The organism is Klebsiella sp. Lac1, assembly GCF_009825425.1.
Classification (GTDB): domain Bacteria; phylum Pseudomonadota; class Gammaproteobacteria; order Enterobacterales; family Enterobacteriaceae; genus Klebsiella; species Klebsiella electrica.
Genome location: NZ_VJZJ01000003.1, coordinates 517382 through 573993, shown reverse-complemented (window position 1 = coordinate 573993; position 56612 = coordinate 517382). Strand labels below are relative to the sequence as shown.

Here is a 56612-nt window from a genome sequence, read left to right as displayed (position 1 = left end):
CCCTCGTTGATATCGTCAATGGCAAACCGACCTGCAATGAGCGTAATGACTTCCGTGAGCTGGCTATCTTTAAGAGTGGCGTAACGTTGTAGGAACCCGCTATTATCCCCTGCCGTTGCCCCTGGTCTGTTGAGGGTAGCATTATCGTTGCTGTTAAAAACGGCGTTTCATAATATGGAGCGCCGTTTGTTTGTGTATTTCCTGATAAGGACTTCCCATGACCGCGTATTGGCTGGCCCAGGGCGTTGGCGTCATCGCCTTTCTGATCGGTATCACCACTTTTATCAATCGCGACGAGCGTCGATTTAAACTACAGCTGGCGGTCTATAGCGCAACCATCGGCGTGCACTTCTTTTTGATGGGAGCGTACCCGGCGGGGATAAGCGCCGAGCTGAATACCATACGAACCCTTGTCTCGATGCGTACCCGTAAGCTCTGGGTGATGGCCGTTTTTATTGTGCTCACGCTGGTGTTTGGACTGGCAAAAATCCAGCATGCGATGGAGCTATTGCCCATTATTGCGACGCTTGCCAGCACCTGGGCACTCTTTCGCTGTCGGGGGCTGACCGTTCGCTGTGTGATGTGGTGTGCGACCGCCTGCTGGGTTATGCATAACTTCTGGCTGGGGTCGATCGGCGGCACGTTAATTGAAGGGAGCTTTCTGGTGATGAACGGCCTGAATATCGTGCGCTTCCGGCGGATGCAAAAGCGTGGTATCGATCCGTTTAAAGTGGAAAGGAGCGTGCAGGAAGAGACCCCTCCTGCGCGCTAAATGCGGCGGTTTTGTCCGCCATCGTCCATATTTGCCAGGCCTGCGGGAGCAACGGGCCGGGTGAAAACGGTCTCCCCCGGCCATGTTGTCGCTGATTACCGCTGTTTTTGCTTGTCGTGTTGCTGATTGACCCAGGCGTTAATCAGCAGCGTCAGCGCCAGAATACCGCCAACCACGCCGAGCGAGACGCCAATCGGGATATGGTAGACGTCGACGATCAGCATCTTGATACCGATAAAGACCAGAATGATCGACAGACCATATTTCAGCATGGAGAAGCGCTCTGCGACGCCAGCCAGCAGGAAGTACATGGCGCGCAGGCCGAGGATCGCGAACAGGTTCGACGTCAGCACGATAAACGGATCGGTGGTGACGGCGAAGATTGCCGGGATACTATCGACCGCGAAAATCACGTCGCTCAGTTCGACCAGGATCAGCACCAGCAGCAGCGGCGTGGCGAACAGGACGCCGTTTTGCCGCGTAAAGAAGCGCTCGCCTTCAATCTTATCGGTCATCCGCAGGTGGCTGCGGATCCAGCGTACCAGCGGTTTGTCGCCGATGTCGGCATCATCCTCTTTCGCCAGCGCCATCTTCACGCCGGTAAACAGCAGGAAAGCGCCGAAGAGATAGAGCAACCACTCGAACTGGGAAATGAGCCAGCTGCCGCCAAAGATCATTCCCGTACGCAGCACGATCGCGCCCAGTACGCCGTAAACCAGTACCCGGCGCTGCAGCGCAGGCGGCACGGAGAAGTAGCTGAACAGCATCAGCCAGACAAAGACATTGTCCACGGCCAGCGCTTTTTCAATCAGATAGCCGGTAAGGAAAGCCAGCGCCTGCGGATCGGCGACGGCGCGGCCTGCGGTTTGCGCCAGATACCACCAGAAAGCGGCGTTAAAGAGAAGGGAGAGCGTGACCCAGAGAATTGACCAACCCGCGGCCTGTTTCATGGTCATGCCATGCGCCCCACGCCGTCCCTGAAGAAGCAGATCGATGGCTAACATGATCACCACGATCACGGCGAATCCGCCCCATAACAACGGTGTGCCGACAGTATTCATTACTTAATTCCTTACATAAAAACAAAACGGCTGACGTCGGAAGACGGCAGCCGTTGCGTGTTTATGCATAGACCTCGCCTTCCGGCAAGGTCTCACTTACAACAATAAAAGAAGCGCGCGATAACGGCAGGACCTTTTATTATTGCCCGGCGACCGGATGCGGCTTTGCACGCATCGTAATGACGATCCACCGGCAAGGAAGTTACTCCCCTTTGCAGGTAACAAAATATGACAAGGGATAAATGGCGTCAATGGTGGCTGACGCTCCCTTTACACTCTTTTACGCCACCTGCGGATTATCCGCCGGGAATACGACGCCGGTCTGGCGGCGTATTTCACTCAGCAGCTTCGCCGTAATGCGGCTGACTTCCAGCCCCGGGTGAACAACCTGGTTGTTCTCCACCAGACGTGCAAACTCTTCTGCCTCGTACAGCATGGTATTGATATGCTGCGGCTGCGTCAGATCCTGAGCCTTCCCGCCGCGTGGGATGAAACAGATCTTCTGGCACTCGGAGATTTTTTCGATCGTCAGCGCACCGGCTTCGCCCTGAATTTCGCTTGGCAGCGTGGAGTCGCTCACTTTGGAGTGGTGCAGGGTGACGTCAAAATCGGCGTAGTTCAGGATCACGCTGCCCTGGGCATCAACGCCGCTGTCCAGCAGGCTGGCGCTGGCGTGAACCGCGCGCGGCTCGCCCCACAGCGCCACCGCCGAGGCCAGACAATAGAAACCGATATCCATAATCGAGCCGTTCGAGAAGGCCGGGTTGAAGGTGTTCGGGTTCTCACCGTCGAGATAGCGCTGATAGCGGGAGGAGTACTGGCAGTAGTTGATAAACGCTTTATGCAGTTTACCTACCTTGCCGAGCGACTGTTGCAGCAGCAGAAAATTCGGCAGGCTGGCGGTCTTGAAGGCTTCGAACAGCACCACCTGGTTTTCGCGAGCGATACGGATAGCGTCTTCGACTTCCCGCAGGTTTGAGGCCAGCGGTTTTTCGCAAATTACGTGCTTTTTATGGCTCAGAAACAGCTTTGTTTGCGGGAAGTGCAGGGAGTTCGGGCTGGCAATGTACACCGCGTCGACGGCATCGCTTTGCGCCAGCTCGTCCAGCGAGGTAAACAGCTGCTCGACGGGATAATCGCTGGCAAAGGCCTGCGCTTGTTCAAGACTGCGGGAGTAAATGGCGGTGAGTTTATATTTGCCCGTTTCATGGGCGGCATCGACAAACTGTTTTGTTATCCAGTTTGTGCCAACAACAGCGAAACGTATCATAAACGTTAACGAACTCCGTTAAAGGGGACCTTGGGCCACTCTAACATGCCATCATGACAAAACCAGTGCGCGACTACGCAGAACGATTTAACGAAAGATGCGTCAGCCACAGACGGGTATCGAACTCCAGCTGGTGGTACTGCGGCTCCATATAGCAACACAGTTGATAGAAGGCCTTGTTGTGCTCCTTCTCTTTAAGGTGCGCCAGCTCATGCACCACGATCATGCGTAAAAATGCCTCCGGCGCATCGCGGAACACCGTCGCCACCCGGATTTCGGCTTTCGCTTTCAGCTTACCGCCCTGAACCCGCGAAATGGCGGTATGCAGACCTAGCGCGTTATTCAGGACGTGGATCTTACTGTCGTACATCACCTTATTGACCGGCGCCGAGCCGCGCAAATAGCGGGTTTTCAGATCCTGGGTGTATTGATATAGCGCCTTATCGTTATTGACGTCATGGCCTTCCGGGTAGCGTTTCTGCAGGACCGCCCCCAGGCGCTGTTCGGCAATCAATGTGCGGACCTGAGAAAGTAAATTCTCCGGATAGCCCTGCAGGTAAGTGAGTTGACTCATGACGGCTCCAGATAAAAGATCTTCACATCCTCCTTCAGGCTGCATCGGCGCATCTTGAATGATTTTGTGTATAAAAAGGGTATACTCACGCACCCTTTCAGGGATAACGCCGAAATTTTACCACTCAGGAGGGCCGATGAGCCACTTAGACAACGGTTTCCGTTCACTGACACTAAAACGTTTTCCAGAAACGGATGACGTTAACCCGCTACTGGCGTGGGAAGCGGCGGATGAATATCTGCTGCAGCAGTTGGATGACACGGAGATTAACGGCCCGGTCCTGATTTTCAACGATACCTTTGGCGCACTGAGCTGCGCGCTGGCGGAGCATACGCCGTTTAGCATCGGCGACTCTTACCTCACCGAACTCGCCACGCGTGAGAATTTACGCCATAACGATATTGCGGAATCCAGCGTCAAGTTTCTCGACAGCACCGCGGAGTATCCGTCGGTGCCAGGCGTTGTCCTGATGAAAGTGCCGAAAACGCTGGCCTTGCTCGAGCAGCAGCTGCGCGCGCTGCGCCAGGTCGTGACGCCGCAAACCCGCATTATCGCCGGCGCAAAGGCGCGCGATATCCATACTTCTACGCTGGAGCTGTTTGAGAAAGTGCTGGGGCCGACTACTACCACTCTGGCCTGGAAGAAAGCCCGCCTGATCAACTGTACTTTCAGTAAGCCAGAACTTGCCGATGCGCCGCAGACGCTGAGCTGGAAGCTGGAGGGGACCGACTGGACCATTCACAACCACGCGAACGTGTTCTCCCGCACCGGGCTGGATATCGGCGCGCGATTCTTTATCGAACACCTGCCGGCGGATCTTGAAGGCGAGATTGTCGATCTGGGCTGTGGCAACGGGGTGATTGGCCTGACGCTGCTGGAGAAGAACCCGCAGGCTAACGTGGTGTTCGTCGATGAGTCGCCGATGGCCGTCGCCTCCAGTCGCCTGAACGTGGAGACCAACATGCCCGAGGCGCTGGATCGCTGCGAGTTTATGATTAATAACGCGCTGTCCGGCGTGGAACCTTTCCGCTTCAACGCCGTGTTGTGCAACCCGCCGTTCCACCAGAAACACGCGTTAACCGATAATATCGCCTGGGAGATGTTCCACCACGCGCGCCGCTGCCTGAAGATCAACGGTGAGCTGTATATTGTGGCCAACCGCCACCTGGATTATTTCCACAAGCTGAAGAAAATTTTCGGTAATTGCGCTACCGTCGCCACCAACAATAAATTTGTGGTGTTGAAAGCGGTGAAACTGCGTAAGTTGCGCTAATCGCAGACCGCCAGGACATCCCGGCTGGCGGCGTTCGCCTTAGCCGGGCTACTCATCTCACGTCGCCCGCACATGTAGCCCGGGCAAGCGCAGCGCCCCCGGGAAATCCCGTTAAATCTCCAGCGCCAGTTTCGTCCCCTGGGCGATGGCGCGGCGAGCGTCCAGCTCCATCGCGACATCGCACCCGCCAATCAGATGCACCACTTTCCCTGCCGCGCGCAGCGGATCCGCCAGCTCGCGTTTCGGCTCCTGACCGGCGCAGATAATCACCTGATCAACACGCAATATTTGGACTTCGCCACCGATCGTGACATGTAATCCCTCATCGTCGATCTTCTGGTAGCTGACTCCAGGGATCATGTTGACGCCGCGGGCCAGCAGCGTCGCCCGATGGATCCAGCCGGTGGTTTTCCCTAATCCATCGCCAGGTTTACTGGCCTTGCGCTGGAGCATCACAATGCGCCGCGGGCTTTTCTCTCGCTGCGGCCCTTCCGCACGCAGTCCGCCTGCGCTCTGCAGCGTGGTATCGATGCCCCATTCTCTGCAGAAGGCGTCGATATTCTGGCTGGTGGCAACGCCCGGCTGGCTCAGGTACATCGCGGTATCAAAGCCGATCCCGCCGCAGCCGATAATCGCAACGCTCTGACCCACCGGCGCCTTGTCGCGCAGGACATCGAGATAACTCAGAACTTTTGCGTGCGTTATTCCGGCGATCTCCGGCATTCGCGGGGCGATCCCGGTGGCGAGGATCGTTTCGTCAAATGGCAGCAAGCGATCCGCTGTGACCTGCTGGCCCAGCTGCAGATTAACGCCGTGCAGATCCAGCATGCGCCGGTAGTAGCGCAGCGTTTCGTAAAACTCCTCTTTGCCGGGGATCTGTTTGGCGATATTAAACTGCCCGCCAATCTCCTGCTGCGCATCAAACAGGGTGACAGAGTGGCCGCGCGCGGCGGCATTGACGGCAAAGGCCAGACCGGCGGGGCCTGCGCCCACAACCGCCAGGCGCTTTGGCCCGGCAGCAGGCGTAACCGGCATCAGGGTTTCGTGGCAGGCTCGCGGGTTGACCAGGCAGGAGGTCACTTTCCCGGCGAAGATCTGATCCAGGCAGGCCTGGTTGCAGCCGATACAGGTGTTGATCTCATCGGCGCGCCCGCTTTGCGCTTTGGCAAGGAATTCGCCATCGGCAAGAAACGGGCGCGCCATTGACACCATATCGGCGTCGCCGCGGGCGAGGAGAGCCTCCGCGACCTGCGGATCGTTGATGCGGTTAGTGGTGACCAGGGGGATCGACACCGCGCCTTTCAGCTTCCGGGTGACCCAGCTGAAGGCGCCGCGCGGGACCGGCGTCGCAATGGTCGGAATCCGCGCTTCGTGCCAGCCGATACCGGTGTTGATGAGGGTCGCGCCAGCCGCCTCGATAGCCTGCGCCAGTTCAATCACTTCCGGCAGCGTACTGCCGTCGTTGACCAGGTCGAGCATCGACAGGCGGTAGATAATAATAAAGTCATGGCCGGCTCGTTCGCGTACCGCACGCACCACTTCTACGGCAAAGCGCATGCGGCGGACGTAATCGCCGCCCCACGGGTCGTCGCGCTGGTTGGTGCGCGCAGCGAGGAACTCGTTGATTAAATACCCCTCTGAACCCATGACTTCGACACCATCGTAGCCGGCCTCGCGGGCCAGCTGCGCGCAGCGGGCGAAATCCTCTATTAGCTGTAAGATCTCATCATGGCTGAGCGCATGCGGGGTAAAGCGGTTAATTGGCGCCTGCAATGCCGACGGGGCCACCGGCCGCGGCTGATAGCTATAGCGGCCGGTATGCAAAATTTGCAGGGCGATTTTGCCCCCTTCGCGATGGACCGCATCGGTAATGTACCGATGGTGCACGAGATGGCGGCTATCGTCGAGCACCGCGCCGCCAGCCATTGTGACGCCGGAGGCCGCTGGCGCAATTCCGCCGGTGACGATCAGCGCGACCCCGTGGCGGGCACGCTCGGCGTAGAAGGCCGCCAGTCGCTCTGCACCGTCGGCATGTTCTTCCAACCCGGTGTGCATGGACCCCATCAGCACACGGTTTTTCAGCTGGGTGAACCCCAGGTCGAGCGGGGCGAATAACGACGGATAGTGGCTCATCATGGCTTCCAGTCTCTTATATGTAACATTATTGTTATGTGGTCGGATGAGTTACTAATTTAGCCGTCGTCAGCGAAAAGTGAAAAAGGGCGTGCGGTGATTGTGATGGGATTCAAATAACGATGGCGAGAATGTCCCCCTCCGCTGTGGGAAGGGGGCATGGGCAGGAATGGACGCTCAGGGTGCCGGAACGACAGGCGGTCGCCGTTCAAGGCCTGGCGCCTGCCACATCGAGGTGGTCAGCCCGCTGTCGACCAGCCCCAGCTGGTCGGCATAGACCGATTGCCATTTCTCCATCATCCCCTGGTACAGTTCGCGGTGTGCCGGATCGGGGGTAAACACCCGATGCCAGCTCACCAGCTTCTCGCCGGTGCTGGCCATATCGCTGTACAAACCGGCGCCGGTTCCGGCGGCGATCGCGCAGCCCAGCGCCGTGGCTTCACGCACCACCGGGACCCGCACCGGCAAGCCGGTGACATCGCTGAGAATCTGGCTCCACAATGCCCCTTTCGACCCGCCTCCGGCAAACACCAGGCTGTCGAAGGTCACGCCGGAAAAGCGGGAGATTTGCGCCAGGTTGCAGGCGGAGACAATCGCCGCGTTCTCTTCCAGCGCGCGGAACAGAGTGGCCTTGTTGCATTTCTCTGGATCGATAGAAAGGTTAATAAACGACGGCGCGGCGTGATACCACTGCTTAAAGTGCATGGCATCGGAGAAGATCGGCATCACGCCGTGGGAACCCGCCGGTACGCGGCTGGCCATCTCTTCGAGCAGGGCATAGGCATCCACCCCCAGGCGTTCGGCAACCAGCTTCTCTTCGGCGCAAAACGCATCGCGGAACCAGCGCATGGTCAGGCCGGTGAAGAAGCTGATTGACTCGGCCTGCGCCATGCCGGGAATGACGTGCGGGTTGATGCGAATATTCATCTGTGGGTCGGTACGGACCTTCGGCAGATTCACCACCTGTTGCCAGAAGGTGCCCCCCAGCACCGCGCTTTGACCAGCGCGTACCACTCCCAGACCCAGGCAGCCGAGCTGCACATCGCCGCCGCCCATGACCACCGGCGTGCCTTCCCGCAGGCCGCTTTGCCGCGCGGCCTCCTTGCTCACGGCGCCGAGCAGAGTGCCGGTTTCTTTAACCGGGGAGAGAATATCGGCGCGCAGCCCGGCCATATCAAGCAGCGCTGGTCGCCAGTCGCGGCTGAACAGGTCGAGCATGCCGGTGGTACCGGCGTTGGAGGGATCGACGGCCAGCTCGCCGGAGAGTTTTGCCGCCAGCCAGTCGCTAATCATGGTGATGGTGGCGGCCTGACGGTAGATATCCGGGCGATGGTGGGCCAGCCACAGCAGGCGCGGCATGGTGCTTAATGCCAGCGTCTGGCCCGAGACGTCATAGACTTCAGATTCAAAATGATAATCATGGATCTCTTTAAGCTCCGCAACTTCACGGCTGGCGCGGGCATCGACGTTGGCGCAGGCCCAGATAGCCTCGCCGTTGCGGTCGTAAAGCACAATCCCCTCGCGCATGGAACAGCAGGCGACGGACTGAATATCTCCCGCCTGGAGGTGCGCGTTTGCCAGCGCCTGGCGGATACACTGGCAGGCCAGCAGCCAGTTGGTGGTAAGGTCAAACTCCATCGAGCCGGGAACATTTTCCACGCTCAGGTGCTTCCATTCCGCCTGGCCGACCGCGACCTGGTGGCCGCTGAGATCGAAAATCACCGCCCGAATACTGCCGGTCCCGGCATCTAACGCTAACAGGTAACTCATGACATGCGCCTCGCGGTTGTTGCGCGGCGCAGGGCCGTCCGTCAGGAGGCCAGCGTGAGCACCGCGCGTGCTGTTGTCTCTTCCGTTACCAGGCCATTGATGCGTTTGCCCGTCAGGGCGGCATAAATCGCCTGCGCTTTTTCCGAGCCACCGGCAACGCCGACAATCGTTGGCAGCTGCGCCAGCTCGTCGAGGGTGACGCCGAGTAATTCCCGGTGAATCTCCAGATCCTCAACCCGCCTGCCGTCGGCCTGCAGGAAATAACCTAAAATGTCGCCCACCGCGCCTTTACGGGCGTACATCAACTGTTCACCTTCGCTGATGTAGCCGGAGCGCAGGATAGTCGCGTCGCGGCGCTGGTCGATGGCGCCGATGCCTACGACCGCCGCATCCGCCGCGGTGGCCGCCAGGATCACATCCCGGACGCTCGACTCGCGCCGCAGAATGTCAGCCACGTCGGCCGAAGAGACCCGCAGCGGCGCCGGAATGATGCTGACGCGACAGGCGGCATCCAGCTGGCCGATACCGGTCATATAGGGACCCACGCCGCCGGAAAGCGTCACCAGACGCACCTGCTGCGAACTGATAAACCCGCTCAGGTGCTGCAAACAGCTCATAGTGGCTTCGCCAAATCCCACCGCCAGCAGCTGTCCCGGTTCCAGTACCCCCATCAGCGATTGCGCCGCGCCGATGCCCAGTCGTGTATTCATCGGCGGCGTATTGAGCGCCGGCAGCACGCGGGCAATCTTCAGGTCAAAACGCTGTTGCAGCTCGGTTTCCAGTGCCAGACACCCTTCATAGCGGGAGTTGATCTGCACGCGGATCACCCCGGACTGGCGGCCTTTCTCCAGCAGGCGGGAGATCTTTAACCGCGGCAGCCCCAGGCGCTCGCCGATATCGTTCTGCGTCAATCCGTCGTGGTAATAACACCAGGCTACCCGTGCCACCAGCTCCTCTTCGGCTAACGCCAGTCCCGCGTAGCGGCTCTCTTCCGTAATGCGTTTTTCGCTCATAAAGTGAACTCTTATAAAAATTTAGATCATATGTTCGTTATTGCGCGGTCGGAAAGTGTGAGCCGCCCGGCAAAACCGATCTTTCATTGTTTGCAGGTTTTTTCCAACGATCTAAAGCATGAAATTGTGATCTTTGCACGGTTGTAAATATAGTTCACCGTCTACGCTTTTGAACATTGTTAAATTAAAAAATCATTTGTTCATACGAGGCGCGATGATGAAGCCACTGCTCGAAGCCCGTCAGATTCGCAAACAGTTCTCCGGTATCGCCGTGTTAAAGGACATTGATTTCACGCTCTTTTCCGGCCAGGTGCATGCGCTGATGGGCGGTAATGGCGCGGGAAAATCGACGCTGATGAAGATTATCGCCGGGGTGGAAACGCCCGATGGTGGTGAACTCATTCTTGGTGGCCGCGCTTTTGCGCGTCTCAACCCGGCGCTGGCTCATCAGCTGGGCGTTTACCTTGTTCCTCAGGAACCGATGCTGTTTCCCAACCTGACGGTTCGGGAAAATATTCTTTTCCGCCTGCCCGGACGGCCCGATAACAACGGGCGGCTGCAGGAGACGCTGCGGCAGCTGAACTGCCAGCTCAATCTGGAGGCGGTGGCCGGGACGCTGGAAGTGGCGGATCAGCAGATGGTGGAGATCCTGCGCGGTCTGATGCGCGATGCGCAGATCCTGATCCTCGATGAACCCACCGCTTCGTTAACCCCCGGCGAGACGGAGAGGTTGTTTCGTCAGATCCGCGCTCTGCAGGGGCTCGGCGTCGGTATTGTGTTTATCTCGCATAAGCTGCCGGAGATCCGTCAGATCGCCAGCCATATTTCGGTCATGCGCGACGGCGCGGTGGTGCTGAGCGGCGACACCGCGAGCTACAGCGACGCTGAGCTGATCGAGGCCATGACCCCCGGCGTGCGCGGACACGATCTCAGCGATACCCAGAAGCTATGGCTGGCGCTGCCGGGGAATCGCCGCACTCAGCCGCAGGATTTCCCGGTGCTGCGGGTGGACTCTCTGACCGGGGAAGGCTTTATCGATCTCAGTCTGGAGATCCGCGCCGGGGAGATCGTTGGCCTCGCCGGGCTGGTGGGATCCGGGCGCAGCGAATTTGCCGAGACGCTCTATGGCCTGCGCCCGCCACGAGCCGGTCGAATCTGGCTGGAAAACCGCGATATCAGTCGCGACAGCACGCGCGCGCGGCTCGCCAGCGGGCTGGTTTATCTGCCGGAGGATCGGCAGGTCTCGGGGCTGTTTCTCGATGCCCCGGTGCGCTGGAACACGGTGCTATTTAACCAGCCGTCGTGGTGGCAGCAGCGCCAGCGCGAAGCGGCGGTGGTGGAGCGCTACCACCGGGCGCTGGGCATCAAACTCAATCACAGCGATCAGACCGTGCGCACGCTCTCCGGCGGCAACCAGCAAAAGGTGCTGCTGGCCCGCTGTCTGGAAGCCAACCCGCTGCTGCTGATTGTCGATGAACCGACGCGCGGTGTGGATGTGTCCGCCCGGGCCGACATCTATCAACTGCTGAAAAGCGTCGCCGCGCAAAATGTGGCGGTGCTGATGATATCAAGCGATCTGGATGAGTTTGTCGGGCTGGCCGACCGGGTGGTGGTTATGCACCAGGGCCGGCAGAGCGGGGAGTTGCTGCGACAGGCGGTCACCGTCGATCGCATGATGACCCTGGCCTTTGGAGGGCAGTCATGAAAACGTTACTCCGAAACCGCGAGCTGAGCGCATTGCTGGCGATTCTGGCGCTCTTTGCGCTGCTGATTGCGCTCAACCCCGCCTGGTTCAACCTGCAAATTCTGGCGATGATTTTTGCCAGTTCGCAAATCCTCTGCCTGCTGGCGCTGGGGGCGACGCTGGTGATGCTGACCCGCAATATCGACGTCTCCGTCGGCTCGACCGTCGGCCTGAGCGCGATTGCGGTCGGCGCCGCGCTTAATAGCGGCTACGGCCTGACCGCAGCGATTGGCTTTGCGCTGGCGATTGGTGCGCTGGCGGGGGCCTTTAACGGCCTACTGGTGGTCGGTCTGCGTATTCCGGCGATTGTCGCGACGCTCGGCACCCTGGGGCTGTATCGCGGAATGATGCTGCTGTGGACCGGAGGCAAGTGGATCGAGGGGTTGCCCGATAGCCTGAAATCGCTTTCGGAACCGTTCTTCATCGGCGTGTCACCGTTGGGCTGGCTGGTGCTGGCGCTGCTGCTGAGCGGGGCCTGGCTGCTGGCACGCACCGCCTTTGGCCGCGATTTTTATGCCGTGGGCGATAACCTGGCCGCCGCGCGTCAACTGGGCGTCGCGGTCAACCGCACGCGGATGCTGGCCTTTACGCTCAATGGCATGCTGGCGGCCTGCGCCGGGATCGTCTTTGCCGCGCAGATTGGCTTTGTCCCCAACCAGACCGGCAGCGGGCTGGAGATGAAAGCGATCGCCGCCTGCGTGCTGGGCGGGATCTCGCTGCTCGGCGGGACCGGAACCCTCGTCGGCGCTTTTCTCGGCGCCTTTTTCCTCACCCAAATCGATACCGTACTGGTGCTGCTGCGGCTGCCGGCATGGTGGAACGACTTTATTGCCGGGCTGGTATTGCTGGGCGTGCTGGTGCTCGACGGGCGACTGCGCCAGGCGCTGGCGCGGCATCAGCGGGCGCTGAAGTACAGCCGTTTTCAGCCCGGCAACAAAGGGGGAAAGCACGTCACCCCGTTCGAAAAACGTAAAAACAAAGAGGTGGCGTAGATGAAACTCAACTGGGAAAGCGCGCTGCTGGCATTACTGGTGCTGGAGATCCTGCTGTTTGGGGCGATCAATCCGCGCATGCTGGATATCAACATGCTGCTGTTCAGCACCAGCGACTTTATCTGTATCGGTATTGTGGCCCTGCCATTGACCCTGGTTATCATCAGCGGCGGCATCGATATTTCGCTGGGCTCTACCATCGGCCTGTGCGCCATTGCGCTGGGGGTGATGATGCAGGCGGGCTGGCCGATGGCGCTGGCGATTCCACTCACTCTGGTCATTGGCCTGCTGTGCGGCCTGGTGAATGCCGCGTTGATTCACTACACCGGCATCAGCCCGCTGGTGATAACCCTCGGCACGCTGTACCTCTACGGCGGCGGGGCGCTGCTGCTTTCGGGGATGGCCGGGGCGACGGGCTATGAAGGGATTGGCGGCTTCCCCGATAGCTTTACCGCTTTTGCCAACCTGACGCTGTTTAGCCTACCGCTGCCGCTGGTGATGTTTGCCATCATCACCTTTTTCTTCTGGCTGCTGACCCATCGCGGGCGTTTTGGCCGCCACCTCTTTTTACTTGGACAAAACCCCAGAGCGGCACGCTATGCCGCGCTGTCGGTCAACGGCATGCCGTACGTGCTGTATGGCCTGGTGGGCGTGGCGTCGGCAATTGCCGCGCTGATTCTGGTCTCCTATTTCGGTTCGGCGCGTTCGGATTTAGGCCGCGACCTGCTGATGCCGGCGCTGACCGCCGCCGTGCTCGGCGGGGCGAATATCTATGGCGGGTCGGGTTCGATACTCGGTACGGCGCTGGCGGCACTGCTGGTGGGGTACCTGCAACAGGGTTTACAGATGGTCGGCATCCCCAACCAGGTGTCGAGCGCGCTGTCAGGGGCGCTGTTGGTTGTGGTGGTGATGGGGCGTTCGCTGAGTCTGCACCGCGAATGGGTGCGGATGACCTGGCGGCGTCTTCTCTCGCGTAAAACAATCGGAGCATAACACGATGAAAGCAAAACATATCCTGCAAATCAGTGCCCTGGCGCTGGCCATGAGTGTCGCGGTGGCTCAGGCGGCAGACCGCATCGCTTTTATTCCTAAGCTGGTCGGGGTGGGCTTCTTTACCAGCGGCGGCAACGGCGCGAAAGAGGCAGGCAAAGCGCTTGGCGTGGACGTTACCTACGACGGCCCGACCGAACCAAGCGTGTCCGGCCAGGTACAGCTGATCAACAACTTCGTCAATCAGGGCTACAACGCGATTATCGTCTCGGCGGTGTCGCCGGATGGCCTGTGTCCGGCGCTGAAGCGGGCGATGCAGCGCGGCGTGAAGGTCCTGACCTGGGACTCCGATACTAAACCCGAGTGCCGCAGCATCTACATCAACCAGGGCACTCCGCAGCAGCTCGGTGGCCTGCTGGTTGAGATGGCGGAAAAACAGGTAACCAAACCCGCCGCTAAAGTGGCGTTTTTCTACTCCAGCCCGACGGTGACCGACCAGAACCAGTGGGTGAAAGAGGCGAAAGCCAAAATCGCAAAAGAGCATCCGCAGTGGGAGGTGGTAACGACGCAGTTTGGCTATAACGACGCCACCAAATCCCTGCAAACCGCCGAGGGGATCTTAAAAGCGTATCCGGATCTCGACGCCATTATCGCCCCGGATGCCAACGCGCTGCCGGCCGCCGCGCAGGCGGCAGAGAACCTCAAGCGCCAGGGCGTGGCGATTGTCGGCTTCAGCACGCCGAATGTGATGCGCCCCTATGTTGAGCGCGGCACGGTAAAAGCCTTCGGCCTGTGGGATGTGGTGCAGCAGGGAAAAATTGCGGTGAACGTTGCCGATCGGCTGCTGAAAAAAGGCGATCTTAACGTTGGCGATAGCGTGGACATCAAAGATATCGGCACGTTAAAGGTTGAGCCAAACAGCGTGCAGGGCTACCAGTATGAAGCGAAAGGCAACGGTATCGTACTGCTGCCTGAGCGCGTGGTGTTCACCAAAGAGAACATCAATAACTACGATTTCTGATGGAGGATGAGATGGCAGATTTAGACGATATCAAAGAGGGAAAAGACTTCGGCTTTGATCGGCCGCAGAAGAATACGCTCTATACGTTGAAAGGCTGTGGCTCGCTGGAGTGGGGGATGCAGTCCCGGCTGGCGCGTATTTTTAATCCGCAGAGCAACCGTACGGTGATGCTGGCTTTCGATCACGGCTACTTCCAGGGGCCGACCACCGGGCTTGAACGTATCGATCTCTCTATCGCGCCGCTGTTTGAGGAGACCGACGTGCTGATGTGTACTCGCGGCGTGCTACGCAGCCAGGTTCCGGCGGCCACTAACAAGCCGGTGGTGCTGCGCGCGTCCGGCGGTAATTCTATTTTAAGCGAGCTCTCCAACGAGTGCGTTGCCGTGGCGATGGAAGATGCCCTGCGCCTCAACGTCTGCGCGGTGGCGGCGCAGGTTTATATTGGCAGCGAATATGAACACCAGTCGATCAATAACATCATTAAGCTGGTGGATGCGGGCAACCGTTACGGCATGCCGGTGCTGGCGGTGACCGGCGTGGGGAAAGAGATGACCCGCGATGCCCGCTATTTCTCGCTCGCCAGCCGCATTGCCGCCGAGATGGGGGCGCAGTTCGTCAAAACTTATTTTGTCGAAGAGGGCTTTGAAAAAGTCACCGCCAGCTGTCCGGTGCCGATTGTGATCGCCGGGGGCAAAAAGCTGCCGGAACATGAAGCGCTGGAGATGTGCTGGCGGGCGCTTGATCAGGGGGCGTCCGGCGTCGATATGGGGCGCAATATCTTCCAGTCCAGCGCGCCGCGGGCGATGTTAAAGGCGGTGAAAAAAGTGGTCCATGAGAATATGAGCGCCCGCGAGGCGTATCAGTTCTGGCAGGAAGAGAAACAGGGAGAGCGAAAATGAACGTGACGCTGGTGGAGATTAATATCAGGCCAGAGCGGGTGGCGGAGTTTCTCGACGTCTTTCGCGCTAACCATGAAGGGGCGCTGAAAGAGCCGGGCAACCTGCGTTTCGATGTGTTGCAGGACCCGGAGATGAAGACCCGTTTTTTTATCTATGAAGCCTATAAAGATGATGAGGCGGTGCTGGCGCATAAGAAAACCCCACACTACCTGGCCTGCGTGGAAAAGCTCGACGAGATGATGTCGGAACCGCGTAAGAAACGCAGTTTCGTGGGGTTATTGCCGGAATAGCCGTGCACCCTGGCCTGCGGGATCTCTGCGGCGAGCGGATTATCGCAGGCCATGCTTCTGGTGAGAGGGGAGTGCTTTAAACTTTCTTTTGTATCGTAGGTAGGGTTTACCGCAATGATAAACCGGACGGTGAGTACATTATCTTCGCGATGTATTCAACGTATTAATATATTCTGCAAGGAACTGTATATTTAAAAATGAATTAGCGCTCCTGGCGGTCTGGTACAAAATAAATAAATGTTTTTGGTTTGTTTTATTTGAGTTGTTTGTTTTTTTGCATACATTCGGGGTTAGCCATGCTGATAGTAAGGATACTCGATGAAAGCCTCGGACTATTTAAAGATGAAGTTGCAGAGCGACAGACAGCTAGCGGTGTATGGACAGCAGGGCGTAATCTCCACATGGAAAGCAATGAAGGGTATTGGTTCTGATATTTACTCTGGGGTTGAGCGGGTAAGCTGGTATTCTTCTTGTTTGCTCCCTCGCTACTATGATGTTTGCAATGAATTGGTTTCTGAAGAACAACGTATGCACAAGTCGATTCTTTCTGTTTTTCGCTATCATGACGTGATAGGTCATATGTTCTACCTCTATTTTGAAATGGTCATTAACGATAGCAAAAATGGCAATCAGCAAGGCAGTATACGATACGTTGATTCCAGAGTGACAGAAATTGCCACCAAGGTACCGGTTGGAAGGGCAACACGCTTTGCATTGGCTCTGTCTCTTGCGAAAGCGTTTTCCGCATCAGATTTAGTATCGGATGCTGTCATTAAGCGTCTGTCAAGACGCACACCGGCAATCGTCATGGCTCTTCAGCTCTTTGGTACTGAGCAAAAATGTGCTCTTGCCGCGCGACAACTAAAAACACTTGATCCAACGTATTACGCAATCCTTTACAATGCACAAGTTGAAATGTTGTATTACTTTATCGAGTCCATTCTTTCGGATATTATCAAAAAATATCAAATGCAATTCTATAATAACTATGATGAGCTTTATGATTATCTGAAGAGCCACTACCATGTTTAAAAGCTTGCTATCCATCCTCTTTACGGAAATTCTTTTCCCCGTTTGGGTATTTGCAAGCGCATCCCTTTTTCTGTATTTGGTTCCTGAGTACTGGTTTATATTGACTGTCATTTCATTCATACTGTTGATTATCGTCCATCCGATTTTATTCGGACGATTCGATAAGTACGATAAATAATTTCTACGAAAAGGATTTTTATGTCTAATCCAGCCTATTTATGGTTAACGGATGAAAATGGTTCACCGATGGTCGGCCCGTCGCTGGTATCAGGTCGTGAAGGGGCTATCGAGCTGAAATCGTTTACCCATAACGTCAATATTCCGATTGACGGCAATACCGGAAAGTTGACCGGCACGCGTATTCATATGCCGATTATGTTTCAGAAGGAATTTGACCGTGTCACTCCCATGCTTTACCGGGCGTTAAGTACCGGGAGAACTTTGCAATCTGCGATGTTCAAACTGTATCAGATTATTGAGGCCGGGTTAGAGCAGGAGTACTTCAATATTATTCTTGAAAATGTAAAGCTGACATCAATCACGCCGGATTTATACCCAGGGGCAGATACCGGAACGCATCTTGAAACGGTGCTTATGCGCTATGAAAAAATTACCTGGAAGCATTGCGATGGCAATATTATCTATACAGACTCATGGAATGAGCGTGCGACATATTAACCGTACAGGCAAACGGCATATGACATGAAGGTGAAAGTCGGGCAGTACCGCATTTGTCTGGCCGATATGACGGAATGGCAGGCGTAAAAAGGCCCGGCGAACATCGTTTTCGCCGGGCTTTTGCTGACTATCTTCAGGCTTGCTCCACAGCCACCCGCAGGGCTGCCAGCGCTTTACCCGCCGCTTTGATGACCTGTTCACACTGCTCAATCGTCAGCGTCAGCGGTGGTTCAATACGAATGGTTTTGGCATTATTCAATGTTCCGGCCACCAGCACCCGCTGGCGGAACATCTCGCTGGCGAAGTTGTAGCCGATTTCGTTATCCACGAACTCAATCGCCATCAGCATTCCTTTACCACGAACTTCATTCACCAGATCCGGGTACTCGCGGGCCAGTTGACGGAAACCGTCCAGCAGCAGATCGCCTTTCTGTTCCGCCTGGGCCGGCAGATTCTGCGTCAGCAGGACGTTAATGGTGGCCAGCGCCGCGGCACAGGCCAGCGGGTTGCCGCCGAAGGTGGTGGTGTGCAGGAACGGGTTGTCGAACAGCACTGAAAACACCTCTTCGGTCGCCACCGTCGCGCCAATCGGCATCACGCCGCCGCCGAGCGCTTTGGCGAGGCACAGAATGTCCGGCTGGACGTTCTCGTGCTCGCAGGCAAACATTTTGCCGGTACGCCCCATGCCGGTCTGCACTTCGTCGAGGATCAGCAGCGCGCCAAACTCATCGCACAGCTTACGCACCGCGGGCAGGTAGCCGGGCGGCGGCAGGATCACTCCCCCTTCGCCCTGTATCGGCTCAAGGATCACCGCCGCGACATCATCACCGGTTTTCTTACACTCGCTCAGCAGCGTACGCATCGCGTTGATGTCGCCGAACGGTACGTGACGGAATCCCGGCAGCAGCGGCATAAAAGGCTTACGGAAAGTGGATTTGGCGGTAGCCGAGAGCGCGCCCAGCGATTTACCGTGGAAGGCGCCGCTGGTGGCAACAAACGTAAATTTACCGCGCGGAGACTGGTAGGCTTTAGCGAGCTTCAATGCCGCTTCGACCGACTCTGTGCCGCTGTTACAGAAGAAGCTGTATTTCAGTTTGCCGGGCGTTAAGGCCGCCAGCGTTTTTGCCAGCATGGCCCGCAGCGGGTCAAGCAGTTCCTGGCTATGAAGAGGTTGTTTAGCGAGCTGATGCTCGACGGCGGAAATCACAACTGGATTACGGTGCCCTACATTAAAAATACCAAAGCCACCCAGGCAATCGACAAACTCTTGTCCCTGAGTGTCGACAAGCGTATTTAACCCTCCCGCTTGCCACTCTACGGCTCCGTAATCCCCGCCAGCAGTAACCGATTTTCGGTACTCTAAAAAACCGGGATTCACATGCTCTTTAAAATATTCCCTGACCTCCTGGTTAAGTGCTTTCATTTCCTCATGATCAAGCGTGCGCTTCTCAATGAGATTCAGTGCGTGTGCGCTACAGGCCAGAGCCGATGCGCTGGAAGGTAACCTGTTCAAAGTGAGCTCCTGGGACGGGCGTATCACATGATACTGAATTAAGTATTGCAGGGATTACGCCACTTCGGCACGGCAGCTGAAAATCGGGATAAACGCAGCGCGAAAACGCATTTGTGCGAAATTTAATCTCACAGCGATATTTTTGGCATGTTTTACTCCTGAACGGGCGAGGCAATCGACCGGGAGTATTCCGCCGCGTGCGTCGCGGCGGTGCAGGTTGCCCAAAATGGGGGCAGGGGAAGAGACTCCGCGAGATTAATCGAGCTGGGAAATCTCCATCGCCGCGCGGTCAATAACGGCGACAATCTGCTTCAGCTGGGCTTCGCTGAGGGGCTGCTGGTTAACTTTTAAATCCAGTACGGCTTTAAAGTTTTCCAGCGCCCGCTTCATTTGCGGGTTTTTACGCAGCTCGCAGCCGACCATACGGGCCTGCAAACGTTCCTGGATATGGCCGAGCTGTTCCAGATTCCCGGCATGCAGAAGGCTGCCCTCTGCGGTTATGGCGATTTTTTTGCGGCCATTTTCCTCTTCGACGCTGATAAGCCCCTGATCCTGAAGGAGATCGAGGGTTGGATAGATCACGCCCGGACTTGGGCTGTAGTTGCCCTGGGTCAGGTTTTCTATCTCTTTAATCAGCTCGTAGCCATGGCTGGCGTTGCGGGTGAGGATGTCGAGGATCACCAGACGCAGTTCGCCGTGACCAAAGAAACGCTGGCGGCGTCCACCACCGCCGCCCCGGCGGCCATGCTCCCCGCGTTCGCCGTGTTCACCGTGGCGTCCACGACCTTCTTCATGATGATGTCGCATAGTTTGCTCCTGTTTTTTTTGATATATCTAATTTATATCTAAATTTTATATCTTAGCAAGTCAGAAGAATGATTATTTTATAATGATATGATTTATTTGTTTTATTTTTGGTTTTTGTACTTTATTGCTTTTTGCTATTGTTATATCAAAAAAGAGTTGCATTCCTTTTTAATAGCAATCATTATCATTTGCGGAAGATTTAGATATATCGATAAATTTCACGAAGGCGAATGACGATGATAAAAACGAAACAACCTCAGTACCCGCAGCGCGTTCGTAATGCGCTGCGTTTTCGCGAGTTAACCGTGCTGCGCGTTGAGCGCGTTGGCACCGCCTTCCAGCGTATTGTGCTGGGCGGAGACGCGCTGGAGGGATTCGTCTCTCAGGGGTTTGACGACCATACCAAACTCTTTTTTCCACAAGCCGGCACCACGTTTACGCCGCCGCAGGTGACGGAAGAGGGCATTAACTGGGGCGAGGGCCCACGTCCGGCAACCCGTGATTACACGCCGCTGTATGATGCCGAACGGCATGAACTGGCGTATGACTTCTTTATTCACGACGGCGGTATTGCCAGCCGCTGGGCGCTGGCGGCAAACGTCGGCGATAAGCTGGTGATTGGCGGCCCGCGCGGTTCGCTGGTGGTGCCGGAAGATTACGCCTGGCAGCTGTATGTTTGTGATGAATCCGGGATGCCTGCGCTACGCCGCCGCCTGCTGGACCTCAGCCGTCTGCCCGTGCGCCCGCAGGTGACGGCGCTGGTGACGATCGGCGAGGCGTCGTATAAAGATTATCTCGCGGATCTGCAGGACTTTCAGATTGAGTGGAACGTCGGCCATCATTCGTCCGTGGTGGCCGAACGTCTGGCGCAGGTTAGCGTACCTGCGGAAGATTACTTTATCTGGGTGACCGGTGAAGGTGAGGTGGTGAAAACACGACTCGGTCGGTTTGAAAATGACGAAATTGACCCGCAGCTGGTGCGCTCCCAGGCCTACTGGCACCGTAAATAGGCCGGATTGCGGCAGGAGCGAGCCCCGGGATGCGGCGTTAACGCCTTGCCGGGCTACCAGACGGCCAGGTTGTTGCACCGGCTGGCGGCCATCGTTCCTTCAGTGACCTCGGCGATGAGGCGGGGCGCTGATTAAAAAGAATTGAGACATCACGCTTGCAGGAGATTGAGTGAAAACAGAATCCCCGGAGGCGTGAAGAATCAAGTACAGAGAGTCACGAAGAGAACGTCAGGCGCGGATCACGCGTTTTCCGGCGACATCCAGCGTAAGGGATTCACCATCGCGTATCGGCTGCAGGGCATCTCCCTGCTGGTACAGGCAGACGATCCCGGCCTGACGGGCGATGATCGCGCCGTGAGATGCCTCGCTTCCTGCCCGCAGACAGATCCCCTTGACCAGGCGAGGATCCAGCTGCAGGACGCTGGAAGGAAAGAGATCGTCGGCGATGATAATCGTCGGCTCATGCACCGCCAGCGGCTCTTCGCTGCCGCCTTGCAGATGGCGCAAAGTCCGGTGCAGCAGATCGTCGACATCAATATAGCGCGCCTGCAGATAGGCATCGTCCAGCTGGCGATACTGCTGGCTGAGATCGGCCAGCACCTGATACCACGCCCACTCGGCATTGCATTGTTCCTGGCGCACGATATCGCGGGTGGCTTCATAGAGATCCGGGTCGTCGAGCAGCGTGTGGTGGCCGGAAAAAATGGCCGCGATATCGGCAGAATAGCGCTCTTCCGCCAGCGTGGTCAGCGCATTGAGATCGTCCAGCGTCTGGCCGATCGCCTGCTGCAGGCGTCGCTGTTCGCTGGCGATGTCGGCACCGGTTTGCCGGACTGGCCGGAGGGCAGGCAGCGGGTAGCGGAGCGCTTTTCCCTGCACGCGCGAGACGGGAGGAGTAAAGACCGCGGGCGCGGCGTCCGGCAGCTCGCCAAAGTTCTCCGCCGCCAGCGCCTGAAATGCCGCCAGCGCCGCTTCGGCATCCGGCCCGCGGGCCAGCAGCCTTAATGTATCGTTGCAGCGTACCTGCAACAGGGCAATCTGGTTAATGCTGTCCGGTGAGACACATTTGCCGCCTTTCTCCAGTACCAGCTCGGCATTGAATCCGGATAACGCGGCAACCAGCCGCGATGCCGGACGAACGTGTAAGCCGTTATGGTTTTTAATCACCACGGAGACGGACTCGCCGCTCAGATCGTCGGCCATCGGCGTGGCCTCGGGACCGTTCTGGGCGAGCGATGGTAATCCCAGCTGTACGCGCTTAGCTTCCAGGGCGCTCATGGCGTCGGCGATCACTTTATCGATATCCGATCCGCTGGCGGCGCTGACCGTTGCCGCCAGCGTGCCTTCGACCAATGGCGCGGCGCACAGGCGAACCTTCGCCGCGATTGCCGGATCGAGGAGATCCAGCGCGGTTTCCGCGCTGAGCAGGGCGCTGCCGATATCCATCATCACCAGCACGTGGTCGGTATCGGCAACGGATTCAATGGCCTCCATCACCTTAATGGGATCGGTGCCGATCGGGTTTTGCGGATCGTCAATGCCGGCGGCGATCGCCAGCTTACAGCCATCGCCTGTTAACATCTGCCGGGCCAGTTCTCCGACACCTTCGCCCAGTCGGGCGCTATGAGAAACAATCACCAGGTTTACCATCGCGTTATCCTTACTCTTTGGCTGCGGCAGCCAGTTCCTGAATCATGAACATCACCGAGGTTGCACCCGGATCCTGATGCCCGATGCTGCGTTCGCCGAGGTAGCTGGCGCGGCCTTTGCGGGCCTGCATGGTGATAGTGGAACGGGCGGCTTCCTCTGCCTGTGTCGCGGCGGCATCCAGCGCATGCTGAACCGACAGGTGCTGTTCGCTGGACTGGCGCAGTGACTCGACAACCGCAAGCCAGGCGTCGCACATGGTTTTATCGCCGGGTTCCGCTTTCCCCCGGTTGACCACCCCGTCCGCCCCTTCGCGCATCATCTGGTGTAGCTCGTCGAGGGTCAGACTCTGGTGCGCCTGCGTCACCTGGGCTGCGCGAATAAAGAAGGTGCCGAACAGCGGGCCGCTGGCGCCGCCGACGTTGGAGAGCAGCGTCATTCCGGTGTTCTTAAGAATAAAACCGATGTCTTTATCGGCAATGGACGGCAGTTTTTCCACCACCTTGCTGAAGCCGCGATACATATTCAGACCGTGGTCGGCATCGCCAATCTCTTTATCCAGGCCGGTCAGAAAATCTTTCTCTTTGGTAAAAATGTCGCCGCAGCGATAGAGCCAGTTAACGATTTGCGTTCTGTTCAGTGACATGTCGTGCTCCTTAATGGCCCCAGTTCAGCGCCGGGGTATGAACGGGGGCGTCCCATAATGCCAGCGTGTCGTCATCGACTTTCAGCAGAGTGAGGGAGAAGCCCACCATATCCAGCGAGGTACAGTAGCTGCCGATGAGGTTGCGCTCGATAGTGATGCCGCTCTCCGCGCAGCGCGTGGTCAGGCGGTTGTATACGCCGTACAGCTCCGACAGCGGGGTAGCGCCAAGGTTATTGACCAGCGCGATAACGCGGTCGCCCTTCTGCAACGCCTGTTTGCTTTGCGTGACGTCCTGCCAGCTCCCTTTGACGGTATCCCACTGACGCAGCGTGCGGCTGTAGGTGCCGTTCTCCAGGAGGGTGTCGAACATCTCATCGACGGTGCAGTCGAGAGAACTGAAGGGGCGGCGGTCAATACCCGGCTCGCCGTGGATACCAACGCCGAACTCCATCTCATTATCCTGTAATTCAAATGACGGTTGTCCGGCGGCTGGCACGGTGCAGGCGCCCAGCGCCACCCCGATGGAGTGGCCGAGGTTGTTAAGCTTGCGGCCCAGCGCCGCGCAGGCTTCCAGCGAATCGCCGCGTTCGGCGGCTGCCCCAACCAGTTTTTCAATCAGCACGGTGTTGGCGACGCCGCGGCGTCCGGCGGTGTAGAGGCTGTCTTTGACCGCCACGTCGTCATCGATCACCACGGTAGTCACCTTGACGCCGCTTTCGTGCAGCAGTTCGGTGGCGGTTTCGAAATTAAGGATATCCCCGGTGTAGTTTTTGATGAGCAGCAGCACGCCTTCGCCGCCGTCGATATGCATCGCACACTCGAACATTTTATCCGGGGTCGGGGAGGTGAAAATCTCGCCCGGGCAGGCACCGGCAAGCATACCTTTGCCAATATAGCCGCAGTGCATCGGCTCATGTCCGCTGCCGCCGCCGGAGAGCAGCGCCACTTTCCCGGCGACCGGCGCATCGGCGCGGGTGACATACACCGGATCCTGATGCAGCGTTAATTCAGGATGGGCTCTGGCGAGGCCCAGTAGTTGTTCACTCAGGACATCTTCGACACGGTTAATCAGTTTTTTCATTATTTATGCTCCGTCGGCGTGATGCGGCCTCTCTACTCACAGAGGCGGTCATCGTGTAGGGGATCGTCTGGCGTGAAGAACCACCCGGCGACGTTATGATTCTGGCTGAGTTAACGGAAAAAAAAATGTCGTGCAAACGAGTTTCATAACGGAACATGCTTATTTATTTTTGTTCCGTTATGAAACGTCATCGGCGAGGAAAAGGGAGAAATGCGAGCTAAGGCTATTTTTTCGCCCCGTGGTCATCTGTGGCAACCGGGGGGCTGCGGATGCGTTTCTCAGTTTTTTTTCTGCTGCCGATGCTACCCATGTTGGCAGATTATCCGTTTTTTTGTGGCATGACGGTGAATGGACGGATCGGGATCGCAATCCCACCATTTTCCGCTAACTAATGTTCCAATATGGAACGCTAAAAAATATTCTCTGTTTCATATCAGAACAAAAACGGGAAAAATTTTTTTGTTCACCGCTCGCCCTACAGTGTTTGCATCGCTCCGGTCACGATTCGTTTCCGCCATGAACCGCAGGCAGAACAGGATGACGCCAGGGCTCATCATGTAAAACATGTACTTATTTGAGGGTGAAAGGAATGCTAAAAGTTATTCAATCTCCGGCCAAATATCTTCAGGGTCCTGACGCATCGACGCTTTTTGGCCAGTATGCTAAAAATCTGGCGGACAGCTTTTTTGTCATTGCCGATGACTTCGTGATGAAGCTGGCGGGGGACAACGTACTCAATGGTTTGCATAACCACGGTTTAAGCTGCCACGCCGCCCGTTTTAACGGCGAATGCAGCCACGCGGAGATCAACCGCCTGATTGCCATTCTGCAGCAGCACGGCTGCCGCGGCGTGGTAGGGATTGGCGGCGGGAAGACGCTTGATACCGCTAAAGCTATTGGCTTCTACCAGAAGCTGCCGGTAGTGGTGATCCCGACGATTGCCTCTACCGATGCGCCAACCAGCGCGCTGTCGGTTATCTACACCGAAGCTGGCGAGTTTGAAGAGTATCTGATCTATCCGAAAAACCCGGATATGGTGGTCATGGATACGGCGATCATTGCCAAAGCGCCGGTGCGCCTGCTGGTGGCCGGGATGGGCGATGCGCTCTCGACCTGGTTTGAAGCGAAGGCCTGCTTTGACGCCAGGGCGACCAGCATGGCCGGCGGACAGTCCACGGCGGCGGCGTTGAGCCTGGCTCGCCTGTGTTATGATACGCTGCTGGCCGAAGGCGAAAAAGCGCGCCTGGCGGCGCAGGCTGGCGTGGTGACGGATGCGCTGGAGCGGATTGTCGAAGCCAACACCTACCTCAGCGGCATTGGGTTTGAAAGCAGCGGTCTTGCGGCGGCGCACGCCATTCATAACGGCTTCACCATTCTCGAAGAGTGCCATCATCTGTACCACGGCGAAAAAGTGGCGTTTGGCACCCTGGCGCAGCTGGTGCTGCAAAACAGTCCGCTGGAAGAGATTGAAACGGTGCTGGGCTTCTGCCAGAAAGTCGGTCTGCCGGTGACCCTGGCGCAAATGGGCGTCAAAGAGGGCATTGAAGGGAAAATTCAGGCGGTCGCGCAAGCGACCTGCGCGGAAGGCGAAACGATCCATAACATGCCATTCCCGGTGACGGCCGACCAGGTTTACGCCGCGATCCTGACGGCCGATTTGCTCGGCCAGCAGTGGCTGGCGCGCTAACGTCTCGCTAAGCTGCTTTTTGCAGGGAGAAGCGTGTGCCCCCTCCGGCTGTTTCTGTCGGAGGGGTTATCTATTTTAAACAGCGGAAAAGGACATGGCGGCGCAGACTCCGGACTCCGGAAAAACAGTATCTTCCGTTATCAGTCAGTCATGGCAGCGTTGCAGCCGGTTTATGCCACGGGAGACCTGGCATAAACCGCATCAGGCGCAGGGGCTGACCTTCGAATCGATCTGCCGACGTAAAACCGCGCTGCTGACCATCGGTCAGGCGGCGCTGGAAGATGCCTGGGAGTTTATGGATAACCGACCCTGCGCATTGTTTATTCTTGATGAGTCCGCCTGTATTCTCAGCCGCTGCGGCGAACCGCAGACGCTGGCGCAGCTCGCGGAACTCGGTTTTCTTGAGGGCAGCTACTGCGCGGAAAGCATTATCGGCAGCTGCGCGCTCTCGCTGGCCTCGATGCTGGGGCAACCGGTGAAAACCACCGGTGAGCAACATTTTAAACAGGCGCTGCACGGGTGGTCATTTAGCTCCACGCCGGTGTTTGATAATCACGGTCGCCTGTTTGGATCCATCTCGCTGTGCTGTTTGACCGGGCAGCAGGCCTCCTCTGATTTGTCTCTGACGCTGGCTATCGCCCGGGAAGTGGGCAACTCGCTGTTGACCGACAGCCTGCTGGCTGAATCGAACCGCCATCTCAACCAGATGTATGGCCTGCTGGAAAGCATGGATGACGGCGTGATGGCGTGGAATGAGCAGGGGGTATTGCAGTTTCTTAACGTCCAGGCCGCGACGCTCCTGCACCTGGATGCCCAGACCAGCCAGGGAAAAAATATTAATGAACTGGTGACGCTGCCGGCCCTGCTGCGCCGGGCGATTAAGCACGCGCGCGCCCTGAACCATGCGGAAGTGACGTTTGAGAGCCAGCATCAGTTTATCGATGCCGTCATTACCCTCAAGCCGATCGTCGAAGAGCAGGGCAACAGTTTTATTTTACTGCTGCATCCGGTGGAGCAGATGCGCCAGCTGATGACCAGCCAGTTAGGGAAAGTGAGCCACACTTTGGCGCAGATGTCCGCGGACGACCCGGAAACGCGACGGCTGATTCATTTTGGCCGTCAGGCGGCGCGGGGCGGTTTTCCGGTCCTGCTCTGCGGGGAAGAGGGGGTGGGTAAAGAGCTACTCGCCCAGGCTATTCATAATGAAAGCGAACGGGCGGACGGTCCCTATATTGCGGTCAACTGTCAGCTGTATGCCGACAGCGTGCTGGGCGAGGATTTTATGGGCAGCGCGCCGACCGATGACGAAAACGGGCGCCTGAGTCGCCTGGAGCTGGCCAGCGGCGGCACTCTGTTTCTGGAGAAAATAGAGTACCTCGCTCCGGAGCTGCAGTCCGCGCTGCTGCAGGTGATTAAGCAGGGGGTGTTAACCCGCCTCGATGCCCGACGCCTGATTCCGGTGGATGTTAAGGTGATTGCCACCACCACCGTTGATCTGGCTAATCTGGTGGAGCAGAACCGCTTTAGTCGCCAGCTTTATTACGCGCTGCACTCGTTTGAGATAGTCATTCCGCCGCTGAGATCGCGGCGCAACAGCATTCCCTCGCTGGTGCACAACCGCCTGCGTAGCCTGGAGAAGCGCTTTTCATCGCGCCTGCAAGTGGACGACGATGCCCTGGCGCAGCTGGTGAACTACTCCTGGCCCGGCAATGACTTTGAGTTAAACAGCATTATTGAAAATATCGCCATCAGCAGCGATAACGGCCATATCCGCCTGAGCAACCTGCCGGAATATCTCTTTTCCGAGCGGCCGGGCGGCGATACCGCCTCGCCCCTGCTGCCTGCCAGCCTGACCTTCAGCGCTATTGAAAAAGAGGCCATTATCCATGCCGCCCGCGTCACCAGCGGCCGGGTACAGGAGATGTCCCATCTGCTCAATATCGGGCGCACGACGCTGTGGCGCAAAATGAAGCAGTACGATATCGACGCCAGCCAGTTCAAGCGCAAAATCCACGATTAGTTTTCCGCGCTCTCCGCGATTCAGGGGCCGCAATTGCCGTTAACCGGGTATTAGCTGTCGGTCACGGTGTTTATGGACTTATCGGGCAGAAAAACGCCATGCAAACGTTTGACTGAGGTCTGAATCAAAGAAAGGCAACGATCTCTTTGATATCGCCGCGGACTTGGGTCCATATTATAAACATGTTCATCACATGGTTAATTTTAAGGATAAGAGCATGCCAACAGCGATAGATAAAGCATTAGATTTTATTGGTGGTATGAACACATCGGAACCGGTCCCGGCTTCAATGGATGAAAGTACGACCAAGGGCATTTTAAAATATCTCCATGAGTTAGGCGTTCCGGCTAGCGCGGACGACGTCATGGCTCGCGGTGAACAGGAAGGATGGAATTCCGGGTTCACCCATAAAGTGGCCGGATGGGCGGAGAAAATCGCCGCTGGCAACCGTATTGTGATTAAAAATCCAGAATACTTCTCTTCCTATATGCGGGAGCAGCTCCGGGAACGGGTGCAAGCGGCACATTTTGAAGATGCTGCACCATAGGATAAAAAAGGAGCAACGTTGTTAACGTCGCTCCTTATATTTTTTGCCGCCGCTGAACGGGCAGAGTAATTTGATATTGCCGCGCTAAGCGATGTATTGAGCATGACAGGAAATTCTGAACACCCGCAGCCAGCAATACATTCCTCTCATCGAGAAACGTTTATTCATCTCTTTTTTTTCGCGCCTGAACATGATGCGGTGCTTTCTGACGCTGATGAGCGATGAAACCGAAGACACCGCCATGCGCAGGGGGGCGGTATACCCGATGCGCATCGGGTGAAGATGACCTTCCCACTCAATAGCGAATCAATAGAGAAGGTCTGCCGTGGTTATTTAACAGCGGGTGTTTTCCAGCTATCAAGTTTTGCCTTTGACCATGAGCCATAAGCCGCATTAGGAAGAACAATCCAGTCAACGCCGAAATGCTGTGCGTTTGATTCAACCAACTGACGTTGCTCCTCGGTGGGCTTTTTATTTTTAAATTGAGCGGCAAAATCTGGCAGGCTGTCGCCAAACAGCATAATGATCTGCTGGTTTTTCATGATGGCCTGGCGACGTTCTTCTTTGGTTCCTGTATCAAGAAGGACGCTCTCTTCAGAGACCTGCGGCAGGCCGAGAGATTTTAGAGTATTGAGCGTGTCCGTTTTGTTTTCATTAGTTCGGTCAGATACATAGTAAATACGAACGTTGTGGTGAGCCACATTATCAAGGAAAGCTTTTGCTCCTGGGATCAGACCCGGATTACCCTGTTTTTCCCAGTCGCCCCAGGTATCCCATTTTGTATAGTCATGACACTGTTCCATGTCCCGTGCCAACAATGGTGTGTTGTCGAGCACCGTTTCATCAAGATCCATTACGACGGCGTATTTTTCCGGTGCTTTCAGTCCATTGACTTTTTCGTTAAAACGTTCGGTGGCAAAGCGATATGTCTGAATCTGAAGCGCCATAACTTCAGCCGATTTTTGCTGATATCGAAGGGCCATTTCATAAGCCTTTGGTTCGCACAGTTTGTTATCAGCGGCGACTGCTGATGCACTTAAGACAGGTAACGCCAGCATCAGAGCTTTAATCATTGAATTCACAGTTTATTCCTTACATGGTGCTCAAAATGGCGAAAGAATAATTGCCTTATGTGACAAAAAAATGAATGCCCTGTGAGAAGGCATTGTGGGCCATAAGCATGAATGTGCAGCAATCCGGAGGTCGTTATTATTGGGGCGCTAAAAACAGGACAATGAGAAAGATAAGGCTTTGATCCTTCTCTTGATTCTCTTTGGGTTGCGAAAGAATTGTGCCGCCTGCGGCTTCTTGCCGGCGCTTGCGGTGTCTGGCGGGGCAACGTTGGTTTTTTACCACCGAGCATGTGATTTATATTCTGCTTAACTCACTGATGGCACCTCGACAGCACCTCCTGAGAAAAGCAAAAGGGCCGGCGATTTCTCGCCAGCCCTTGCGGTGTCTGGTGGCCCCTGCTGGACTTGAACCAGCGACCAAGCGATTATGAGTCGCCTGCTCTAACCACTGAGCTAAGGGGCCGTGGCGAGGGATTATAAAGTAACTGGCAGACGCAATCCAGCGCAAAACGCACGGCTGCTGTTTTTATAAACAATGCATTTTCAATCCTTTATAATCACCTTTTAGGCATTGAGCGGGGGAAAGATGATTAACGACATTCTGGCACCGGACCTGAGGGTGGTCTTTTGCGGCATTAATCCGGGGAAGTCCTCTGCCCATACCGGTTTTCATTTCGCGCATCCGGGCAATCGTTTCTGGAAAGTGATCTACCAGGCTGGCTTTACCGACCGTCTGTTGAAGCCGGAAGAGGAGCTGCAGCTGCTCGATACGCGCTGTGGGATTACGATGCTGGTGGAACGCCCGACGGTTCAGGCCAGCGAGGTCGCCTTGCAGGAGTTACGCAGCGGCGGGCGGGATCTGGTGCTGAAAATTGAACAGTATCAGCCGCAGGCGCTGGCGATTCTCGGCAAACAGGCCTTTGAGAAAGCGTTTCAGGTACGCGGCGCGCGCTGGGGCAAGCAGCAGGTGACCATCGGCGATACGGAGGTGTGGGTGCTGCCAAACCCCAGCGGATTGAACCGGGCGACGCTGGATAAGCTGGTGGAGGCGTATCGCGAACTGGATGATGCGCTGGCATCGCGAGGTCGCTAGCCTGTCGTAAGTACCGGCACCGACAGTCTCTGATGCTAACAGAGTGAACAGAAGGCAAAAAAAAAGCTCCCCGCAGGGAGCTTTTTCTGTTTCCGGCAACGATTAATCGTCGAGGAAGCTACGCAGCACTTCAGAACGGCTCGGGTGACGCAGCTTGCGCAGCGCCTTCGCTTCGATCTGACGGATACGTTCGCGGGTAACGTCGAACTGTTTGCCGACTTCTTCCAGCGTGTGGTCGGTATTCATATCGATACCGAAACGCATACGCAGAACCTTCGCTTCACGGGCGGTCAGGCCTGCCAGCACATCGTGAGTGGCGGCACGCAGGCTTTCCGTGGTCGCCGAGTCCAGCGGCAGCTCGAGGGTGGTATCCTCGATGAAATCGCCCAGATGTGAATCTTCATCGTCGCCGATCGGCGTTTCCATGGAGATTGGCTCTTTGGCAATTTTCAGCACTTTACGAATTTTATCTTCCGGCATCAGCATGCGTTCAGCCAGCTCTTCCGGCGTCGGCTCACGACCCATTTCCTGCAGCATCTGGCGGGAGATACGGTTGAGTTTGTTGATGGTCTCAATCATATGCACCGGAATACGGATGGTGCGCGCCTGATCCGCGATAGAGCGGGTGATCGCCTGACGGATCCACCAGGTCGCGTAGGTGGAGAACTTGTAACCGCGACGATATTCAAACTTATCAACCGCTTTCATCAGGCCAATGTTACCTTCCTGAATCAGATCGAGGAACTGCAGGCCACGGTTGGTGTATTTCTTGGCGATAGAGATAACCAGACGTAAGTTCGCTTCAACCATCTCTTTCTTCGCGCGGCGGGCTTTCGCTTCACCGATAGACATACGACGGTTGATATCTTTAACCTGATCGATGGTCAGGCCGGTTTCTTCTTCAATCTGCTGTAGCTTCTGCAGGCCGCGCTGAACGTCTTCTTTGACGTCGTGCAGCTTTTCAGACCACGGCTTGTTCATGGCGACAGCCGCGTTGAACCAGGTTTCGCTGGTTTCGTTGCCGGTGAACAGGGTGATGAAGTTTTTCTTCGGCATTTTGCACTGTTCGACGCACAGTTTCATGATGATGCGTTCCTGAGTACGGACTCTGTCCATCATGCTACGCATGCTGCCGACCAGGTAATCGAACTGTTTCGGTACCAGGCGGAACTGTTTGAACACTTCGGACAGCTTGAGAATTTCTTCCTGAGCTGCGGCGTGGCTACGGCCTTTTGCTTTGATAGTATCGCGGGTCAGCTCGTACTGCGTACGCAGCTCGGCGAATTTCTCACGCGCCAGCTCAGGGTCGATGCTGTTGTCGTCATCGCTGCTGTCGTCGTCATCGTCTTCATCTTCGTCTTCGTCGTCATCCATCTCTTCCTGAGAGAGTTCAGAGCCGACGTGCGTCGCGGTTGGCGCCAGGTCTTCTTCGGCGTTCGGATCGACGAAACCGGTAATCAGGTCAGACAGGCGCGCTTCTTCAGCTTCAACGCGGTCGTACTGCTCCAGCAGATAGGTAATGGCTTCCGGATATTCAGCAACGGAGCACTGAACCTGGTTGATCCCATCTTCAATACGCTTGGCGATGTCGATTTCGCCTTCACGAGTCAGCAGTTCTACGGTACCCATTTCACGCATATACATGCGCACCGGATCGGTTGTACGTCCGATTTCAGATTCCACGCTGGACAACACCTGCGCAGCAGCTTCTTCTGCATCTTCGTCGGTGTTGTTGCTGTTTTCAGCCAGCAGCAGATCATCGGCATCCGGTGCTTCTTCCATCACCTGAATGCCCATGTCATTGATCATTTGGATGATGTCTTCGATCTGATCGGAGTCGACGATATCTTCCGGCAGATGGTCATTGACCTCGGCATAGGTCAGATAGCCTTGCTCCTTACCACGTTGGACAAGAAGCTTCAGCTGTGACTGCGGGTTTTGCTCCATAAGACGGTATCCACACTTAATTCGTTTGATTGGTGTCGACAGACAAACTGCCAACATTTAAAGCGAGGGCGTACTTATATTATTGCCGCTGCGCCTCAGCGCGGCTGTCGGGGGCTTCCCGAACGATATTCGGCACTTAAGCCGTGCAATTCATTTTTTTGCCAGCTCCTGACTGATGGTCCAGAGTTCCCGGCGTTCTTCACTGCTTAAACCGTGTGTACGGTCGCGGGCTATCAACTCTTCTTGCCGCAGTTCCAGCAGTGAATCAAACATATGGTTGAGCGCGTCGGTGAAGGTTTTTTCCGCGATATCTTTATCTGCTATATCGTCCCACATCGACAGTTTTTCAAGGGTTGCGGCCTCATTTGTACCGCGATACTGCTCTAAAAGTTGCCCGGTGGTCAGACCTGGCTGAGACAAACAGGTTTTGACCAGTTCGCTGAACAGGCCAAGCCCGGGCATTTTGCGCTGATCCAGGCCCTCTAAAGGCGGAACCAGCGGCGCCAGATCCGGGTTTTGCACCAGCAGTCCTATCAGTATACGCATGGTCGTGCGTTTTAGCTGCGGCGCGGGGCGCGGAGTACCACTTTCTGTCTGTTTAGGCATTAAACGTTCAAGCTGAGCGTCATCTAAAATCCCCAGCTTGTTGCCCAGCTCCTGGCGCAAATAAATGCGCAGCGTTTCACCCGGTACCTGGGTGATGAGCGGCAGCGCTAAAGTACTGAGCTGTGCGCGCCCGTCCGGGGTGCTCAAGTCGACCTGCGGCAGCAGGCTGTTGAACAAAAACGTGGAGAGCGGCTGAGCCTGCTCCATCCGCGCTTCAAATGCCGCTTTCCCCTCTTTACGCACCAGCGTATCCGGGTCTTCGCCGTCGGGCAGAAACATAAAGCGTAGCTGACGACCGTCGGTCATGTACGGCAGCGCCGTTTCCAGCGCACGCCAGGCGGCATCGCGGCCAGCCCGGTCGCCGTCATAACAGCAGATGACCTGATTGGTCGCCCGGAACAAAAGCTGAATATGGTCGGCGGTGGTCGAGGTCCCCAGCGACGCGACGGCGTAGTTGATGTCGAACTGCGCCAGCGCCACAACGTCCATATAACCTTCGACAACCAGCAAACGCGGTGGTTCGGTGTTATCCTGCTGTGCTTCATACAGGCCGTACAGCTGACGACCCTTATGGAAAATATCGGTTTCCGGGGAGTTAAGGTACTTCGGCAGGGCATCGCCCAGCACGCGGCCACCAAAACCAATCACCCGGCCTCGCTTATCGCGGATAGGGAACATGACCCGTTCGCGGAAGCGGTCGTAACTGCGCCCCTTATCGTTGGTCACCAGCATGCCGGCATCGATAAGCGACTGGCGGTTTTCTTGATTGCCGCCAAAACGTTTTAAGACGTTATCCCAACCGGGCGGGGCGTAGCCAATCGCGAAGCGCGCAATGACCTCACTGCTTAAGCCACGTTTCGCCAGATACTGGCGCGCAGGGTCGGCGGCGGGTTGCATCAGAGACTGTTGATAAAACGCATTCAGGCCGTCCATCAATTGATAGAGACTCTGCCGCTGATGGCGCTCTATTTGACTCGGTCCGTTGCCTGCTTCGTATGGCACTTCGAGGTTGTGCATGGCGGCCAGCTCTTCAACCGTCTCCACGAACTCGAGTTTGTCGTAGTTCATCAGGAAGTCGACAGCGTTGCCGTGCGCACCGCAACCAAAGCAGTGATAAAACTGTTTTTCACCGTTGACGGTAAAAGAGGGGGTTTTTTCGTTATGGAATGGACAGCACGCGTGGTAGTTCTTGCCCTGCTTTTTGAGCTTTACCCGCGCGTCGATGAGATCGACGATGTCGGTGCGCGCCAGCAGATCATTGATAAATACGCGTGGGATTCGTCCAGCCATAGGCCCCGTAAACTATACACACGATCATCAGACGGTCTCAGCATAGGCTGAACACGTTCTTTCATGATGCTGTGTATCTGCTAATGCATAAACGAAAATAAGCCGCGCATTCCTTCCGGAAGCACGGCCTTACAACAACAACTCAGTCTGAATTGAGGGCGTTGGCCCTCAACCGATTAGTACAGACGAGTGCGGCGTGCGTTTTCGCGAGCCAGTTTCTTCGCGTGACGTTTCACTGCAGAAGCTTTAGCGCGCTTACGTTCGGTAGTCGGTTTTTCATAGAACTCACGACGACGAACTTCCGCCAGAACACCTGCTTTCTCACAGGAACGCTTGAAGCGACGCAGAGCTACGTCGAACGGCTCGTTTTCACGTACTTTAATTACCGGCATGTGCCTCTCACCTTTGATTAATTCGGTTTGCTGCTGGCATCAACGCCAGCTTATTTCAAAATGGTGCGGAATTTTACTGCAATTGCTGCTGCTTTGTAAAGCACCGCTGCCTTTTTTGAAAGGACTTTTATAAGGGTGAGGAGTATACACGAGGCTTGTTCCTGGGGCGAACAAAGTTTTATCTGCGCCGCCTGCCGGCCTTTCTGGCGCCGCATGACGGGCAATGCGCGGCCGGGCGGGTTTTGCGGCCGCTGCCGCTTGTCCCGATGCGCCTGGCTGGCACGCTGAGGGTATACATCAACCCGCATTGGTCCTAAACTGCGCGGTATTAGAGCGAGGTAAAACAAGACATGCGTGTACTGGGTATTGAAACATCCTGCGATGAAACCGGCATCGCCATTTATGACGACGAAAAAGGCCTGCTAGCCAATCAACTGTATAGTCAGGTGAAATTACATGCTGACTACGGCGGCGTGGTGCCCGAGCTGGCTTCGCGCGACCACGTGCGTAAAACCGTTCCGCTGATTCAGGCGGCGTTGAAAGAGGCCGGGTTGACGGCCAAAGAGATTGATGCCGTGGCCTATACCGCAGGTCCGGGTCTGGTTGGGGCGCTGCTGGTTGGCGCAACAATAGGGCGTTCGCTGGCGTTTGCCTGGAACGTACCGGCGATTCCGGTACACCATATGGAAGGACATCTGCTGGCGCCGATGCTGGAGGATAATCCTCCCGCCTTCCCGTTTGTGGCGCTGCTGGTCTCTGGCGGCCATACCCAGTTGATTAGCGTAACCGGTATTGGTCAGTACGAGTTGCTCGGCGAGTCTATCGATGATGCGGCCGGGGAGGCGTTTGATAAAACCGCTAAGCTGCTGGGGCTCGATTATCCCGGCGGTCCGATGCTGTCTAAGATGGCGGCTCAGGGCAGCGAAGGGCGGTTTGTTTTCCCCCGCCCGATGACCGACCGTCCCGGTCTGGATTTCAGCTTTTCCGGCCTGAAAACCTTTGCGGCTAACACGATTCGCAATAACGATGACGACGAGCAGACCCGCGCAGATATCGCCCGGGCGTTTGAAGATGCGGTGGTGGATACGCTGATGATTAAGTGCCGTCGCGCGCTGGAGCAGACCGGCTTTAAACGCCTGGTGATGGCCGGTGGCGTGAGCGCCAACCGCACGCTGCGCGCGAAGCTGGCGGAGATGATGACAAAGCGCGGCGGCGAAGTGTTCTATGCGCGCCCGGAGTTCTGCACCGATAACGGCGCGATGATCGCCTATGCCGGGATGGTTCGTCTGCGCAGCGGCGCTAAAGCGGATCTCGGCGTGACCGTGCGTCCGCGCTGGCCGCTCGCTGAACTGCCGGCGGCGTAATCGGCTGCACAGGCCGACGTTCTGTCGGCCTGCTTTTCTGCTTTACTCCATACTTTTACACAGCGAGCAAATCGCGCCCTGATGTTTGTGCGAGTGCATCACGTCCGGACGTTCATACTCTTCTTCACAGCTGACGCACTGGTAAACGGTGATGGACGCATTGCCCTGCGCATCGTAGCGCGGCTCGCTAATCCCGTCATCGTACTGCTTGATGTAGTAGCGCCCGCCGGTGAGGATACCCATCAGCGGCGTCATCACCAGCGCCACGACCAGCGCAATCAGCGGCGAGAATGGCGCCAGCGTGGCACCGAGCAGGCCGAAGAAGGCGCAGATCGACAGGCCGGCCGCCAGAGCAAACGAAACCACCCCCACCGGGTTAACGTTGTAGATCATCCCGCGACGATATTCCGGCTGCGCCGGGGCGAGCCGGAGCAGGCCTTTGTTGACGGTGATATCGGTGGCAACCACCACCACCCAGGCAATGGCAAAGTTAGAGTAGAAGCCAAGAATCCACGACAGGGCGCTGAACATATCGCCTTCCATCAGCGCCAGCGCGATGGCGAGGTTGACGATGACGAAGATAATCCGCCCCGGATAGCGTTTGGTGGTGCGCGTCCAGGCGCTGGTCCACGCCAGCGAGCCAGAATAGGCGTTGGTGACGTTGATTTTAATCTGTGAAATGACCACCAGCACTACGGCCAGGGTTAACGCCAGCCAGCCGGGCACCAGGTTATCAAAGACGCTGACGAACTGCTGTACCGGCTCGGTGTTGTGTACCGCCGGGAAGCGGGTCAGCAGATAGAAGCCGAGGAAGGCGCCGATGATCTGTTTTATTGCGCCTAATACCACCCAGCCCGGGCCTGCGGAGAAGACCGCCAGCCACCAGCTTTTGCTGTTTTCCGCCGTTTTAGGCGGCATAAAGCGCAGATAATCGATCTGCTCGCCGATTTGCATAATCAGCGACAGGCACACCCCGGCGCCGAGCATAATGGCGGTTAAATCGACCTGCGCCGCGTTATTCTTGCCGGCGAAGTTCATAAAACCGTCCACCAGCTCCGGGTCTTTGGCAATCAGCCAGGCCACCGGCACCACCATCAGCACCAGCCACAGCGGCGTGGTCCATACCTGCAGGCGGGTCAGGGCTTTCATGCCGTAAACCACCAGCGGCAGCACCATCAGGGTGGCGATGAGATAGCCCATCCACAGCGGGATCCCTAACCCAACCAGTAGCCCCTGGGCCATGATCGACCCTTCAAGGGCGAAGAAGATAAAGGTGAAACCGGCGAAGATAATGCTGGTGATCACCGAGCCAAAATAGCCGAATCCGGCGCTACGGGTGATTAAGTCGAGGTCAATGTTATAGCGGGCGGCGGTAATCGCCAGCGGGATCCCGGTGAGGAAGATAACCAGCGCCGCCAGCAGGATGGCGTAAATGGCGTTGGTGGTGCCCCATGCCATGCCGATGCTGGCGCCGATGGAGAAGTCCGCCAGATAGGCGATACCGCCCAGCGCGGTCACGGCGACAACGCCTGGTCCCCAGCGGCGGAAACTCAGCGGAGCATAGCGGAGTGTATAGTCTTCGAGGGTTTCTTTAGAGCCGGAAGTCCCGGTCTGCGCAGGTAACTCAGTTTTAATATCCAGTGATGACATAGTCATTCCTTAATGGTCAGGCATGACTGTAATTAGCAAACCTTATGCCACTTCGCACAACCGCTGCGCCGGGCGCTGGTGGGGCGGGGATGAATAAAGAGGGGGCAGGAGGCGCACCATCCGGACGCAGGTGCGCCGGGATGGTGCAGGCGCGCTTAGCGCAGCATGCCTTTGTCGACAAGGAAGGCGATGATGTTATTCAGGCCATCGCCGCTTTTCAGGTTGGTAAAGGTCCACGGGCGGTCGCCGCGCATACGCATCGTGTCGCGCTCCATCACTTCCAGCGACGCGCCCACATATGGTGCAAGGTCGGTTTTGTTGATCACCAGGAAGTCCGACTTCGTGATCCCCGGCCCGCCTTTACGCGGGATCTTTTCCCCTTCCGCCACGTCAATGACGTAGATGGTCAGATCCGCCAGTTCCGGGCTGAAGGTGGCGCTCAGGTTATCGCCGCCGCTTTCCACAAAGATCAGATCGAGGTTGCCGAATTTTTCGCTCAGCGCTTCTACCGCCGCCAGGTTCATCGAGGCGTCTTCGCGGATCGCGGTATGCGGACAGCCGCCGGTTTCGACGCCGACGATGCGCTCCGGCGCCAGCGCGCCCGCTTCGGTGAGAATACGCTGATCTTCTTTGGTGTAGATGTCGTTGGTGACGACGGCGAGCTGCCAGGTGTCGCGCATGGCTTTGCACAGCGCTTCCAGCAGGGCCGTTTTCCCGGAACCGACCGGGCCGCCGACGCCGACGCGCAGCGGGTGTTTGTTATTGTGCATACTCTCTCCTAGGAACGGAATAATCGGGAATACTGGGTTTCATGCCGGGCGGAAGCTATGGCGGCCAGCGGCGTGGAGGAACCTATCGCGCTATCCGGCGCCGCAAGGGCGTGGGCCATATCCGCCGCGTAGCGATCGCAGAGGCGTAAAATCAGCTGCTGGGCCGCCTGTTGGCCAAAGGGAACCAGCTTAACGCCCGCCATCACCGCGCTTTCGATCCAGCTGTAGCCAAGGCTCAGCGCCAGGTCGGGCAGCGCGATTTGCCAACGTACGCCGAGCCAGGCCATGCCGGCGAGCTGGCTCTGCCGGGACAAAACGCGCCACGGCGGCGGGCAATCCGGCTGCCAGTCGGCCAGCAGGCGGGCAAAGGCCGCGCCGCGATTACGCTCTTCTTCACGCAGTTCGCGGGTTTCGCGGCAGGCGAGCAGCCAGGCGGTCCAGCGCTGTGCTGACGGTAGATCGTCGTTTTCGCATGCCCGATACAGCCGGGCGAACAGAGGAAGATCGACGGTAAAAAAGCTCTGTTCCATCTGCTGCAGCTGCCAGCGTTCAAAAGCGGCGGCATCGGGCACCCAGCCTGCTTCCACCGCCCATTCCAGACCTTGCGACCAGCTATAGCCGCCGACCGGCAGGTTGCTGCTGGCCAACTGCATCAGCCGCAGGCGTTTTTCCGGCGTGGGCATTTAGTGACTGTGCTCGTGATGGTGATGATCGTGGCCATGATCGTGATGATGACCATGGCTGTGGCCGTGGCTTTCGCTGGCGTAGGCACCGGCTTCCGGTTCAAACGGCAGATGGGCGAAAGTCACCTCCAGGCCGAACTGGCGCAGCATATCGTCCAGCACATGGTCGTGATGATAGCGCAGTTCGCCGGGCATGATTTGCAGCGGAACGTGGCGGTTGCCGAGGTGATAGCAGGCTTTCGCCAGGGTGAACGGATCGTCACAACGCACCACGGACAGGCCTTCATCAGCGGCGATAATTTGCACAAGCTCGCTGCCGTCGTCATTGCTGAGCACATCCCCGCCGCGCAGCAGCAGGCCGCGCGGCAACAACAGACCGGCTTCGCGACCGTCGTTGAGGGTGACTTTGATACGGCTTTTCACCCGCACATCGATCGGCAGCGTGAGGCTGGCGGTCAGTTTGCCAGGTGAATCCACTCGTTGGGTCAGATAGAGCATCCGGACTCCTTAAAACAGAAAATAACGTTGCGCCATCGGCAGGACATCTGCCGGTTCGCTGGTGATCAGTTCGCCATCGATACGCACTTCATAGGTTTGCGCGTCGACGGTGATGTTGGGCTGCAGGCCGTTATGGACCATGTCGGTCTTTTGTACCGTCCGGCAGCCTTTCGCCACCGCTGTGGCGCTGTGCAGATTCAGACGCTGTGCCACGCCACTGTCGATTGCCGCCTGCGACAGGAAGGTGAGGCGACAGTGATGGCGAGCGCTGCCCAGCGCGCCGAACATCGGGCGGTAGTGCACCGGCTGCGGCGTCGGAATTGAAGCGTTGATGTCGCCCATCGGGGCAATGGCAATCATGCCGCCCTTGATAACCGCAGCCGGCTTAACGCCGAAAAATGCCGGCGACCACAGCACGAGATCCGCTAGTTTGCCCACTTCAATCGATCCGACTTCATGGGCGATACCGTGGGTCAGCGCCGGGTTGATGGTGTATTTGGCGATATAGCGCTTCACGCGGAAATTGTCGTTATCACCGCTCTCTTCCGCCAGCGGCCCGCGCTGGACCTTCATCCGGTGCGCCACCTGCCAGGTACGCAGAACGACTTCGCCCACGCGCCCCATCGCCTGTGAATCGGAAGAGGTCAGAGAGAAGGCGCCGAGATCGTGCAGGACATCTTCTGCCGCAATGGTTTCCCGGCGAATGCGCGATTCGGCAAACGCCACGTCTTCGGCAATATCCGGATCGAGATGGTGGCAGACCATCAGCATATCCAGATGTTCGTCAATGGTATTGACGGTGTAGGGCAGCGTCGGGTTGGTGGAGGAGGGCAAAATATTCGGGTGCGCGCAGGCGGTAATAATATCCGGCGCATGGCCGCCGCCGGCGCCTTCGGTGTGGAAGGTGTGGATCGTCCGTCCGGCGATCGCCGCCAGCGTATCTTCAACAAAACCCGATTCATTCAGGGTGTCGCTGTGCAGCGCTACCTGAATATCCATTTCGTCGGCAACCGTCAGCGCGCAGTTGATGGCTGCCGGTGTGGCGCCCCAGTCTTCATGAATTTTCAGGCCGATAACGCCTGCCGCGACCTGTTCGCGTAGCGCGTCCGGGTTCGAACCGTTACCTTTGCCCAGCAGACCGATATTCACCGGCAGGCTGTCCGCGGCCTGCAGCATCCGCGAGATGTACCACGGTCCCGGCGTACAGGTGGTGGCGTGTGTCCCCGCCGCCGGGCCCGTTCCGCCGCCAACCATGGTGGTGACGCCGGAGACCAGCGCCTCTTCCGCCTGCTGCGGGCAGATCCAGTGAATGTGAGTATCGACGCCGCCGGCGGTGACAATCTTGCCTTCGGCAGCGATAATTTCCGTTGCCGCGCCAATGGGGATATTGACGTTGGGCTGGATATCGGGATTACCCGCTTTGCCGATGGCGACGATGCGCCCCTCTTTGATGCCAATGTCGGCTTTGACGATCCCCCAGTGATCGACTACCAGCGCATTGGTCAGCACCAGATCGACACAGTCGTCAGCGAGCATTTGTCCCTGGCCCATACCGTCACGGATGACCTTGCCGCCGCCGAACTTGACCTCCTCGCCGTAGGTGGTCAGATCGTCTTCGACCTCGATCCACAGTTCAGTGTCCGCCAGGCGCACTTTATCGCCGGTGGTGGGGCCAAACATGTCGGCATAGGCCTGACGTGAAATATCACTCATCGTTTGCCTCCAGATTTCCCATCACGTCGCCGCGAAAACCGTATACCGCGCGACGACCGGCGAGCGCGACCAGCTCCACTTCACGTTTTTGCCCCGGCTCAAAGCGGACCGCGGTACCGGCGGCGATGTTCAGGCGATAGCCGGTGGCCTGCGCCCGGTCAAATTTTAGCGCCGGATTGACCTCGGCAAAATGGTAATGCGATCCAACCTGAATCGGTCGGTCGCCATGATTCTCAACGATAATGCTGCGGGTGGCGCGGCCAACGTTCAGAGCTATCTGTCCGGGCTGCACCTTGTATTCACCTGGGATCATCGCGAAACCTCAGATAATCGGATTGTGGACGGTGACCAGCTTCGAGCCATCCGGGAAGGTGGCCTCGACCTGGATGTCGGGGATCATTTCGGGTACGCCTTCCATGACCTGTTCGCGGCTTAACACATGGCGGCCTTCTTCCATCAGCGCCGCCACGCTTTTACCGTCGCGGGCGCCTTCCATAATAAAGGCGCTGATTAAGGCTACGGCCTCCGGGTAGTTCAGCTTCAGGCCGCGGGCCAGACGACGTTCCGCCACCAGCGCGGCGGTGAACAACAGCAGCTTGTCTTTCTCTCTGGGGGTCAGTTCCATAGCGTTCTCTCAGGTCAACCAGATTCGGGGAAGAACCGGGGATTTTCCGGTCAGATGCGGGCGCATAAACTGCCAGATGTCACGCATCGCCCGCTGGCAAAGTAAGTTATCGTCACTTAAAAATCGTACCGTCAGCAGGCCGTCAGTCAGCGTGGCGCCGGCATAATTTCCTAGCGACGTGAGTCGTTCCCGCACGCCGTCAAGCAAGGCTTCACTGGCGGGATAGAACAGCAGAGTGCCGACCCACGGGCATTCCGCCACGCAGGCCAGGCGCCCGTCGGCCAGGTTCAGGCGTTCGATCAGCAGCGGTGATTCATCCATCCATACTTCAAGACGGTTGCTGAGGGCACCATGGCTAAAGCGCTCACCGATGACCGGACGGCCAAGGCACAGCAGATCCCAGGCCAGCAGCGTGCTGGAAGGGCAAAGGTGAAAGGCGGTATGCAGGCGGGCCTGGGCGCCGGGAAAGAAGATCGCGTCCGGCGGCAGCCACTCCAGCGTCGAGCGTTCCGCCAGCGTCAGGCGCTGATGTAAATGAGCCTGCGCGCCGCTGCTGCGGTAAAATTTACTGGCACCGGGCATGGTGATTAACGTGTGGCAGCCGCTATCAACAGCGGCGCGAATCGTCAGCTCGTCACCACCGACGATCCCGCCCGGCGGGTGGAGTAAGTAGAGATGACAGGTATCGTCTTCGGGATAAAAGGGACGCTGGACGGTGAGCGGACCGACATGACGGGCGGAGGTGAGTACCGTTTTGCCGCCGCGATGTTGAAAATGAAGGTCCAGCGTAGCCTGCCAGCCTTTTTTATTCTCTGGTAACACGGTGCTGTGCAATGTGGTTGCGCCCCTGCAAAATCAAGATAAAACAGCAGCGATGAGTATTGATCGGCGCGAAAGTATCTCGATCATATGAAAAGCTTATGAGTTAAAAACGAGAAAACAGCCGCCTGAGCGACGGCCGTTTAGCAACAAGATTATTACGCCTGATAATCTTCGGCGTCAATGTCATAGCCCGACGGCTCCCAGCGGATCGCGAGCAGCGACAGCAGGCCAATCAGCGGCGCGGCGGCGATAATCCAAAAGACCTGGGTATCCAGGGCCGCAACCAGCAGCGGGAAAAGGAACAGCGACAGGGTCGAGCTGCTGCGCATCAGGGTCTGGTTCAGGCCGACGCCGACGCCGCGCAGCGACGTTGGATAGCTCAACGACGCGAACGTCATGGTGTGTGCGCCAGGACCAAATCCCTGACCAAAGAGGAATAGCGCCAGCATCGCCACGGCCGCGATGCCTTCGCCCGCGCCGTCGGGGCGGCCAATCAGCGCCAGACCCAGCAGCGCCGCCAGCTGGCAGCTGTAGCCCGCCAGCGACATCTTCCACGCCCCTAAGCGCGGCACCAGCCGCACCGCCAGCAGACCGCCGACGAAAGCAAAGAGCAGGTTCAGCGCCAGCGAGATGACAATCGTGTTCAGCATCGACTGCACAAAGAAGCTGGAGATAATCACCGGCAGACCGAAGGCGACGGCGTTATAGGCAAAGGAAGAGACGACAGACAGCAGCGTGGCGAGGGTGGTTCGCCGCAGATAGACGCCCTGGAACAGACGGAAATAGTTGCTCCACTGCGCTTTTTTCACCACCGGCGTCGGGTTATCCAGCGCGTCCTGCGCCACGTGGGCGTTGATGTTATAGGCCGTGCGGAGAATGGCGGCGGCCTCGCGCAGATTGCCCTGATTAGCGGCCCACACCGGCGATTCGCTCATATAGCGGCTGCGAATGGCGATAATCACCAGCGCAGGAACCGCGCCGAAACCGAGAATCAGCCGCCACAGCCAGTCGCTGTGGCTTTCCGGCAGTACGGCATAGAACAAGAGCACCAGCAGATAGGAAATACTGATAGCGGCGTACCACGTCGGACACCACATGGCGACGCTGGCCGCTTTGTTGCCCGGCCCCTTAAGCTTTGAGAATTCACTCAGGAAGGCCATCGCCACCGGCAGGTCGATACCGACGCCGAGACCCATGACAAAACGGGCGCCGGTCAGCACGTATTCGTTGGGGGCCAGCGCGCAGGCGATCGCAGCGACCACAAAAAACAGCATATCGGCCATAAACACGCGGTAGCGGCCAATTTTATCCGTCAGGTAGCCGCCCAGCAGCGCGCCGACGATAGCCCCAAAGGTGATGGCCGAAGCCACCATGCCGGTCCCCGCCGGCGTCAGGTTAAACTCGCGGGTGATATCCTTCAGGCCAAAAGCCAGGGAGCCAAGATCGTAGGCGTCGAGAAAGATACCGCCGAGGGCGATGCCCATGACAATCCGCGCATTATTGCGCCCGCTGCTGCCTTCATTGATTAAACGCGACACGTCAGCGGCGCCGCGTATCCATCGAACTTCCCCGCCAGGCGACCCTGCCGCTGCGACCGGAGTCGCGTTGATTACGTCTGTCATGATGTTGTTCTGCGCTGTCGTATAAAAGATTCAGAGTAAACATCGCGGCGGACGGGGATAAATTATTTTTGGTTATAAGACATAGCTAAGTGATTGTTGTGAAATGATTATCTTTTGTCAGCGGGTGAGTTCAGGATGATTGGCTGCCAAAAAGGGCAATACAGAGAGAATGTCGGGGTAAAGGGGACCCGGCGCGCGCCGCCGGGCGGCAGATTATTTCTGCTCAGGCGTTTTTTTGTTCTTTTTCAACCGGGCCCAGATTTTAGTTTCCTGACGGCGCCACAGGCGCTGAATATTGTCGTGATGGCGCAGCAAAATCAGGCAGGAGAGCATGGAAACCGGGAAGGTATACTGCGGTTTGAACCACCAGACGTAGAAGGGGGCAATCAGCGCGCTGACAATAGCCCCGAGCGACGAATAGCCGCTGAGCAGGATGGTCAGCAGCCAGGTGCCCGCCATGACGCCGGTCAAATCCCAGCCGATGGGCGCGATAGCGCCGAAAGCGGTCGCCACGCCTTTACCGCCGCGGAAGTTAAAGAATACCGGCCAGATATGGCCCACGCAGGCCGCAATGGCGACCAGACCCAGCCAGAACGGCGTCAGACCGAGCGCCCAGGCCCCCCAGACGGGCAGCATGCCTTTGAGCACATCAAAAATAAGAACCGTTACGGCTGCTCCCTTGCCGCCAATTCGTAGTACGTTTGTCGCCCCGGGATTGCCGGAACCGCTATCGCGAGGGTCGGGCAGGCCAGCGAGACGACACACCAGAATGGCGCTGGAAATTGAGCCGCAGAGGTAGGCAAGGATAACCAGTCCAGGCGCGATTGCACTCATCAGCTGTTCCATTTTGAAAATGTCGTTTTGTCCCCGCTATCCTTCGCCTCGCTGGTGCGCCGGCGCGCTTCTTTCGTGCCGTCACCGGAGCGTGCATTGAGCCAGAACGCTTGCTGCGCCGCCGCTTTCCTGCAATACGAATTATTTAGGGGATGTCTTTGCATCTGTGGATAATACGCATAATTCGCCGGAAGTGGTATCCGGTTTAGCCAAAAAGCAGGCAGGTCGTGATGGATATTGTATTTATAGAGCAACTTTCGGTAATCACTACTATCGGTGTTTACGACTGGGAACAAACCATTGAACAGAAGCTGGTGTTCGATATCGAAATGGCGTGGGACAACCGCAAAGCGGCGAGCAGCGATGATGTCAGTGATTGCCTCAGCTATGCTGATATCAGCGAGCTGGTGATTGGTCACGTTGAAGGTGGGCGTTTCGCGCTGGTTGAACGCGTCGCGGAAGAGATTGCCGATCTGCTGCTGGAAAAATTCCCCTCGCCGTGGGTGCGGATTAAAGTCAGAAAACCGGGCGCCGTTGCCCGGGCGGCAAACGTGGGCGTAATTATCGAACGCAGTCGGGCGTAGCTTAATCTGAAACAAAACTTTTCAGGTCATACTCGTTAAACAATTTGTGTTTATACCGGTCGCAGGATTCGGCTATCGGGATATTTTATTGTCACCTGGTGTCAGGACAGCACTCGAAATTTTCGCGTACTCCGTGTACGCTCCGGTTTCATGCGCCGTCCGTCTCCAGACTGGCCGCATCAATATCACCTGATGGAATGGTTCAGCGTATCTGGTTTTTTCATTTTACTTTTAAAGGGTTTATTGGATGAGCGATATACACTCGCTGCTGGTGGCGGCAATATTGGGTGTGGTTGAAGGTTTGACGGAATTTTTACCTGTTTCCAGTACTGGCCATATGATTATTGTTGGTCATCTTCTGGGTTTCGAAGGTGAGACGGCAAATACTTTTGAGGTGGTCATTCAGTTAGGTTCTATTCTTGCTGTTGTCGTGATGTTCTGGCGTCGTCTGTTTGGTTTGATCGGTATTCATTTCGGTAAACCACCGGAACATGAAGGCCAGGGAGGCGGCCGTTTATCGCTGATTCATATTTTATTAGGGATGGCGCCGGCGGTGGTGCTGGGCCTGGTGTTCCACGATACCATCAAATCGCTGTTCAACCCGGTCAACGTTATGTATGCGCTGATTGTGGGGGGCTTTCTGCTGATCGCGGCGGAAGTGCTGAAGCCAAAACAGCCGCGTGCTGTCGGTATTGATGATATGACCTATCGCCAGGCATTTATCATCGGCTGCTTCCAGTGCCTGGCGCTGTGGCCCGGCTTCTCTCGCTCCGGTGCGACCATTTCCGGCGGGATGTTGATGGGCGTAAGCCGCTATGCAGCGTCGGAGTTTTCCTTCCTGCTGGCGGTACCAATGATGATGGGGGCGACCGTGCTGGATGTGTATAAGAGCATCGGTTTCCTCAACGCCAGCGATATTCCGATGTTTGCCGTCGGCTTTATCATGGCGTTCATCGTGGCGCTGATCGCGATTAAAACCTTCCTGCAGCTGATCAAACGTATCTCGTTTATCCCGTTTGCTATCTACCGTTTTGTCGTCGCGGCAATGGTTTACGTTATCTTCTTCTGAGTTTTACGCGCCGTTAAAACCGGGCCCTCAGTCGCCAGACTGAGGGCAGCGCTCTTCCTTCCATTTCGCGACCGCCAGAATACGGCGCCGCGTCAGCTCCTCACGAATCTCCGGCCCTTTAAAGCCCTGAGCAACCACCTCTTTCGTAGAGACCGATTGGGCGATGTGCCAGGCTTCAAGCAGCAGGCGTCCCTGCGGGTAGTCGCGGGCTTCGAAACCGGTACGTCCGCGCACATCGGCCTCGCTGGTTAAAGCGATTTGCATGACCCGATGCGGCTTACGCCAGGCGTCGATATTATCAAACAGTTTGACCAGCGTTTTGGGCTGCAGTATGGGCAGGGTATGAATCAGGTCGTGAAATTCGGCGACCAGCTTCGCCAGATCGCGAATATCGTTCGGCACGCGCAGACGGGCGCAAAGCTGCTCGACCAGCCTGACGCCTGCCGGGCCGTGGCCGTGGTGGCGCGGCCAGAGCGCTTTTGGCGTCAGCCCTTTGCCGAGGTCGTGGCACAGCGTTGCAAAGCGCACGTCAATCTCCGGCGACAGCATCGCCGCCATCGTCAGAGTCATTAGCGTATGCACGCCGGTGTCGATTTCAGGATGCCATTTGGCGGGCGCCGGAACGCCGTACAGCGCGTCGATTTCCGGGAACAGTACGCCGAGCGCGCGGCAGTCGCGTAAAGTCTGGAAAAAGACCTGGGGATTCCGGGTGCCGAGGGCGTTTTCCGTCTCTTTCCAGACCCGCTCCGGCGTCAGATGCGCCAGTTCGCCGGCATCGGCCATGGCGCGCATCAGCGCCATGGTTTCGTCGGCAATACGAAAGCCCAGATGGGCATAGCGGGCGGCGAAGCGCGCCACGCGCAGAACGCGCAGCGGGTCTTCGCTGAAGGCGGGTGAGACGTGGCGCAGCAGGCGCAGACGCAAATCGGCCTGGCCGCTGTAGGGATCGACAATCAGGCCATCGGCATCCTGAGCCAGCGCATTGACCGTCAGATCGCGGCGCAGCAGATCTTGCTCCAGCGTGACGTCCGGGGCGGCATAGCAGGTGAAACCGGTATAGCCAGAACCCGATTTACGCTCGGTACGCGCCAGCGCATACTCTTCCCGGCTTTTCGGGTGCAGAAATACGGGGAAATCGCGGCCTACCTGCTGGTAGCCCGCTTCAAGCAACTGTTCAGGCGTGGCGCCGACCACGACCCAGTCTCTGTCTTTGACCGGTAGCCCTAATAACGCATCCCGAACTGCACCACCGACCAGATAAATCTTCACGCCCGACTCTCCCGTATCCACTTTGCTCAAGATGATACGTAAGTCTGGCAGAGAAGACGAATTAGTTCATCCACCGGTCTTTACGTTTACGGCTCGGGACCAGATGCGGCAGCACCAGACCGAGCAGTAGTCCGACGCCAAGCACGCCGCCGCCGTACATAAACCACTGCATGATAATGGTGCGCTGCTTATCATCCAGCTGCAGATTCGCGGCATTCACCTTCTTCTGGGCGACAACCAGCTCATTTTTCAGCTTTTGGTTTTCGTCTTTCAGCGCGTTGATCACGGTATCGCTGCCGGCGACCTTTTTCTGCATGTCGGCGGTGCGCTGATTCCAGGTGGTGTCGATGTTATTCAGTTTGTCGGTCAGGGTTTTCACCTGATTTTGCAGATCCGGCACGCGGGTGCGCAGGCTGGGCTCGTTGCTCAGCTCTTTCAGCGGAATCCAGGCGGTACGGCCGTTGCCGTCGCGGATTTGGGCATAGCCGGTGCTGTCATTGGTCTGCAGCAGAGAAACTTCTTCCCCGGCGTTAATGGTGCCCTGAAGACGATAATTATCGCCCGGCCCCGTGCGAACCCAGGTGTTCAGTTCATCAGAAACATAACGTTTTTCTTCTGCATGAACCGCCGTGGCGGCGCTGAGCGCCAGTAAAGTAAAAGTGATAAGGCGTAATTTTGGCATCAGGTCATCGTTTGATCGTAAAAAGTTGAACGATAGTAGTGGCATCGCCATAGCGACGCAAAGTTTTCTGCCACAATCGGAAACATCCGGGAGGTGGCCCGGCAAAATGCGCATTGCATGGAGAATCGTCGCAAAATACTATCTACTGACAAAAAATATCGGCGATAGTTCGCCGTATTTTCCCGGCAGCGCAAAGAAGCGGAAGAATTCAGTCATGGCTCAAGAAATCGAATTAAAATTTATCGTCTCCGACAGCGGCGTGGAAACATTGCGCCAGCACCTTAATGCGCTTAACGCCCGGCACACGCCCGCGGGTCAATTGCTCAATATTTATTATGAAACGGCGGACAACTGGCTGCGTCGTCATGATATGGGGCTGCGCATCCGCGGCGATCGCGGCCGTTATGAAATGACCCTGAAAATCGCCGGTCGCGTGGTGGGCGGATTGCATGAGCGTCCGGAGTTCAACATTCCGCTGGAAAGCCCGGAACTGGCGCTGGAGCGCCTTCCTGCCGAGGTCTGGCCGCAGGGCGAGCTGCCCGCAGAGCTGGCGCAAAACGTACAGCCGCTGTTCAGTACCGATTTTGCGCGTGAAAAATGGGTGGTCAGCGAAGGGGAGAGCCAGATTGAAATCGCGCTCGATCGCGGAGAGGTGAAAACCCCTGAGCATCAGGAAGCGATTTGCGAGCTGGAGCTGGAGCTGCTCTCTGGCAAGACGGAAGATGTGCTGGTTCTCGCCCGTCGTCTGCTGGAAACCGGCGTGTTGCGCCAGGGAAGTCTCAGCAAAGCGGCGCGCGGCTACCATCTTGCTCAGGGGAACGACGTGCGCCCGGTACAGCCATTCGGCGTTCTGCAGGTGGCGCCCAAAGCCAGCGTAGAGCAGGGGCTGGAGGCCGCGCTGGAAAACGCGCTGGCGCACTGGCTGTATCATGACGAGGTCTGGAGCCGCGGTAATCCGTTGGCAAAAGGGGAGATCCTCCGCGCTATCGCCCGAGTGCGTCATGCGCTGGTGCTGTTTGGCGGCATCGTGCCGCGTAAGGCCACCGCGCAGCTGCGTGAACAGCTCGCTGAAGCGGAAGCTGCTCTGACGCAGGCCGGTAAGGAGCCTTCCGCGCTGTTCAGCCTTGCCGCAGTCAGCGCGAAGCTCGCGTTGACCGAATGGCTGGTGAACCGCAGCTGGCGCGTCTTTTTAAATGAGAATGCGCAGAAGAAGATCGCCGGCTCTTTTAAACGTTTCGCCGATATCCAGCTGTCGCGGGCGGCGGCGGAGTTAAAAAATGCGTTCCAGCAGATACCGGGGGACGATTACGACGGCCAGCTGCCGCGTCTGTCCCGCGATATCGACTGCATTCAGCTGCTTGCTGGCGCCTATGCCGCTGCGGCGGCCCCCTGGCTGGAGAACTGGCTGGAAGTCCGTCGCGCTATTGAGCACAAAGATCGCAGCGTCATTGAATATTTCCGCCGCCAGGCGTTGGCCGCGGAGCCGTTCTGGCTGCACAGTGGAAAACGATAATTTCAGGCCAGGGAGACCCCTATCATGCCGCTTTCTTCACAGTTACAGCAGCACTGGCAGACGGTTGTAGACCGACTGCCGGCGGATTTTCCATTACCCACGTTAAGTCCGCAGGCGCAGTCGGTGATGGCGTTCAGCGATTTCGTCCAGCAGAGTCTGGTGGCGCAGCCGCAGTGGCTGAGTGAACTTGAAAACTCGCCCCCTGAGGCGCAAGAGTGGCGTCACTATGCCGACTGGCTACAGGCCGCCCTGGACGGGGTCAACGACGAAGCGGCGCTGATGCGTGAGCTGCGCCTGTTTCGCCGCCGGATCATGGTGCGCATCGCCTGGGCACAGGCGCTGTCGCTGGTCAGTGAAGAGAGCAGTTTGCAGCAGTTAAGCACGCTGGCGGAGACGCTGATTGTCGCCGCCCGCGACTGGCTTTACACCGCCTGCTGTCACGAATGGGGGATCCCTTCCAGCGCCGAAGGAAAAGCGCAGCCGCTACTGATCCTCGGAATGGGGAAGCTGGGCGGAGGCGAACTCAATTTCTCGTCGGACATCGATCTGATTTTTGCCTGGCCTGAACATGGCGCAACCCGCGGCGGGCGCCGCGAGCTGGATAACGGGCAGTTTTTTACCCGCCTCGGCCAGCGGCTGATAAAAGTCCTCGATCAGCCAACTCAGGATGGCTTTGTGTATCGCGTTGATATGCGCCTGCGCCCCTTCGGCGACAGCGGGCCGCTGGTGCTGAGCTTTGCCGCGCTGGAAGATTACTATCAGGAACAAGGGCGCGACTGGGAGCGCTATGCGATGGTCAAAGCGCGGATCATGGGCGATAACGACGGCACCTATGCCAACGAACTGCGCGCCATGCTGCGGCCGTTCGTCTTCCGCCGCTACATCGATTTCAGCGTGATCCAGTCGCTGCGTAACATGAAGGGGATGATTGCCCGTGAAGTCCGCCGTCGCGGGTTGAAGGACAATATCAAGCTCGGCGCGGGCGGTATCCGCGAAATCGAATTTATCGTGCAGGTCTTCCAGCTGATCCGCGGCGGGCGTGAACCGGCGCTGCAGCAGCGGGCGCTGCTTCCGACGCTGGCAGCGATCGATGAGCTACACCTGCTGCCGGAAGGCGATGCCGCCCGGTTGCGTGACGCCTACCTGTTCTTACGCCGCCTGGAAAACCTGCTGCAAAGCATCAACGACGAGCAGACGCAAACTCTGCCGCAGGATGCGCTTAACCGCGCCCGCCTGGCGTGGGGGATGCATGTTGATGACTGGGAAGCGCTGAGCGCGCAGCTGGAAGAGAAAATGGCCAGCGTACGGCGGGTGTTCAACGAGCTGATTGGCGATGATGAAGCGCAATCACCGGATGAGCTGCTGGAGGAGTACTGGCGCGAGCTGTGGCAGGATGCGCTGGAAGAGGATGACGCCAGCCCGGCCCTGGTCCACCTTGCGGATGACGACCGTCGCAGCGTGCTGGCGCTGATTGCCGATTTCCGTAAAGAGCTGGATAAACGCACCATCGGCCCGCGCGGGCGCCAGGTGCTGGATCAACTGATGCCGCATCTGCTCAGCGAAGTGTGTTCGCGGGCCGATGCGCCGGTGCCGCTGGCGCGCATTACGCCGCTTCTGACCGGTATCGTCACCCGAACCACCTACCTCGAATTGCTCAGCGAATATCCCGGCGCGTTGAAACATCTGATTAGCCTTTGCGCCGCCTCGCCAATGGTTGCCAGCCAGCTGGCGCGCCATCCGCTGCTGCTGGATGAACTGCTGGATCCCAATACGCTGTATCAACCGACGGCGACCGATGCCTATCGCGATGAGCTGCGGCAATATCTGCTGCGTGTGCCGGAAGAGGACGAAGAGCAGCAACTGGAGGCGCTGCGCCAGTTTAAGCAGGCGCAGCTGCTGCATATTGCCGCCGCCGATATTGCCGGGACGTTGCCGGTGATGAAAGTGAGCGATCACTTAACCTGGCTGGCCGAAGCGATGATTGATGCGGTGGTGCAGCAGGCGTGGATGCAGATGGTGGCGCGTTATGGCCAGCCGACGCACCTGCATGATCGTCAGGGGCGTGGTTTTGCGGTCGTCGGTTACGGGAAGCTAGGGGGCTGGGAGCTGGGCTACAGTTCGGACCTTGACCTGGTGTTCCTGCATGACTGTCCGATGGAGGTGATGACCGACGGGGAGCGCGAAATCGACGGTCGCCAGTTCTATCTGCGCCTCGCCCAACGCATTATGCACCTTTTCAGCACCCGCACCTCTTCAGGGATTCTCTACGAAGTGGATGCTCGCTTACGTCCGTCTGGCGCCGCGGGCATGCTGGTCACCACGGCCGATTCGTTTGCCGATTACCAGAAGAATGAAGCCTGGACCTGGGAACATCAGGCGCTGGTGCGCGCCCGCGTGGTCTATGGCGATCCCGAACTGCAGGTGCGTTTTGATACTATCCGTCGCGATATTCTCAGCGCGCCGCGTGAAGGGGCGACGCTGCAGACCGAGGTGCGGGAAATGCGCGAGAAAATGCGCGCCCATCTCGGCAATAAGCAGCGGGATCGCTTTGATATTAAAGCCGATGCCGGGGGCATTACCGACATTGAATTTATTACCCAGTATCTGGTCCTACGCTATGCGCACGAGAAGCCGAAGCTGACGCGCTGGTCTGATAACGTGCGCATTCTGGAACTGCTGGCGCAAAACGACATTATGGATGATGAAGAAGCGCGGGCGCTGACCCATGCCTACACCACGCTGCGCGATGCGCTGCATCGTCTGGCCTTGCAGGAACAGCCGGGGAACGTCGCTCCGGACGCCTTTACCCATGAACGTCAGCAGGTGAGCGCCAGCTGGCAGAAGTGGTTGATGGCTTAACTAAAAAACCGGGTGTGCTATTATCGCGCGCAAAGTTTGTATCTCGCAGGAGAGAGTCATGAAAGTAACGCTGCCGGAGTTTGAACGTGCAGGAGTGTTGGTGGTGGGCGATGTCATGCTGGACCGCTACTGGTATGGTCCCACCAGCCGTATTTCCCCCGAAGCCCCGGTACCGGTGGTCAAGGTGGAAAATATCGAAGAGCGTCCCGGCGGTGCGGCAAACGTGGCGATGAACATCGCCTCTCTCGGCGCGACTTCCCGCCTGGTTGGCCTGACCGGGATTGATGACGCCGCGCGTGCGCTCAGTAAAGCGCTGGCGGATGTCAACGTGAAGTGCGATTTCGTCTCCGTACCGACTCACCCGACCATCACCAAGCTGCGCGTGCTGTCGCGCAACCAGCAGCTGATCCGCCTGGATTTCGAAGAGGGATTCTCCGGCGTCGATCCGCAGCCGATGCACGACCGCATTCAGCAGGCGTTGGGTACCATCGGGGCACTGGTGCTGTCCGATTATGCCAAAGGCGCGCTGGCCAGCGTGCAGACCATGATTAAGCTGGCGCGCGATGCGGGCGTACCGGTGCTGATCGACCCGAAAGGCACCGATTTTGAACGCTATCGCGGCGCCACGCTGCTGACGCCGAACCTCTCCGAATTCGAAGCCGTCGCGGGCAAGTGCAAGGATGAAGCGGACATTGTCGAACGCGGCCTGAAAATTATTGCTGAGTTCGAACTCTCCGCCCTGCTGGTAACCCGCTCCGAGCAGGGGATGACGCTGCTGCAGCCGGGCCGTCCGCCGCTGCATATGCCGACTCAGGCGCAAGAAGTGTATGACGTCACCGGCGCCGGCGATACGGTGATTGGCGTGCTGGCGGCGACGCTGGCCTCCGGCAATACGCTGGAAGAGGCGTGCTACTTCGCCAACGCGGCGGCCGGTGTCGTGGTCGGCAAGCTGGGGACATCCACCGTTTCACCGATCGAGCTGGAAAACGCCGTGCGCGGGCGCGCGGAGACCGGGTTCGGCGTGATGAACGAAGACGAGCTGAAACAGGCCGTTGCGGCGGCACGTAAGCGCGGCGAGAAAGTGGTGATGACCAACGGCGTGTTTGACATTCTGCACGCGGGCCACGTTTCTTATCTGGCCAATGCGCGCAAACTGGGCGATCGCCTGATCGTTGCGGTCAACAGCGATGCGTCGACCAAACGTCTGAAAGGCGAGTCTCGTCCGGTCAACCCGCTGGAGCAGCGGATGATCGTGCTCGGCGCGCTGGAAGCCGTCGACTGGGTCGTCTCATTTGAAGAGGATACGCCGCAGCGCCTGATCGCCGGCATTCTGCCGGACCTGCTGGTCAAAGGCGGCGACTATAAGCCGGAAGATATCGCGGGTAGCGAGGAAGTCTGGGCGAACGGCGGCGACGTGCTGGTGCTGAACTTTGAAGATGGTTGCTCGACCACCAACATTATTAAGAAGATCCAGAAAGACAGCAGTAAGTAATTTGTGACGCCGGTCGGGCGTTCTCGGGTGTGGGGTTGCGCATCGCGAGGCCGAAGAACTCCGGATAATGCCCGACTCGAAAAGCCGACGATCGTCAGATCGCCGGTTTTTTTTATTTAATGATGGCAGAAATGATTCAGCGCAATAAACAGGCGATTTGAGCGCATTTTTCGTCCAAAAAGCGTTAGCGTAAGTATAAATACTGAAGTTAGTAGAAAGCATATGACCAATCAGAACACACACGGCTGAAGGAGTATGCGGATGAATCATCACGAACTGTATTCAATGAAGAACTTTGATTTTCTGGCCCTGAGTTTCGCCAGAATGCATGCACAGGGACACACCGTTGATCTCCAGGCTATTATTGGCAATATGGATGAAGATCATCGTGAGTGGTTTTGCCAACGGTATGAACTCTACTGCCGTCAGGTCAGTGCAGAGGCCGCGTCGCGGCCAGAGCTAGAACACTGAAACAACAACGGGCCTGAGGGCCCGTTGTTTTTACTGCTTCTCATCGACGCTCGGGGCCGCCGCGCGGCTTTCCAGATCGCTGATACGCTGCTCCAGCAGCGCCAGTTTTTCGCGAGTGCGCAGCAGCACCTGCGTCTGCACATCAAACTCTTCGCGACTGACCAAATCCAGGCGGGTCAGCTGAGACTGGAGTACCTGACGGATCTTTTTCTCGACATCTTCCCCAAGATCGCGAAGGCCTTTCGGCATCGATTCATGGACCTGGCGGGCGATTTGTTCAATTTTTTTCGGGTCAATCATGGTGGTTTCCTGCTCTGGTCGGTTTGTCGTTCATTGTAGTGCGATCGACGCTGCCTATAAACCAGAAATGTTTGAAGCTTATGCATTGCCGAGGATAATCAATAGCGTTATAGTTACTTTGCTTATTCTCAGGGCGGGGCGAAATTCCCCACCGGCGGTAAATCAACCATCGCGTTGAAAGCCCGCGAGCGCTTTCTGCACCAGCAGAAAGGTCAGCAGATCCGGTGTAATTCCGGGGCCGACGGTTAAAGTCCGGATGGGAGAGAGTAACGGCTCAGTCGGGTCTCGATCCGCTTGCGTTGACTTTTGCCGCTAAACCGGCGCTCCTAAGACTGCCCTGATTCTGGTAACCATAATTTTAATGAGGTTTATTTACCATGAATCAGACGCTCCTTTCCTCTTTTGGTACCGCTTTTGAACGTGTGGAACACGCTTTAAATGCACTGCGCGAAGGCCGCGGGGTGATGGTGCTTGATGATGAAGACCGTGAAAACGAAGGCGACATGATTTTCGCCGCCGAAACTATGACCGTCGAGCAGATGGCGCTGACCATCCGCCACGGCAGCGGCATTGTCTGCCTGTGCCTGACCGATGAACGTCGTAAGCAGCTTGATCTGCCGATGATGGTGGAAAACAACACCAGCGCATACGGCACCGGCTTTACCGTGACCATCGAAGCTGCGGAAGGCGTCACCACCGGCGTTTCCGCCGCTGACCGCGTGACCACCGTGCGCGCAGCTATTGCCGACGGTGCTAAACCTTCTGACCTCAACCGTCCCGGCCATGTCTTCCCGCTGCGCGCGCAGCCGGGCGGCGTGTTGACCCGCGGCGGTCACACGGAAGCGACCATCGACCTGGTAACGCTGGCGGGCTTTAAACCGGCTGGCGTGCTGTGTGAACTGACGAATGACGATGGCTCTA

Annotated in this window: 52 protein-coding genes, 1 tRNA gene, 1 pseudogene and 1 riboswitch (2 of these 55 running past the window's edge); of the genes and pseudogenes, 25 read left to right on the top strand and 29 right to left on the bottom strand. The window is 57.4% G+C overall.

Translation table 11 applies throughout. The features are described from left to right. Window positions 1-92: the 3' end of a UxaA family hydrolase gene (locus tag FNY10_RS21735; protein WP_141963349.1), read on the top strand. 1396 nt of this gene lie to the left of the window's left edge; the window shows 92 of its 1488 coding nt (coding positions 1397-1488); its start codon lies beyond the left edge, outside the window; its stop codon occupies window positions 90-92. Window positions 93-217: 125 nt separating this feature from the next. Next, window positions 218-772, top strand: coding sequence for a YgjV family protein (locus FNY10_RS21730; protein WP_100685499.1), 555 nt, complete (start codon window positions 218-220; stop codon window positions 770-772). A gap of 95 nt (window positions 773-867) precedes the next feature. Here the strand turns inward: FNY10_RS21730 and FNY10_RS21725 are convergent, their stop codons facing one another. From FNY10_RS21725 to FNY10_RS21715, 3 genes are all read right to left on the bottom strand, one after another. Beyond that, on the bottom strand, window positions 868-1833 hold the full coding sequence (locus FNY10_RS21725; protein ID WP_131048501.1) for a TerC family protein: 966 nt from the start codon (window positions 1831-1833) through the stop codon (window positions 868-870). 280 nt (window positions 1834-2113) lie between these two features. After that, window positions 2114-3103: a Gfo/Idh/MocA family protein gene (locus FNY10_RS21720; RefSeq protein WP_131048502.1), complete on the bottom strand. Its 990-nt coding sequence runs from the start codon at window positions 3101-3103 to the stop codon at window positions 2114-2116. A 73-nt stretch (window positions 3104-3176) separates the two neighbouring features. After that, complete coding sequence (locus FNY10_RS21715; protein WP_160704400.1) at window positions 3177-3677, bottom strand: M48 family metallopeptidase; 501 nt, start codon at window positions 3675-3677, stop codon at window positions 3177-3179. 136 nt (window positions 3678-3813) lie between these two features. Here FNY10_RS21715 and rlmG point away from each other — a divergent pair, with 136 nt between their 5' ends. Further along, window positions 3814-4950 carry a 23S rRNA (guanine(1835)-N(2))-methyltransferase RlmG gene (gene rlmG, locus FNY10_RS21710; protein ID WP_160704402.1) on the top strand — a complete coding sequence of 379 codons (1137 nt, stop codon included), beginning with the start codon at window positions 3814-3816 and terminating at the stop codon, window positions 4948-4950. Between the two features lie 111 nt (window positions 4951-5061). Here the strand turns inward: rlmG and FNY10_RS21705 are convergent, their stop codons facing one another. The 3 genes from FNY10_RS21705 to lsrR form a co-directional block, all read right to left on the bottom strand. Further along, on the bottom strand, window positions 5062-7083 hold the full coding sequence (locus FNY10_RS21705; protein ID WP_160704483.1) for an NADPH-dependent 2,4-dienoyl-CoA reductase: 2022 nt from the start codon (window positions 7081-7083) through the stop codon (window positions 5062-5064). A 177-nt stretch (window positions 7084-7260) separates the two neighbouring features. After that, complete coding sequence (gene lsrK, locus FNY10_RS21700; RefSeq protein ID WP_160704404.1) at window positions 7261-8853, bottom strand: autoinducer-2 kinase; 1593 nt, start codon at window positions 8851-8853, stop codon at window positions 7261-7263. Window positions 8854-8894: 41 nt separating this feature from the next. Next, entirely contained in the window at window positions 8895-9866 is a 972-nt protein-coding gene (gene lsrR / locus FNY10_RS21695; RefSeq protein ID WP_160704406.1) for a transcriptional regulator LsrR, read from the bottom strand. Between the two features lie 217 nt (window positions 9867-10083). On the opposite strand from lsrR, the gene lsrA reads away from it, so the two are divergent. From lsrA to FNY10_RS21655, 8 genes are all read left to right on the top strand, one after another. Further along, window positions 10084-11571, top strand: coding sequence for an autoinducer 2 ABC transporter ATP-binding protein LsrA (gene lsrA / locus FNY10_RS21690; protein ID WP_131048506.1), 1488 nt, complete (start codon window positions 10084-10086; stop codon window positions 11569-11571). Next, window positions 11568-12602, top strand: coding sequence for an autoinducer 2 ABC transporter permease LsrC (lsrC, locus tag FNY10_RS21685; RefSeq protein ID WP_100686369.1), 1035 nt, complete (start codon window positions 11568-11570; stop codon window positions 12600-12602). Before lsrA ends, lsrC begins: the two co-directional genes overlap by 4 nt. After that, window positions 12603-13595, top strand: coding sequence for an autoinducer 2 ABC transporter permease LsrD (gene lsrD / locus FNY10_RS21680; RefSeq protein WP_160704408.1), 993 nt, complete (start codon window positions 12603-12605; stop codon window positions 13593-13595). A gap of 4 nt (window positions 13596-13599) precedes the next feature. Next, entirely contained in the window at window positions 13600-14613 is a 1014-nt protein-coding gene (gene lsrB / locus FNY10_RS21675; RefSeq protein WP_131048508.1) for an autoinducer 2 ABC transporter substrate-binding protein LsrB, read from the top strand. 11 nt (window positions 14614-14624) lie between these two features. Further along, the gene (lsrF, locus tag FNY10_RS21670; RefSeq protein WP_160704410.1) at window positions 14625-15512 is read left to right on the top strand and encodes a 3-hydroxy-5-phosphonooxypentane-2,4-dione thiolase; all 888 of its coding nucleotides are present in this window, start codon (window positions 14625-14627) and stop codon (window positions 15510-15512) included. Further along, the gene (gene lsrG / locus FNY10_RS21665; protein WP_131048509.1) at window positions 15509-15802 is read left to right on the top strand and encodes a (4S)-4-hydroxy-5-phosphonooxypentane-2,3-dione isomerase; all 294 of its coding nucleotides are present in this window, start codon (window positions 15509-15511) and stop codon (window positions 15800-15802) included. The genes lsrF and lsrG overlap by 4 nt, the downstream gene beginning before the upstream one ends. A gap of 318 nt (window positions 15803-16120) precedes the next feature. Continuing rightward, window positions 16121-16834 carry a hypothetical protein gene (locus FNY10_RS21660; protein WP_160704412.1) on the top strand — a complete coding sequence of 238 codons (714 nt, stop codon included), beginning with the start codon at window positions 16121-16123 and terminating at the stop codon, window positions 16832-16834. Between the two features lie 198 nt (window positions 16835-17032). Beyond that, window positions 17033-17512 carry an Hcp family type VI secretion system effector gene (locus FNY10_RS21655; protein ID WP_004867872.1) on the top strand — a complete coding sequence of 160 codons (480 nt, stop codon included), beginning with the start codon at window positions 17033-17035 and terminating at the stop codon, window positions 17510-17512. A gap of 133 nt (window positions 17513-17645) precedes the next feature. Here the strand turns inward: FNY10_RS21655 and ygjG are convergent, their stop codons facing one another. After that, window positions 17646-19025: a putrescine aminotransferase gene (gene ygjG / locus FNY10_RS21650; protein WP_202395451.1), complete on the bottom strand. Its 1380-nt coding sequence runs from the start codon at window positions 19023-19025 to the stop codon at window positions 17646-17648. Between the two features lie 255 nt (window positions 19026-19280). Further along, a complete protein-coding gene (locus FNY10_RS21645; protein ID WP_100686359.1) occupies window positions 19281-19832 on the bottom strand; it encodes a PadR family transcriptional regulator in 552 nt (183 codons plus the stop codon). A 236-nt stretch (window positions 19833-20068) separates the two neighbouring features. Between FNY10_RS21645 and FNY10_RS21640 the strand changes: the two genes are divergently transcribed. Continuing rightward, the gene (locus FNY10_RS21640) at window positions 20069-20842 is read left to right on the top strand and encodes a siderophore-interacting protein (protein WP_160704417.1); all 774 of its coding nucleotides are present in this window, start codon (window positions 20069-20071) and stop codon (window positions 20840-20842) included. Window positions 20843-21070: 228 nt separating this feature from the next. Here the strand turns inward: FNY10_RS21640 and dhaM are convergent, their stop codons facing one another. Genes dhaM through dhaK form a run of 3 tightly spaced genes read right to left on the bottom strand, consistent with a single transcriptional unit; the run spans window position 21071 to window position 24216 of the window. Beyond that, a complete protein-coding gene (dhaM, locus tag FNY10_RS21635) occupies window positions 21071-22492 on the bottom strand; it encodes a dihydroxyacetone kinase phosphoryl donor subunit DhaM (RefSeq protein ID WP_160704419.1) in 1422 nt (473 codons plus the stop codon). 10 nt (window positions 22493-22502) lie between these two features. Further along, on the bottom strand, window positions 22503-23135 hold the full coding sequence (dhaL, locus tag FNY10_RS21630; RefSeq protein WP_131048515.1) for a dihydroxyacetone kinase subunit DhaL: 633 nt from the start codon (window positions 23133-23135) through the stop codon (window positions 22503-22505). 10 nt (window positions 23136-23145) lie between these two features. Then, window positions 23146-24216: a dihydroxyacetone kinase subunit DhaK gene (dhaK, locus tag FNY10_RS21625; RefSeq protein WP_131048516.1), complete on the bottom strand. Its 1071-nt coding sequence runs from the start codon at window positions 24214-24216 to the stop codon at window positions 23146-23148. A gap of 589 nt (window positions 24217-24805) precedes the next feature. Here dhaK and FNY10_RS21620 point away from each other — a divergent pair. The 3 genes from FNY10_RS21620 (at window position 24806) to FNY10_RS21610 (ending at window position 28470) form a co-directional block, all read left to right on the top strand. Beyond that, window positions 24806-25903 carry a glycerol dehydrogenase gene (locus FNY10_RS21620; RefSeq protein ID WP_100686354.1) on the top strand — a complete coding sequence of 366 codons (1098 nt, stop codon included), beginning with the start codon at window positions 24806-24808 and terminating at the stop codon, window positions 25901-25903. A gap of 94 nt (window positions 25904-25997) precedes the next feature. Further along, complete coding sequence (dhaR, locus tag FNY10_RS21615) at window positions 25998-27923, top strand: dihydroxyacetone kinase operon transcriptional regulator DhaR (protein WP_160704421.1); 1926 nt, start codon at window positions 25998-26000, stop codon at window positions 27921-27923. A gap of 193 nt (window positions 27924-28116) precedes the next feature. Next, a complete protein-coding gene (locus tag FNY10_RS21610) occupies window positions 28117-28470 on the top strand; it encodes a DUF1889 family protein (protein WP_160704423.1) in 354 nt (117 codons plus the stop codon). A gap of 329 nt (window positions 28471-28799) precedes the next feature. Here FNY10_RS21610 and FNY10_RS21605 read toward each other — a convergent pair whose 3' ends face one another. Together FNY10_RS21605 and FNY10_RS21600 are read right to left on the bottom strand one after the other, a co-directional pair. After that, entirely contained in the window at window positions 28800-29543 is a 744-nt protein-coding gene (locus FNY10_RS21605) for a 5'-nucleotidase, lipoprotein e(P4) family (protein ID WP_202395484.1), read from the bottom strand. 387 nt (window positions 29544-29930) lie between these two features. After that, window positions 29931-30006: transfer RNA gene (locus tag FNY10_RS21600), tRNA-Ile, on the bottom strand. A gap of 123 nt (window positions 30007-30129) precedes the next feature. Here FNY10_RS21600 and mug point away from each other — a divergent pair. Continuing rightward, entirely contained in the window at window positions 30130-30636 is a 507-nt protein-coding gene (gene mug / locus FNY10_RS21595; RefSeq protein WP_100683536.1) for a G/U mismatch-specific DNA glycosylase, read from the top strand. Window positions 30637-30738: 102 nt separating this feature from the next. Here the strand turns inward: mug and rpoD are convergent, their stop codons facing one another. The 3 genes from rpoD to rpsU all read right to left on the bottom strand — a co-directional run bounded on the left by rpoD (window position 30739) and on the right by rpsU (window position 34871). After that, the gene (gene rpoD / locus FNY10_RS21590) at window positions 30739-32583 is read right to left on the bottom strand and encodes an RNA polymerase sigma factor RpoD (protein WP_100683535.1); all 1845 of its coding nucleotides are present in this window, start codon (window positions 32581-32583) and stop codon (window positions 30739-30741) included. Window positions 32584-32733: 150 nt separating this feature from the next. Then, the gene (dnaG, locus tag FNY10_RS21585) at window positions 32734-34479 is read right to left on the bottom strand and encodes a DNA primase (protein WP_160704425.1); all 1746 of its coding nucleotides are present in this window, start codon (window positions 34477-34479) and stop codon (window positions 32734-32736) included. A gap of 176 nt (window positions 34480-34655) precedes the next feature. Continuing rightward, window positions 34656-34871, bottom strand: a complete 216-nt coding sequence (rpsU, locus tag FNY10_RS21580) for a 30S ribosomal protein S21 (RefSeq protein WP_001144069.1) — start codon at window positions 34869-34871, stop codon at window positions 34656-34658. Window positions 34872-35221: 350 nt separating this feature from the next. Between rpsU and tsaD the strand changes: the two genes are divergently transcribed. Further along, window positions 35222-36235, top strand: coding sequence for a tRNA (adenosine(37)-N6)-threonylcarbamoyltransferase complex transferase subunit TsaD (gene tsaD, locus FNY10_RS21575; protein WP_100683533.1), 1014 nt, complete (start codon window positions 35222-35224; stop codon window positions 36233-36235). 42 nt (window positions 36236-36277) lie between these two features. Here tsaD and FNY10_RS21570 read toward each other — a convergent pair whose 3' ends face one another. The 8 genes from FNY10_RS21570 to FNY10_RS21535 form a co-directional block, all read right to left on the bottom strand. Further along, a complete protein-coding gene (locus tag FNY10_RS21570) occupies window positions 36278-37885 on the bottom strand; it encodes a purine-cytosine permease family protein (protein WP_100683532.1) in 1608 nt (535 codons plus the stop codon). Window positions 37886-38040: 155 nt separating this feature from the next. Then, a complete protein-coding gene (ureG, locus tag FNY10_RS21565) occupies window positions 38041-38655 on the bottom strand; it encodes an urease accessory protein UreG (protein ID WP_141963377.1) in 615 nt (204 codons plus the stop codon). Window positions 38656-38663: 8 nt separating this feature from the next. Next, window positions 38664-39338, bottom strand: coding sequence for an urease accessory protein UreF (locus tag FNY10_RS21560; RefSeq protein ID WP_160704427.1), 675 nt, complete (start codon window positions 39336-39338; stop codon window positions 38664-38666). Beyond that, window positions 39339-39836 (bottom strand): urease accessory protein UreE, encoded by a 498-nt coding sequence (gene ureE / locus FNY10_RS21555; RefSeq protein ID WP_141963379.1) that lies wholly within the window; start codon window positions 39834-39836, stop codon window positions 39339-39341. 9 nt (window positions 39837-39845) lie between these two features. Further along, on the bottom strand, window positions 39846-41549 hold the full coding sequence (ureC, locus tag FNY10_RS21550) for an urease subunit alpha (protein WP_131048521.1): 1704 nt from the start codon (window positions 41547-41549) through the stop codon (window positions 39846-39848). Further along, window positions 41542-41862 (bottom strand): urease subunit beta, encoded by a 321-nt coding sequence (locus FNY10_RS21545; protein WP_131048522.1) that lies wholly within the window; start codon window positions 41860-41862, stop codon window positions 41542-41544. Before FNY10_RS21545 ends, ureC begins: the two co-directional genes overlap by 8 nt. Before the next feature lie 9 nt (window positions 41863-41871). After that, window positions 41872-42174, bottom strand: coding sequence for an urease subunit gamma (locus tag FNY10_RS21540; RefSeq protein ID WP_004867816.1), 303 nt, complete (start codon window positions 42172-42174; stop codon window positions 41872-41874). Window positions 42175-42183: 9 nt separating this feature from the next. Beyond that, window positions 42184-43008 carry an urease accessory protein UreD gene (locus FNY10_RS21535; protein WP_131048523.1) on the bottom strand — a complete coding sequence of 275 codons (825 nt, stop codon included), beginning with the start codon at window positions 43006-43008 and terminating at the stop codon, window positions 42184-42186. Between FNY10_RS21535 and FNY10_RS27090 the strand changes: the two are divergent. Continuing rightward, window positions 42998-43084: pseudogene (locus FNY10_RS27090) on the top strand (short-chain dehydrogenase); the annotation flags it as partial. The gene FNY10_RS21535 and the pseudogene FNY10_RS27090 overlap by 11 nt on opposite strands. A gap of 67 nt (window positions 43085-43151) precedes the next feature. On the opposite strand, the gene FNY10_RS21530 reads toward FNY10_RS27090, so the two are convergent. Continuing rightward, complete coding sequence (locus FNY10_RS21530; protein WP_131048524.1) at window positions 43152-44618, bottom strand: MFS transporter; 1467 nt, start codon at window positions 44616-44618, stop codon at window positions 43152-43154. Window positions 44619-44831: 213 nt separating this feature from the next. Continuing rightward, window positions 44832-45452 (bottom strand): glycerol-3-phosphate 1-O-acyltransferase PlsY, encoded by a 621-nt coding sequence (gene plsY, locus FNY10_RS21525; protein ID WP_004867810.1) that lies wholly within the window; start codon window positions 45450-45452, stop codon window positions 44832-44834. 230 nt (window positions 45453-45682) lie between these two features. Between plsY and folB the strand changes: the two genes are divergently transcribed. Further along, a complete protein-coding gene (gene folB / locus FNY10_RS21520) occupies window positions 45683-46036 on the top strand; it encodes a bifunctional dihydroneopterin aldolase/7,8-dihydroneopterin epimerase (protein ID WP_160704429.1) in 354 nt (117 codons plus the stop codon). Window positions 46037-46283: 247 nt separating this feature from the next. Beyond that, a complete protein-coding gene (gene bacA / locus FNY10_RS21515) occupies window positions 46284-47105 on the top strand; it encodes an undecaprenyl-diphosphate phosphatase (RefSeq protein WP_131048525.1) in 822 nt (273 codons plus the stop codon). A gap of 27 nt (window positions 47106-47132) precedes the next feature. Here the strand turns inward: bacA and FNY10_RS21510 are convergent, their stop codons facing one another. Continuing rightward, window positions 47133-48374 (bottom strand): multifunctional CCA addition/repair protein, encoded by a 1242-nt coding sequence (locus tag FNY10_RS21510; protein ID WP_131048526.1) that lies wholly within the window; start codon window positions 48372-48374, stop codon window positions 47133-47135. A gap of 61 nt (window positions 48375-48435) precedes the next feature. Then, a complete protein-coding gene (locus tag FNY10_RS21505; RefSeq protein WP_100683521.1) occupies window positions 48436-49056 on the bottom strand; it encodes a TIGR04211 family SH3 domain-containing protein in 621 nt (206 codons plus the stop codon). Window positions 49057-49270: 214 nt separating this feature from the next. Between FNY10_RS21505 and FNY10_RS21500 the strand changes: the two genes are divergently transcribed. From FNY10_RS21500 to glgS, 4 genes are all read left to right on the top strand, one after another. Next, window positions 49271-50569 carry an inorganic triphosphatase gene (locus FNY10_RS21500; protein WP_160704431.1) on the top strand — a complete coding sequence of 433 codons (1299 nt, stop codon included), beginning with the start codon at window positions 49271-49273 and terminating at the stop codon, window positions 50567-50569. A gap of 21 nt (window positions 50570-50590) precedes the next feature. Continuing rightward, window positions 50591-53428: a bifunctional [glutamate--ammonia ligase]-adenylyl-L-tyrosine phosphorylase/[glutamate--ammonia-ligase] adenylyltransferase gene (gene glnE / locus FNY10_RS21495; protein WP_160704485.1), complete on the top strand. Its 2838-nt coding sequence runs from the start codon at window positions 50591-50593 to the stop codon at window positions 53426-53428. A 58-nt stretch (window positions 53429-53486) separates the two neighbouring features. Then, on the top strand, window positions 53487-54920 hold the full coding sequence (gene hldE / locus FNY10_RS21490) for a bifunctional D-glycero-beta-D-manno-heptose-7-phosphate kinase/D-glycero-beta-D-manno-heptose 1-phosphate adenylyltransferase HldE (protein ID WP_141963392.1): 1434 nt from the start codon (window positions 53487-53489) through the stop codon (window positions 54918-54920). Between the two features lie 261 nt (window positions 54921-55181). Next, window positions 55182-55391 (top strand): cell surface composition regulator GlgS, encoded by a 210-nt coding sequence (gene glgS / locus FNY10_RS21485; RefSeq protein WP_100683517.1) that lies wholly within the window; start codon window positions 55182-55184, stop codon window positions 55389-55391. 30 nt (window positions 55392-55421) lie between these two features. Here the strand turns inward: glgS and ubiK are convergent, their stop codons facing one another. Beyond that, complete coding sequence (gene ubiK, locus FNY10_RS21480) at window positions 55422-55691, bottom strand: ubiquinone biosynthesis accessory factor UbiK (protein ID WP_100683516.1); 270 nt, start codon at window positions 55689-55691, stop codon at window positions 55422-55424. 120 nt (window positions 55692-55811) lie between these two features. Next, a riboswitch (FMN riboswitch) is annotated at window positions 55812-55963 on the top strand. Between the two features lie 105 nt (window positions 55964-56068). On the opposite strand from ubiK, the gene ribB reads away from it, so the two are divergent. Then, window positions 56069-56612 carry the 5' portion of a 3,4-dihydroxy-2-butanone-4-phosphate synthase gene (ribB, locus tag FNY10_RS21475; RefSeq protein ID WP_100683515.1) on the top strand. Its footprint extends 110 nt past the window's final position, so 544 of the gene's 654 nt are visible here — the first part of the coding sequence; it begins with the start codon at window positions 56069-56071; the stop codon falls past the right edge of the window.

Excerpts from the sequence above, each read along its gene's own strand:
- bacA (WP_131048525.1), top strand. The coding sequence starts at position 46,284 with ATGAGCGATATACACTCGCTGCTGGTGGCGGCAATATTGGGTGTGGTT.
- FNY10_RS21500 (WP_160704431.1), top strand. The coding sequence starts at position 49,271 with ATGGCTCAAGAAATCGAATTAAAATTTATCGTCTCCGACAGCGGCGTG.
- lsrK (WP_160704404.1), bottom strand. The coding sequence starts at position 8,853 with ATGAGTTACCTGTTAGCGTTAGATGCCGGGACCGGCAGTATTCGGGCG.
- FNY10_RS21725 (WP_131048501.1), bottom strand. The coding sequence starts at position 1,833 with ATGAATACTGTCGGCACACCGTTGTTATGGGGCGGATTCGCCGTGATC.
- dnaG (WP_160704425.1), bottom strand. The coding sequence starts at position 34,479 with ATGGCTGGACGAATCCCACGCGTATTTATCAATGATCTGCTGGCGCGC.
- FNY10_RS21660 (WP_160704412.1), top strand. The coding sequence starts at position 16,121 with ATGAAAGCCTCGGACTATTTAAAGATGAAGTTGCAGAGCGACAGACAG.
- FNY10_RS21655 (WP_004867872.1), top strand. The coding sequence starts at position 17,033 with ATGTCTAATCCAGCCTATTTATGGTTAACGGATGAAAATGGTTCACCG.
- tsaD (WP_100683533.1), top strand. The coding sequence starts at position 35,222 with ATGCGTGTACTGGGTATTGAAACATCCTGCGATGAAACCGGCATCGCC.
- lsrD (WP_160704408.1), top strand. The coding sequence starts at position 12,603 with ATGAAACTCAACTGGGAAAGCGCGCTGCTGGCATTACTGGTGCTGGAG.
- lsrB (WP_131048508.1), top strand. The coding sequence starts at position 13,600 with ATGAAAGCAAAACATATCCTGCAAATCAGTGCCCTGGCGCTGGCCATG.
- FNY10_RS21560 (WP_160704427.1), bottom strand. The coding sequence starts at position 39,338 with ATGCCCACGCCGGAAAAACGCCTGCGGCTGATGCAGTTGGCCAGCAGC.
- ubiK (WP_100683516.1), bottom strand. The coding sequence starts at position 55,691 with ATGATTGACCCGAAAAAAATTGAACAAATCGCCCGCCAGGTCCATGAA.
- FNY10_RS21730 (WP_100685499.1), top strand. The coding sequence starts at position 218 with ATGACCGCGTATTGGCTGGCCCAGGGCGTTGGCGTCATCGCCTTTCTG.
- FNY10_RS21640 (WP_160704417.1), top strand. The coding sequence starts at position 20,069 with ATGATAAAAACGAAACAACCTCAGTACCCGCAGCGCGTTCGTAATGCG.
- lsrG (WP_131048509.1), top strand. The coding sequence starts at position 15,509 with ATGAACGTGACGCTGGTGGAGATTAATATCAGGCCAGAGCGGGTGGCG.
- FNY10_RS21720 (WP_131048502.1), bottom strand. The coding sequence starts at position 3,103 with ATGATACGTTTCGCTGTTGTTGGCACAAACTGGATAACAAAACAGTTT.
- FNY10_RS21705 (WP_160704483.1), bottom strand. The coding sequence starts at position 7,083 with ATGAGCCACTATCCGTCGTTATTCGCCCCGCTCGACCTGGGGTTCACC.
- rpoD (WP_100683535.1), bottom strand. The coding sequence starts at position 32,583 with ATGGAGCAAAACCCGCAGTCACAGCTGAAGCTTCTTGTCCAACGTGGT.
- lsrR (WP_160704406.1), bottom strand. The coding sequence starts at position 9,866 with ATGAGCGAAAAACGCATTACGGAAGAGAGCCGCTACGCGGGACTGGCG.
- glgS (WP_100683517.1), top strand. The coding sequence starts at position 55,182 with ATGAATCATCACGAACTGTATTCAATGAAGAACTTTGATTTTCTGGCC.
- lsrA (WP_131048506.1), top strand. The coding sequence starts at position 10,084 with ATGAAGCCACTGCTCGAAGCCCGTCAGATTCGCAAACAGTTCTCCGGT.
- lsrC (WP_100686369.1), top strand. The coding sequence starts at position 11,568 with ATGAAAACGTTACTCCGAAACCGCGAGCTGAGCGCATTGCTGGCGATT.
- dhaR (WP_160704421.1), top strand. The coding sequence starts at position 25,998 with ATGGCGGCGCAGACTCCGGACTCCGGAAAAACAGTATCTTCCGTTATC.
- folB (WP_160704429.1), top strand. The coding sequence starts at position 45,683 with ATGGATATTGTATTTATAGAGCAACTTTCGGTAATCACTACTATCGGT.
- ureC (WP_131048521.1), bottom strand. The coding sequence starts at position 41,549 with ATGAGTGATATTTCACGTCAGGCCTATGCCGACATGTTTGGCCCCACC.
- ureE (WP_141963379.1), bottom strand. The coding sequence starts at position 39,836 with ATGCTCTATCTGACCCAACGAGTGGATTCACCTGGCAAACTGACCGCC.
- hldE (WP_141963392.1), top strand. The coding sequence starts at position 53,487 with ATGAAAGTAACGCTGCCGGAGTTTGAACGTGCAGGAGTGTTGGTGGTG.
- dhaL (WP_131048515.1), bottom strand. The coding sequence starts at position 23,135 with ATGTCACTGAACAGAACGCAAATCGTTAACTGGCTCTATCGCTGCGGC.
- lsrF (WP_160704410.1), top strand. The coding sequence starts at position 14,625 with ATGGCAGATTTAGACGATATCAAAGAGGGAAAAGACTTCGGCTTTGAT.
- mug (WP_100683536.1), top strand. The coding sequence starts at position 30,130 with ATGATTAACGACATTCTGGCACCGGACCTGAGGGTGGTCTTTTGCGGC.
- FNY10_RS21605 (WP_202395484.1), bottom strand. The coding sequence starts at position 29,543 with ATGATTAAAGCTCTGATGCTGGCGTTACCTGTCTTAAGTGCATCAGCA.
- rpsU (WP_001144069.1), bottom strand. The coding sequence starts at position 34,871 with ATGCCGGTAATTAAAGTACGTGAAAACGAGCCGTTCGACGTAGCTCTG.
- rlmG (WP_160704402.1), top strand. The coding sequence starts at position 3,814 with ATGAGCCACTTAGACAACGGTTTCCGTTCACTGACACTAAAACGTTTT.
- FNY10_RS21545 (WP_131048522.1), bottom strand. The coding sequence starts at position 41,862 with ATGATCCCAGGTGAATACAAGGTGCAGCCCGGACAGATAGCTCTGAAC.
- FNY10_RS21620 (WP_100686354.1), top strand. The coding sequence starts at position 24,806 with ATGCTAAAAGTTATTCAATCTCCGGCCAAATATCTTCAGGGTCCTGAC.
- FNY10_RS21715 (WP_160704400.1), bottom strand. The coding sequence starts at position 3,677 with ATGAGTCAACTCACTTACCTGCAGGGCTATCCGGAGAATTTACTTTCT.
- FNY10_RS21530 (WP_131048524.1), bottom strand. The coding sequence starts at position 44,618 with ATGACAGACGTAATCAACGCGACTCCGGTCGCAGCGGCAGGGTCGCCT.
- FNY10_RS21540 (WP_004867816.1), bottom strand. The coding sequence starts at position 42,174 with ATGGAACTGACCCCCAGAGAGAAAGACAAGCTGCTGTTGTTCACCGCC.
- FNY10_RS21610 (WP_160704423.1), top strand. The coding sequence starts at position 28,117 with ATGGTTAATTTTAAGGATAAGAGCATGCCAACAGCGATAGATAAAGCA.
- plsY (WP_004867810.1), bottom strand. The coding sequence starts at position 45,452 with ATGAGTGCAATCGCGCCTGGACTGGTTATCCTTGCCTACCTCTGCGGC.
- FNY10_RS21505 (WP_100683521.1), bottom strand. The coding sequence starts at position 49,056 with ATGCCAAAATTACGCCTTATCACTTTTACTTTACTGGCGCTCAGCGCC.
- dhaK (WP_131048516.1), bottom strand. The coding sequence starts at position 24,216 with ATGAAAAAACTGATTAACCGTGTCGAAGATGTCCTGAGTGAACAACTA.
- dhaM (WP_160704419.1), bottom strand. The coding sequence starts at position 22,492 with ATGGTAAACCTGGTGATTGTTTCTCATAGCGCCCGACTGGGCGAAGGT.
- FNY10_RS21570 (WP_100683532.1), bottom strand. The coding sequence starts at position 37,885 with ATGTCATCACTGGATATTAAAACTGAGTTACCTGCGCAGACCGGGACT.
- FNY10_RS21645 (WP_100686359.1), bottom strand. The coding sequence starts at position 19,832 with ATGCGACATCATCATGAAGAAGGTCGTGGACGCCACGGTGAACACGGC.
- ureG (WP_141963377.1), bottom strand. The coding sequence starts at position 38,655 with ATGCACAATAACAAACACCCGCTGCGCGTCGGCGTCGGCGGCCCGGTC.